The sequence below is a fragment of the Streptomyces sp. NPDC053076 genome (assembly GCF_044546845.1).
In the GTDB taxonomy this organism is placed as follows: domain Bacteria; phylum Actinomycetota; class Actinomycetes; order Streptomycetales; family Streptomycetaceae; genus Streptomyces.
Window position 1 is genome coordinate 227,026 of the sequence record NZ_JBITZL010000007.1, and the last position, 56,149, is coordinate 283,174.

Annotated in this window: 52 protein-coding genes and 1 pseudogene (2 of these 53 running past the window's edge); 28 read left to right on the forward strand and 25 right to left on the reverse strand. The window is 69.1% G+C overall.

Going from position 1 to position 56,149, the window contains the following annotated elements; translation table 11 throughout:
- From ACIGYR_RS27350 to ACIGYR_RS27360, 3 genes are all read right to left on the reverse strand, one after another.
- Positions 1-512: the 5' portion of an IclR family transcriptional regulator gene (locus tag ACIGYR_RS27350; RefSeq protein ID WP_399603741.1), read on the reverse strand. The gene continues 241 nt to the left of window position 1, outside the view; the window shows 512 of its 753 coding nt (coding positions 1-512); the start codon lies at positions 510-512; its stop codon lies beyond the left edge, outside the window.
- 419 nt (positions 513-931) lie between these two features.
- Positions 932-1,144: a DUF5326 family protein gene (locus tag ACIGYR_RS27355; RefSeq protein WP_399603739.1), complete on the reverse strand. Its 213-nt coding sequence runs from the start codon at positions 1,142-1,144 to the stop codon at positions 932-934.
- 133 nt (positions 1,145-1,277) lie between these two features.
- Entirely contained in the window at positions 1,278-1,595 is a 318-nt protein-coding gene (locus ACIGYR_RS27360; RefSeq protein WP_391845891.1) for a cupin domain-containing protein, read from the reverse strand.
- Between the two features lie 93 nt (positions 1,596-1,688).
- Here ACIGYR_RS27360 and ACIGYR_RS27365 point away from each other — a divergent pair, with 93 nt between their 5' ends.
- The 5 genes from ACIGYR_RS27365 (at position 1,689) to ACIGYR_RS27385 (ending at position 5,458) form a co-directional block, all read left to right on the forward strand.
- Positions 1,689-2,066, forward strand: a complete 378-nt coding sequence (locus ACIGYR_RS27365; RefSeq protein ID WP_391845893.1) for a phage holin family protein — start codon at positions 1,689-1,691, stop codon at positions 2,064-2,066.
- Between the two features lie 7 nt (positions 2,067-2,073).
- Positions 2,074-2,565, forward strand: coding sequence for a low molecular weight protein-tyrosine-phosphatase (locus tag ACIGYR_RS27370; protein WP_399603737.1), 492 nt, complete (start codon positions 2,074-2,076; stop codon positions 2,563-2,565).
- On the forward strand, positions 2,562-3,710 hold the full coding sequence (locus ACIGYR_RS27375; RefSeq protein WP_399603735.1) for a cystathionine gamma-lyase: 1,149 nt from the start codon (positions 2,562-2,564) through the stop codon (positions 3,708-3,710). Before ACIGYR_RS27370 ends, ACIGYR_RS27375 begins: the two co-directional genes overlap by 4 nt.
- A gap of 272 nt (positions 3,711-3,982) precedes the next feature.
- Positions 3,983-4,888, forward strand: a complete 906-nt coding sequence (locus ACIGYR_RS27380; RefSeq protein ID WP_399603732.1) for a LysR family transcriptional regulator — start codon at positions 3,983-3,985, stop codon at positions 4,886-4,888.
- Between the two features lie 87 nt (positions 4,889-4,975).
- Positions 4,976-5,458, forward strand: coding sequence for an NUDIX domain-containing protein (locus ACIGYR_RS27385; protein ID WP_391845901.1), 483 nt, complete (start codon positions 4,976-4,978; stop codon positions 5,456-5,458).
- Positions 5,459-5,515: 57 nt separating this feature from the next.
- Here the strand turns inward: ACIGYR_RS27385 and ACIGYR_RS27390 are convergent, their stop codons facing one another.
- Entirely contained in the window at positions 5,516-6,148 is a 633-nt protein-coding gene (locus tag ACIGYR_RS27390) for an HAD family hydrolase (RefSeq protein WP_399603730.1), read from the reverse strand.
- Between the two features lie 150 nt (positions 6,149-6,298).
- On the opposite strand from ACIGYR_RS27390, the gene ACIGYR_RS27395 reads away from it, so the two are divergent.
- Complete coding sequence (locus tag ACIGYR_RS27395) at positions 6,299-7,165, forward strand: GNAT family N-acetyltransferase (protein WP_399603727.1); 867 nt, start codon at positions 6,299-6,301, stop codon at positions 7,163-7,165.
- 72 nt (positions 7,166-7,237) lie between these two features.
- Here the strand turns inward: ACIGYR_RS27395 and ACIGYR_RS27400 are convergent, their stop codons facing one another.
- Together ACIGYR_RS27400 and ACIGYR_RS27405 are read right to left on the reverse strand one after the other, a co-directional pair.
- The gene (locus tag ACIGYR_RS27400) at positions 7,238-7,657 is read right to left on the reverse strand and encodes a heme-binding protein (RefSeq protein ID WP_399603724.1); all 420 of its coding nucleotides are present in this window, start codon (positions 7,655-7,657) and stop codon (positions 7,238-7,240) included.
- 143 nt (positions 7,658-7,800) lie between these two features.
- The gene (locus ACIGYR_RS27405) at positions 7,801-9,009 is read right to left on the reverse strand and encodes an MFS transporter (protein WP_399603722.1); all 1,209 of its coding nucleotides are present in this window, start codon (positions 9,007-9,009) and stop codon (positions 7,801-7,803) included.
- A gap of 146 nt (positions 9,010-9,155) precedes the next feature.
- Here ACIGYR_RS27405 and ACIGYR_RS27410 point away from each other — a divergent pair, with 146 nt between their 5' ends.
- Positions 9,156-9,614 (forward strand): MarR family winged helix-turn-helix transcriptional regulator, encoded by a 459-nt coding sequence (locus ACIGYR_RS27410; RefSeq protein WP_391845911.1) that lies wholly within the window; start codon positions 9,156-9,158, stop codon positions 9,612-9,614.
- A 9-nt stretch (positions 9,615-9,623) separates the two neighbouring features.
- Complete coding sequence (locus ACIGYR_RS27415; protein WP_391845913.1) at positions 9,624-10,076, forward strand: GNAT family N-acetyltransferase; 453 nt, start codon at positions 9,624-9,626, stop codon at positions 10,074-10,076.
- Between the two features lie 150 nt (positions 10,077-10,226).
- Here the strand turns inward: ACIGYR_RS27415 and ACIGYR_RS27420 are convergent, their stop codons facing one another.
- Positions 10,227-11,612: a serine hydrolase domain-containing protein gene (locus ACIGYR_RS27420; RefSeq protein WP_399603718.1), complete on the reverse strand. Its 1,386-nt coding sequence runs from the start codon at positions 11,610-11,612 to the stop codon at positions 10,227-10,229.
- A 71-nt stretch (positions 11,613-11,683) separates the two neighbouring features.
- Entirely contained in the window at positions 11,684-13,162 is a 1,479-nt protein-coding gene (dnaB, locus tag ACIGYR_RS27425) for a replicative DNA helicase (RefSeq protein WP_391845917.1), read from the reverse strand.
- Positions 13,163-13,643: 481 nt separating this feature from the next.
- On the opposite strand from dnaB, the gene ACIGYR_RS27430 reads away from it, so the two are divergent.
- Positions 13,644-14,981 (forward strand): MATE family efflux transporter, encoded by a 1,338-nt coding sequence (locus tag ACIGYR_RS27430; RefSeq protein WP_399603714.1) that lies wholly within the window; start codon positions 13,644-13,646, stop codon positions 14,979-14,981.
- A gap of 161 nt (positions 14,982-15,142) precedes the next feature.
- Here the strand turns inward: ACIGYR_RS27430 and rplI are convergent, their stop codons facing one another.
- From rplI to rpsF, 4 genes are all read right to left on the reverse strand, one after another.
- Positions 15,143-15,589: a 50S ribosomal protein L9 gene (gene rplI / locus ACIGYR_RS27435; RefSeq protein WP_391845921.1), complete on the reverse strand. Its 447-nt coding sequence runs from the start codon at positions 15,587-15,589 to the stop codon at positions 15,143-15,145.
- A gap of 18 nt (positions 15,590-15,607) precedes the next feature.
- Complete coding sequence (rpsR, locus tag ACIGYR_RS27440; RefSeq protein WP_003949403.1) at positions 15,608-15,844, reverse strand: 30S ribosomal protein S18; 237 nt, start codon at positions 15,842-15,844, stop codon at positions 15,608-15,610.
- 57 nt (positions 15,845-15,901) lie between these two features.
- Positions 15,902-16,495 (reverse strand): single-stranded DNA-binding protein, encoded by a 594-nt coding sequence (ssb, locus tag ACIGYR_RS27445; RefSeq protein ID WP_391845923.1) that lies wholly within the window; start codon positions 16,493-16,495, stop codon positions 15,902-15,904.
- Positions 16,496-16,576: 81 nt separating this feature from the next.
- Positions 16,577-16,867, reverse strand: coding sequence for a 30S ribosomal protein S6 (gene rpsF / locus ACIGYR_RS27450; RefSeq protein WP_070028831.1), 291 nt, complete (start codon positions 16,865-16,867; stop codon positions 16,577-16,579).
- Between the two features lie 272 nt (positions 16,868-17,139).
- Here rpsF and ACIGYR_RS27455 point away from each other — a divergent pair, with 272 nt between their 5' ends.
- The 3 genes from ACIGYR_RS27455 to ACIGYR_RS27465 all read left to right on the forward strand — a co-directional run bounded on the left by ACIGYR_RS27455 (position 17,140) and on the right by ACIGYR_RS27465 (position 19,810).
- Entirely contained in the window at positions 17,140-17,454 is a 315-nt protein-coding gene (locus tag ACIGYR_RS27455; RefSeq protein WP_391845926.1) for a hypothetical protein, read from the forward strand.
- A 117-nt stretch (positions 17,455-17,571) separates the two neighbouring features.
- Positions 17,572-18,693: a peptidoglycan bridge formation glycyltransferase FemX gene (gene femX / locus ACIGYR_RS27460; RefSeq protein ID WP_391845928.1), complete on the forward strand. Its 1,122-nt coding sequence runs from the start codon at positions 17,572-17,574 to the stop codon at positions 18,691-18,693.
- 85 nt (positions 18,694-18,778) lie between these two features.
- Positions 18,779-19,810 (forward strand): alanine racemase, encoded by a 1,032-nt coding sequence (locus tag ACIGYR_RS27465; protein ID WP_391845930.1) that lies wholly within the window; start codon positions 18,779-18,781, stop codon positions 19,808-19,810.
- A gap of 101 nt (positions 19,811-19,911) precedes the next feature.
- On the opposite strand, the gene ACIGYR_RS27470 is transcribed toward ACIGYR_RS27465, so the two are convergent.
- Together ACIGYR_RS27470 and ACIGYR_RS27475 are read right to left on the reverse strand one after the other, a co-directional pair.
- Positions 19,912-21,465 carry a glycosyltransferase family 87 protein gene (locus ACIGYR_RS27470; protein ID WP_399603706.1) on the reverse strand — a complete coding sequence of 518 codons (1,554 nt, stop codon included), beginning with the start codon at positions 21,463-21,465 and terminating at the stop codon, positions 19,912-19,914.
- Between the two features lie 129 nt (positions 21,466-21,594).
- A complete protein-coding gene (locus tag ACIGYR_RS27475; protein ID WP_399603703.1) occupies positions 21,595-24,297 on the reverse strand; it encodes a transglycosylase domain-containing protein in 2,703 nt (900 codons plus the stop codon).
- A 396-nt stretch (positions 24,298-24,693) separates the two neighbouring features.
- On the opposite strand from ACIGYR_RS27475, the gene ACIGYR_RS27480 reads away from it, so the two are divergent.
- The 3 genes and pseudogenes from ACIGYR_RS27480 (at position 24,694) to ACIGYR_RS27490 (ending at position 27,864) form a co-directional block, all read left to right on the forward strand.
- Entirely contained in the window at positions 24,694-25,377 is a 684-nt protein-coding gene (locus tag ACIGYR_RS27480; RefSeq protein WP_399603700.1) for a PadR family transcriptional regulator, read from the forward strand.
- 43 nt (positions 25,378-25,420) lie between these two features.
- Positions 25,421-26,503: an inositol-3-phosphate synthase gene (locus ACIGYR_RS27485; protein WP_391845937.1), complete on the forward strand. Its 1,083-nt coding sequence runs from the start codon at positions 25,421-25,423 to the stop codon at positions 26,501-26,503.
- Between the two features lie 99 nt (positions 26,504-26,602).
- Positions 26,603-27,864, forward strand: a pseudogene (locus ACIGYR_RS27490) (MFS transporter).
- A gap of 121 nt (positions 27,865-27,985) precedes the next feature.
- Here the strand turns inward: ACIGYR_RS27490 and ACIGYR_RS27495 are convergent.
- Complete coding sequence (locus ACIGYR_RS27495) at positions 27,986-29,428, reverse strand: CCA tRNA nucleotidyltransferase (RefSeq protein WP_399603697.1); 1,443 nt, start codon at positions 29,426-29,428, stop codon at positions 27,986-27,988.
- A gap of 328 nt (positions 29,429-29,756) precedes the next feature.
- Here ACIGYR_RS27495 and ACIGYR_RS27500 point away from each other — a divergent pair, with 328 nt between their 5' ends.
- From ACIGYR_RS27500 to sigM, 4 genes are all read left to right on the forward strand, one after another.
- Positions 29,757-32,129 carry a DUF6049 family protein gene (locus tag ACIGYR_RS27500; RefSeq protein WP_399603695.1) on the forward strand — a complete coding sequence of 791 codons (2,373 nt, stop codon included), beginning with the start codon at positions 29,757-29,759 and terminating at the stop codon, positions 32,127-32,129.
- A 45-nt stretch (positions 32,130-32,174) separates the two neighbouring features.
- Positions 32,175-34,559: a murein biosynthesis integral membrane protein MurJ gene (gene murJ, locus ACIGYR_RS27505; protein WP_399603693.1), complete on the forward strand. Its 2,385-nt coding sequence runs from the start codon at positions 32,175-32,177 to the stop codon at positions 34,557-34,559.
- 118 nt (positions 34,560-34,677) lie between these two features.
- Entirely contained in the window at positions 34,678-36,399 is a 1,722-nt protein-coding gene (locus tag ACIGYR_RS27510; protein ID WP_399603690.1) for a protein kinase family protein, read from the forward strand.
- Positions 36,400-36,427: 28 nt separating this feature from the next.
- Complete coding sequence (sigM, locus tag ACIGYR_RS27515; protein ID WP_391845948.1) at positions 36,428-37,153, forward strand: RNA polymerase sigma factor SigM; 726 nt, start codon at positions 36,428-36,430, stop codon at positions 37,151-37,153.
- Between the two features lie 137 nt (positions 37,154-37,290).
- Here the strand turns inward: sigM and ACIGYR_RS27520 are convergent, their stop codons facing one another.
- Positions 37,291-37,428, reverse strand: a complete 138-nt coding sequence (locus tag ACIGYR_RS27520; RefSeq protein ID WP_399603687.1) for a hypothetical protein — start codon at positions 37,426-37,428, stop codon at positions 37,291-37,293.
- Positions 37,429-37,581: 153 nt separating this feature from the next.
- Between ACIGYR_RS27520 and ACIGYR_RS27525 the strand changes: the two genes are divergently transcribed.
- The 3 genes from ACIGYR_RS27525 to trxA all read left to right on the forward strand — a co-directional run bounded on the left by ACIGYR_RS27525 (position 37,582) and on the right by trxA (position 39,596).
- Positions 37,582-38,034, forward strand: a complete 453-nt coding sequence (locus tag ACIGYR_RS27525) for a hypothetical protein (protein ID WP_399603685.1) — start codon at positions 37,582-37,584, stop codon at positions 38,032-38,034.
- Between the two features lie 213 nt (positions 38,035-38,247).
- Positions 38,248-39,216, forward strand: a complete 969-nt coding sequence (gene trxB, locus ACIGYR_RS27530) for a thioredoxin-disulfide reductase (RefSeq protein ID WP_391845952.1) — start codon at positions 38,248-38,250, stop codon at positions 39,214-39,216.
- A 47-nt stretch (positions 39,217-39,263) separates the two neighbouring features.
- Positions 39,264-39,596: a thioredoxin gene (trxA, locus tag ACIGYR_RS27535; RefSeq protein ID WP_391845954.1), complete on the forward strand. Its 333-nt coding sequence runs from the start codon at positions 39,264-39,266 to the stop codon at positions 39,594-39,596.
- A 50-nt stretch (positions 39,597-39,646) separates the two neighbouring features.
- Here the strand turns inward: trxA and ACIGYR_RS27540 are convergent, their stop codons facing one another.
- The 9 genes from ACIGYR_RS27540 to rpmH all read right to left on the reverse strand — a co-directional run bounded on the left by ACIGYR_RS27540 (position 39,647) and on the right by rpmH (position 46,527).
- Positions 39,647-40,264, reverse strand: a complete 618-nt coding sequence (locus ACIGYR_RS27540; protein WP_391845956.1) for a GNAT family N-acetyltransferase — start codon at positions 40,262-40,264, stop codon at positions 39,647-39,649.
- Positions 40,265-40,447: 183 nt separating this feature from the next.
- Positions 40,448-41,548 (reverse strand): ParB/RepB/Spo0J family partition protein, encoded by a 1,101-nt coding sequence (locus ACIGYR_RS27545; RefSeq protein WP_391845958.1) that lies wholly within the window; start codon positions 41,546-41,548, stop codon positions 40,448-40,450.
- Positions 41,545-42,618, reverse strand: coding sequence for a ParA family protein (locus tag ACIGYR_RS27550; RefSeq protein ID WP_391846287.1), 1,074 nt, complete (start codon positions 42,616-42,618; stop codon positions 41,545-41,547). Before ACIGYR_RS27550 ends, ACIGYR_RS27545 begins: the two co-directional genes overlap by 4 nt.
- Before the next feature lie 369 nt (positions 42,619-42,987).
- Entirely contained in the window at positions 42,988-43,704 is a 717-nt protein-coding gene (gene rsmG / locus ACIGYR_RS27555) for a 16S rRNA (guanine(527)-N(7))-methyltransferase RsmG (RefSeq protein ID WP_391845959.1), read from the reverse strand.
- A 116-nt stretch (positions 43,705-43,820) separates the two neighbouring features.
- Positions 43,821-44,333: a protein jag gene (locus tag ACIGYR_RS27560; protein WP_391845961.1), complete on the reverse strand. Its 513-nt coding sequence runs from the start codon at positions 44,331-44,333 to the stop codon at positions 43,821-43,823.
- A gap of 15 nt (positions 44,334-44,348) precedes the next feature.
- On the reverse strand, positions 44,349-45,632 hold the full coding sequence (yidC, locus tag ACIGYR_RS27565) for a membrane protein insertase YidC (RefSeq protein WP_399603680.1): 1,284 nt from the start codon (positions 45,630-45,632) through the stop codon (positions 44,349-44,351).
- A gap of 3 nt (positions 45,633-45,635) precedes the next feature.
- Positions 45,636-46,001, reverse strand: coding sequence for a membrane protein insertion efficiency factor YidD (gene yidD, locus ACIGYR_RS27570; RefSeq protein WP_391845965.1), 366 nt, complete (start codon positions 45,999-46,001; stop codon positions 45,636-45,638).
- A complete protein-coding gene (rnpA, locus tag ACIGYR_RS27575) occupies positions 45,998-46,369 on the reverse strand; it encodes a ribonuclease P protein component (protein ID WP_391845967.1) in 372 nt (123 codons plus the stop codon). Before rnpA ends, yidD begins: the two co-directional genes overlap by 4 nt.
- Before the next feature lie 20 nt (positions 46,370-46,389).
- A complete protein-coding gene (gene rpmH / locus ACIGYR_RS27580; RefSeq protein ID WP_005482975.1) occupies positions 46,390-46,527 on the reverse strand; it encodes a 50S ribosomal protein L34 in 138 nt (45 codons plus the stop codon).
- Positions 46,528-46,922: 395 nt separating this feature from the next.
- On the opposite strand from rpmH, the gene dnaA reads away from it, so the two are divergent.
- The 6 genes from dnaA to gyrB form a co-directional block, all read left to right on the forward strand.
- The gene (dnaA, locus tag ACIGYR_RS27585) at positions 46,923-48,983 is read left to right on the forward strand and encodes a chromosomal replication initiator protein DnaA (RefSeq protein ID WP_399603675.1); all 2,061 of its coding nucleotides are present in this window, start codon (positions 46,923-46,925) and stop codon (positions 48,981-48,983) included.
- 1,122 nt (positions 48,984-50,105) lie between these two features.
- Complete coding sequence (gene dnaN / locus ACIGYR_RS27590) at positions 50,106-51,236, forward strand: DNA polymerase III subunit beta (protein ID WP_391845971.1); 1,131 nt, start codon at positions 50,106-50,108, stop codon at positions 51,234-51,236.
- A gap of 220 nt (positions 51,237-51,456) precedes the next feature.
- Positions 51,457-52,332, forward strand: a complete 876-nt coding sequence (gnd, locus tag ACIGYR_RS27595) for a phosphogluconate dehydrogenase (NAD(+)-dependent, decarboxylating) (RefSeq protein WP_391845973.1) — start codon at positions 51,457-51,459, stop codon at positions 52,330-52,332.
- 46 nt (positions 52,333-52,378) lie between these two features.
- On the forward strand, positions 52,379-53,536 hold the full coding sequence (gene recF / locus ACIGYR_RS27600; RefSeq protein WP_399603671.1) for a DNA replication/repair protein RecF: 1,158 nt from the start codon (positions 52,379-52,381) through the stop codon (positions 53,534-53,536).
- Positions 53,533-54,099 (forward strand): DUF721 domain-containing protein, encoded by a 567-nt coding sequence (locus ACIGYR_RS27605; RefSeq protein WP_399603669.1) that lies wholly within the window; start codon positions 53,533-53,535, stop codon positions 54,097-54,099. Before recF ends, ACIGYR_RS27605 begins: the two co-directional genes overlap by 4 nt.
- Positions 54,100-54,472: 373 nt before the next feature.
- Positions 54,473-56,149 carry the 5' portion of a DNA topoisomerase (ATP-hydrolyzing) subunit B gene (gene gyrB, locus ACIGYR_RS27610; RefSeq protein WP_391845979.1) on the forward strand. It continues 393 nt past the right edge of the window, so only the first 1,677 of its 2,070 coding nucleotides appear in the window; the start codon lies at positions 54,473-54,475; its stop codon lies beyond the right edge, outside the window.

Here is a 56,149-nt window from a genome sequence, read left to right on the forward strand (position 1 = left end):
TCCCGCACCGTGTACGGCGTGACGGGCCGCACGGGGTACCGGGCGAGATGGTCGCGTCGCGCGTCCTCGTCCAGCTGGGAGAGCAGACACTGGCCGATCGCGTGCGCGTGGCCGGTCTCGCGGAAGTCCGCCCACTCCTGGACCGCGGGTGCCTGAAGGGAGTCGGAGACGCACATGACCTCGATCTCACCGTCCTGGTACATCGCGTAATACACCGGCACACCGATGCAATCGCGCCAGTGTGCGAGCGTGTCCGCCACCGTGCTGCGACGTTTCTGCCGCGCTCCACTGCTTCCCAGCCGTTCCGCCGCTTCACCGAGGAAGAACAGCCCCTTCTCCCGGCGCAGATAGCCCTCGTGCACCAGGGTGCGCAACAGGTGGTACGTCGTGGGCAGGGCGAGGCCGGTCTCGCGGGCGAGTTGTTTTGCGGGGGCGCCGTAGACGTGCGTGGAGACGGTCTCCAGCAGGCGCATGGCGCGCTGGACGGATCCGATGAGCGTCGCGGTGGGCATGGCGGTGGAGTTCGACGCATCGGCGGCCTGTGGTTCCGGCCGGGTGACGGAGGGCCGTGACCCGGGGAGGTCCGCGGCTTGCGGGGGTTTGCCGTCCGCCGCGTGGGCCTGCGGCTGGCCGGGGACGGCCAGGGGAGCCGGTCGCGGGACGGGGGGAGCACATGAGCGTGGTGCGGCGGGTGCTTGGGGGTCTGCCGGTGCGGTGTCAACCGTGGCCAAGGGTAGGTCACTCCCGAAGGGCGAGGGGGAGCCCGTGCGGGGGAAGAGCACGGAGGGGGCTGCGCCACCCACGGTGCCGGAAACCCGCGGGGAGTTCCGGACTCTAACCGCCCGCCACCACGCGCAGACGGCTCCCGGTGAAACTTCCCTCCCCCGAGGGAACCGATCCTCCCGTCATCGAGCACCGGTTCCCACATTCCTCACCAGTCGCTGCGTGACGAGGAGTTCCCCATGAACTTGCGCACGACGTAGATCAGTCCGCCGACCAGGGCAATGAAGATCAGCGCCTTGAACAGCAGGCCGATCACGAAGCCGACCACGCTCGCTATCAGGCCGCCGAACACGACCAGGGCGATGACCGGCACCGCGACCCACTTCACCCACCACGGAAGCCCCGCGAAGATCTCTGGCATCGCCTCGTCCTTTACGTTCTCGTGCGTTGTCGGTGTTCCGCACTCGATGCTAGGGCCGCGGAGGACCTCCGCGGGGGCCCGGCGTCCCTTGTCCTCCCCTGACCCGTCCCCTAGGGAACCCTGGGGCCCGGCCTCACGCCTCGGGCGGAGAGAACACCACGAGCACCCTGAGGTCCTCGCTGATGTGGTGGAACTTGTGGGCGACACCGGCGGGCACGTACACGACGCTGCCCCGCGCCACCTGGGTCGTCTCCAGGCCCACCGTGATGGAGGCCCGGCCGCTGACCACGACGTACACCTCGTCCTGATGGTGCGGCTTCTGCGGGTCGTGCTCGCCCGCGTCAAGGGCGTACAGGCCGACCGACATGTTCCGCTCGCGCAGGAACTGCAGGTAAGCACCCTCGTTGGCGGCGCGTTCCGCCTCCAGGTCGTCCAACCGGAATGCCTTCATCGCCGCTGCCGCCCTCGCCGTTTCCGTGCTCGCCGTCGCACCGCTCGTCGCCCGTCCGGTCACTGTGCCGTCCGGTCTGCCACGATCAGATACATGAAGAATTTCGTAGTCAAGACGATCGTCAACGCGGGCGCCCTGGCAGTCGCCGTGTGGCTGCTCGACAAGATCACCCTTACCGGTGACAACACCGCCAAGAAGGCCGGCACGCTGATCGTCGTCGCCCTGATCTTCGGCTTGGTGAACTGGCTGGTCAAGCCGATCGTGAAGGTACTCACCTTCCCGCTGTTCATCCTGACCCTGGGCCTGATCACCCTGGTCGTGAACGCGCTGATGCTGATGCTGACCTCCTGGGTGTGCGGCAAGCTCGACCTGAGCTTCCATGTGGAGGGCTTCTGGACGGCCGTCCTCGGCGGTCTGATCATCTCCGTCGTCTCCTGGGCGCTGCACGTCGTCCTGCCGGACGAGGACTGAGCGCACCATGACCTACCGTGTCTGCTTCGTGTGCACCGGCAACATCTGCCGCTCCCCGATGGCCGAATCCGTCTTCCGCGCGCGTGTGGCGGGGGCCGGGCTGGAGGGCCTGGTGGTGGCCGACAGCGCCGGCACCGGCGGCTGGCACGAGGGCGAGCCGGCCGACCCGCGCACCGTCTCGGTCCTGGAGGAGCACGGCTACGACAGCGAGCACACGGCCCGCCAGTTCCAGCTGTCGTGGTTCGCCCGCCTCGACCTGGTGATAGCCCTCGACACCGGCCACCTCAGGGCCCTGCGGCGGCTGGCGCCCACCGAGGAGGACGCGCGCAAGATCCGCCTGCTCTCCTCCTACGACCCCGCCGCCGGCGACGACCTCGAGGTACCGGACCCGTACTACGGGGGCCGGGACGGCTTCGAGGAGTGCCTTGGGAGGGTGGAGGCGGCGAGCGCCGGCCTGCTCGCCGCCGTACGGGAAGAACTGGAAGGAAGGGCCGCATGAGCGATGGCACGAAGGACGAGGACCGCACCGGCGACGGCACGCGCGCGGTACGGGCGGGTCTGCCCGAGCCGGTCAAGCACGAGCCGACCCTGCCCGGACCGGTCTTCGCGGCACACTTCCACCTGCCCGGCGAGGTGACGGGACCGTACCTGTACGGCCGTGACGACAACCCGACCTGGACGCTGCTGGAGCGGGCCATCGGCGAGCTGGAGGCCCCGGGCCGGGAGGACGTGGAGACGCTGGTGTTCGCCTCCGGCATGGCGGCGATCTCCTCCGTGCTGTTCTCCCAGCTGCGCGCCGGAGACGCGGTCGTGCTGCCCTCCGACGGCTATCAGGTGCTGCCGATGGTCGGCGCCCAGCTGGAGACCTACGGCATCGAGGTGCGCACCGCGCCGACCGGCGGTGACGCCCAGCTGGAGCTGCTGGACGGGGCGCGGCTGCTGTGGATCGAGTCTCCGTCCAACCCCGGGCTCGACGTGTGCGACATCCGGCGGCTGACGGAGGCGGCACACGCGCGTGGCGTCCTGGTGGCCGTCGACAACACCCTCGCCACCCCGCTCGGGCAGCGCCCGCTGGAGCTGGGCGCCGACTTCTCCGTGGCCAGCGGCACCAAGCAGCTCACCGGGCACGGTGATGTCCTGCTGGGCTACGTCACCGGCCAGGACGCCGAGGCGATGGCCGCCGTACGACGCTGGCGCAAGATCGTCGGCGCGATCTCCGGGCCCATGGAGGCGTGGCTCGCGCACCGCTCCATCGCCACGCTCCAGCTGCGCGTCGACCGGCAGAATGCCACCGCCCTCGCCGTCGCGGAGGCACTGCGGCAGCGGCCCGAGGTCTCCGGCCTGCGCTATCCGGGTCTGCCCGACGACCCCTCGCACAAGATCGCCACGCAGCAGATGCGCCGCTACGGCTGTGTCGTCTCGTTCACGCTGCCCACGCGCGCGCGTGCCGAGCGCTTCCTCGCGGCCCTGCGCCTGGTGGAGGACGCGACGAGCTTCGGCGGGGTACGGTCCACGGCCGAACGCCGTCGGCGCTGGGGCGGGGACGCCGTCCCGGAGGGCTTCATCCGCATGTCCGTCGGCGCGGAGGACCCCGAGGACCTGGTGGCCGACGTCCTGCGCGCCCTGGACGAATCCGCCGAGTAGGCGCTTCCGCGTCCGCCCGGTCGCCTTCGCCCGCCGCCCGGTCGCTCAGGAGGCGACGGTGCCGTCGATGCCTTCGGGACGGTCCGAGCCTCCCCCCTCGTGGCTCGGACCGTCTACGGCTTCCCCTGGGGAAAGACCGCACGGACAAGGCTAGTTGACTCCGTGTCAGTGTCCAATCACCTTAGCGACAGGGGCCTATCGACATATTTATAGTTGGTGCCTGCCTGGAGGCCGGAGGAGGGCGAGGAGGCAGTGACCGGGGAGGGCATGCCATGGATCTGGCCTTGCTGCGGACCTTCGTCACCGTGCACAGGGCCGGCTCCTTCACCCGGGCCGCCGCGCTGCTCGGCCTTTCCCAGCCCACCGTCACCTCGCAGATCCGCACGCTGGAGCGTCAGCTCGGCAGACCCTTGTTCCTTCGTCAGGCACGCGGGGTGACCCCGACGACGATCGGCGACGAACTCGCGCACAGGGCTGCGCCACATCTCGACGCCCTCGTGGAGATAGCCGAAAGCGGTCTGGGCGACGAGTCCTCGTTGCGGACGCTGTACCTGGCCGGCCCTCCTGAGTTCACCGCCGAGCGCGCTCTGCCCGCCCTCACGGAGCTGACCGGCGACGACGGCCAGGGCTTCGCGCTGCGTGCCTCTTTCGGGACGACCGAGGAGACGCTGGACGGGCTGGCCTGCGGACACCACGATCTGGCCATCAGCACGGCCCGGCCACGCGGAGCCCTGCTCACCGCCACTCCGCTCTGCGACGAGGAGCATGTGCTGGTCGCGGCCCCGCGCTGGGTGGAGCAGATCGGCTCGGACGCCGTGCGGCTGAAGGGCGCGCAGGCCCTGGAGCACCTGCCCGTCGTCGAGGTCCACGAGTCTCTGCCGTTCGTCTCGCGTTACTGGGCCTCCGTCTTCGACTGCCGTCCGGCCGCCACGGGCACGGTGATCGTTCCTGATCTACGGGCGGTGCTCGCCTGTGCGGTCGCCGGAGCCGGACTGGCGGTACTGCCCCGCTACCTGTGCACCTCGGCTCTGAAGCACGGCACGGTCGTCACCCTGATCGACCCGGCGGTGCCACCGCTGCGTACCTACTTCCTGGTGGTGCGGACCGGCACGCTCGCCATGCCCCATGTCGCGCGGGCCCACGACCGGCTCCAGCAGGCTGCCGCGGCCTGGTGCTGACGCCGTTCGAGCGGAGTACACGCGCTGCGTTCGCGTCGTGGCGCTTTGTGATGTTTCACGTGGAACCAGCCGGGCCACATTTCTCCCATGACCGTCCGCCCCGTGGTCAAGCGCACCGCCCGTGCCGTTCTCCTTGATGGTGACGACCTGATCCTGATCAAGCGCACCAAGCCCGGCGTCGATCCCTACTGGGTCACTCCCGGTGGCGGGGTCGAGCCCGGTGACTCGACCGTCGTGGACGCCCTGCACCGGGAGGTGCACGAGGAACTCGGCGCGAAGATCACCGATGTGGTGCCGTGTTTCGTCGACACGGTGGAGCACATCGGCGAGGACGGCGGCGCGACCGGCGTGAAGGTGCAGCACTTCTTCGTCTGCCGGCTCGAATCCATGGACCCGGCCCAGCGCCACGGCCCCGAAGTGGACGAGCCGGCCGGTGAGTACGAGATCGTCCGCATCCCCTTCACCCGCGTCGGTATCGCCTCCGTCCACCTCGTCCCGCTGTCCCTGCGCCACTACCTGGACGGGAACATCGAGGGAGTGCGCGCCATGCACGCCCCCGACCTCGGATGAGCCGGTTCGATTCGCCACCCGCGCCTTGACGGGCCACGCCGGTGCCCACGGCGTCAACTACCGTGCGGGGCCGACCAATGCATAGGCTTCCCACAGGTCCTGCCCTGTGTAGGAGTGCGTTGCGAGGCCGGTCAGGTGGGCATCGGCGTTGACCGCCACGGACACCGGTACGACAGCGAACAGATCTTTGTCCGATGACGAGTCGCCGTACGCCACGCAGTCCGCTCGCGTCACGCCGAACTCCTCGCAGAGCCGCTGTGCGATGGTCACTTTGGCCGCGGCGTTGAGCGCCCCGGACGGATCGACGGGCTGGGTGAACGGCACGGCCGGAAAGAGGGATCCATGGGCCGCGTGGGCGCCCCAGTCGAGGAGGCGTTCCACGAAGAAGGAGGGCGAGAGAGACACCACTGCGCAGTATTCGCCCGCGCTTCTGATCTCCGCCCAGACCTCGCGGATCCGGGCCAGCCAGGGGGCAGCCTCGAACGCGGCCCGCACGTGTGCCTCGGTCAGATCCGACCACAGGTCGTACACCTGCGCAGCGTACTCCGGCGGACCGATCCGTCCCTCCGCGATCGCACGGTCCAGCGCCACCGTCTCGGCTTCCAGGCCCAACTGGCGCGAAATCTCCACCGGGGCCGTGGTCCCGTGCAACAACGTGCCGTCAAGGTCGAAGAGATGAAGTCTCGCCATGGCCCCGAAGGCTAGTCGTCCCCCGCTGTTTCACGTGAAACAGCGGCGCTGCCCCTGAGCTGTGCGCATGGCCACGAGATGGCCAAAAGCACGTGTGTCTGCCTCGAAACGGGTGGACGGCAGGGGTGCCGGTCGGACAGCCTGACCTGCGTGTCAACTCCTTCCCTCGCCACTCTGCCCATCCGCCGTCTGACGCTTCGCGATCTGACTGCCTGCGCCGACCTGTCCGAAGACCGGGGGTGGCCACGCGAGGAACACAAGTGGGGCTTCCTCCTCACAGCCGGGAAGGGATTCGGCATCGACGACCCCCACGGCGGCCTCGTCGCCGCGTGCGTGGTCACGGAGTACGGCGCATGGGGGCGGCCGGATCTCGGCGCCATCGGCATGGTGCTGGTGGCCGAACGCCATGCCCGCCTGGGCGTCGGGCGCCGCTTGATGCGGCATGTCGTATCCAGCATGGGGACCACTCCGCTCACCCTGCACGCCACCCGCAACGGTCGCCCCCTCTACGAGGAGCTCGGCTTCAAGGTGGTGGGCCGGGCAGAGATGCTGATGGGCCGCTTCTCTCCCGGTGGCCCGGCCTCCGGTGTCGCCACGCGCGCTGCCACCGCGGATGACCTCCCGGCAATCCTGCGCCTGGACGAGGAGGTGTTCGGCACCGATCGCACACCTCTCATCACCCGGCTGCCGGCCTTCGCCGACCAGCTGCGGGTGGCCGAGGAGGACGGTCGGCTCATCGGCTACGCGGCCGCATGGCCCAACATGGACACCCATGTCGTCGGCCCGCTGATCGCCCAGGACACGGAGACCGCCAAGGCCCTCATCGTCTCGCTGGCGGCCCGTACGGAGCGTCCTCTGCGCACCGACATCGACGTGCGCCACGAGGAGCTGTTGACCTGGGCCAAGCAGCGGGGGCTGGGCTCGGTGGCCTTCAACTCGGTGATGACCTACGGCATCACCGACCTCCCCGGGGACTGGAGCCGGCGGTTCGCACCGCTGACGGTCGCCGCCGGCTGAGCCCACGAACGACGCGCGCCGGCCCCGCCGCTCGAAGCGGCGGGGCCGGCGTCATGAAGTCCGGCTACGGGCTCAGGCGAGCGCCTTCACGGCGGCGTCGGCGAAGCCGTGGTCCTGCTCCGGCGAGCCGCCGCCGACACCGATCGCACCGATCAGCCGGCCGTCCCGGTGGACGGGGATACCGCCCGCGATGAACAGCAGGGGCCGGTCGAGGGCCGTGGGCAGCGTGTGGAAGAGACCGCCGGGCTGGACGGCGTCGACGAGGTCTGCCGTGGGCGCGTTCAACTGGAGGGCCGTGTATGCCTTGCGTGTGCTCGTCTCGCCGGAGATCAGCACGGCCCGGTCGTCCCGGCGGAAGGCGAGCAGGTGGCCGCCGGCGTCCAGGACGGTGACGCTGACGGTGACTCCGGCGTCCTCGGCCGCCCGGCGGGCCGTGGCGACGAGCAGTTCGGCGTCCTCGGTGGTGAGCGGGGTGACGGCGGTGGTGCTCATGGAGGTGTCTCCTCGGTGGTGCTGTAGAGGGTGCTTGCCGTGCCGGGGAAGGGCCCCGGCACGGAGGTCTGTGGGGCTGGGCGACGAGGCGTCCGGGATGCCGGGCGGCTCAGTGATGGGCGGGCGTCCGGGATGCGGGCGGCTCAGCGAGGGGCGGGCGTCCGCTGCCCGGTCGGCATCCCGGACGCGACCGCGGTGCTCTGCGTCCGGTCGCGGCGTTCCAGCGCGGCGGAGAGCAGGGCGAGCACCAGGGCGGCAGCGGCGAGGGCGGCGCCGACCCAGTTGGGGGCCGTGTAGCCGAAGCCGGCCGCGATCACCATGCCGCCGAGCCAGGCGGACAGGGCGTTGCCCAGGTTGAAGGCGCCGATGTTCACGGCCGAGGCGAGCGTCGGCGCACCGTGTGCCTGGTCGAGGACGCGCTTCTGCAGTGGCGGCACGGTGGCGAACCCCAGGGCTCCGATCAGCGCGATGGTCACCGCAGCGGCGATCTTGTTGTGGGCGGTGAGCGTGAAGAGGGCCAGGACGACGGCCAGGGCGCCCAGGGAGACGTACAGCATGGGCATCAGGGCGCGGTCGGCGAACTTGCCGCCGATGAGGTTGCCGCCGACCATGCCGAGGCCGAACAGGACCAGCAGCCAGGTGACCGAGCCGTCGGCGAAACCGGCGATGCGGGTCATCATCGGCGCGATGTAGGTGATGGCCGCGAACACGCCGCCGAAGCCGAGGACGGTCATCGCCATGGCCAGCAGGACCTGGGCGTTCTTGAAGGCGGCCAGCTCATGCCGCAGGTGTACGCCCTCCGGGCGCGGCAGTTCGGGAACGAGCTTGGCGATACCTGCGAGACCGATCACACCCAGGGCGGCGACGACGCCGAAGGTGACACGCCAGCCGACGCTCTGTCCGATGAGCGTGCCCAGCGGGACGCCGATGACATTGGCGACGGTCAGACCGGTGAACATCATGGCGATGGCGCCGGCCTTCTTGTCCGGTGCGACCAGCCCGGCCGCCACGACCGAGCCGATACCGAAGAAGGCGCCGTGAGCGAGCGAGGCGACCACCCGTCCGATCAGCATGATTCCGAAGGCGGGAGCCACGGCGGAGAGCAGGTTTCCGGCGGTGAAGAGGCCCATCAGCAGCATCAGCATCCGCTTGCGCGGGACCTTGGTACCGAGCACGGTCATCAGCGGGGCACCGATGACCACGCCGAGCGCGTAGCCGGTCACGAGCAGGCCGGCCGTGGGGATGGAGACCCCGAAGTCACCCGCGACGTCGGGCAGCAAGCCCATGATCACGAACTCGGTCGTTCCGATTCCGAAGGCCCCGATCGCGAGGGCCAGAAGCGCGAGAGGCATGAGGGGGTTAAACCTTCCCAAACGATTGCAGGAGCGCTTTGCGTTCGTCCACAATAATTGCAGACGCGGGCTACATGCAACCGCCGACTATTGCGTCGGTGCTCTACTCTTGTGGTGCAGCCGCTCCGGGACGGAGGAGAACGCCAATGACAGCGACGGACCCTGCGCTCACCGCCCTCGCCCAGGGCTGGTGCGCCCTTTCTGCGCTGCACGGAAGGATCGAGGCGCACATCGAGCGCGCCCTGCAGGCCAGGCACGATCTGAGCGTGCGCGAGTACTCCCTGCTGGATGTGCTCAGCAGGCAGCACGCCGGTGAGGGCGGACATCTGCAGATGAAGCAGGTCGCCGACGCGGTGGTGCTCAGCCAGAGCGCCACCACCCGCCTGGTGACCCGGCTGGAGGACCGCGGCCTGCTGGAGCGCTACCTCTGCCCCACCGACCGGCGCGGCATCTACACCAACGTCACCGCGGCCGGCCTGGATCTGCTGGAGGAGGCGCGGCCCACCAACGACGCCGCTCTGCGCGAAGCCCTGGACGACGCCGCCAAGAGCCCCGAACTGGCCCCGCTGGTCCGGGTGGTGGAGTCCCTGAACGTGGCCCCGTAGGGTGCGCGCATGGGAGATCTTGAAATACGCGCCGCGACCACCGACGACCTGTCGGCGATCGTCGCGATGCTCGCTGACGATCCGCTCGGGGCCCAGCGCGAGTCACTCGACGACCTGACTCCGTACCGGACCGCACTCGAACGCCTCGCCTCCGACCCGAATCAGCATGTCGTCGTCGCCGTGCGGGAGGGCCGTGTGATCGGAACCCTGCAACTCACGATCATCCCTGGGCTCTCGCACAAGGGCGCCACCCGCGCGCTCATCGAGGCCGTACGCATCCATGCCGAGGAGCGGGGCAGCGGTCTGGGCAGCCGGCTGATCGAGTGGGCGATCGACACCTCCCGGCGGCTCGACTGCCAGATGGTGCAGCTGACGTCCGACAAGACGCGCACCGACGCCCACCGCTTCTATGAGCGACTGGGCTTCACGGCCTCGCACGAGGGCTTCAAGCTCCGCCTCTGACCGGTCCCGCAGCCGCCGAGGGGCCGCCGGGAGGGCCACGCCCCGACGGAACCGGTGGAGCCGCCTTGAGACCTGTACCGGGTCGCCGGAGCGCCGAGGCGACCCAGGGGGTGTGTTTCACGTGAAACACACCCCGTGCGCATCTACGGGCTAGCCGATGCCCCGCCACCCCTCCGGGTCCACGCCACCGGGCACCGGGGCCCCGGGGTCGTACGGCTGCCGGGTGAACACGAACGAGCCGAGATCGAGGTGGCTCACAGACCCGTCCGGGCGCCGCACCGGCCGCAGCACTTCTCCGGCGTAATAGCCCTCCAGGCCGGTCCAGGTGCCGTCGCCGTTCGCATGGAAGCGGGCCCTACGACCACCGCCGGCCAGCGGTGCCAGCGTGAGAAGACCGTCGGCGCCCGCGCGCAGGCCGAAGGCGTGGGTGCCCCAGTACCACTGCCCCACCAGCTCCAGCACCGACGGATCGACTTCGCGCAGTGGCCGCCAGGGGTCGGGGATACGGGGCTCCGCCTCCGCGACGATCCGGACGAGGTCCGCTCCCACGGCACCCAGCAGCGGTCCGCTGGTGCAGTTGGCGAGCACCACCGCTGCCACGTCGTCCTCCACAGCGATGGTGAGGTTCGCCAGAAATCCCGGCAGTGAGCCGGAGTGCCCGACGAGCAGCCGCCCGTCACGGCGCTGAACCTGCATGCCCAGGCCGTAGGTGACTCCGTCCATCACGTCCGCGGCCTCGGCCGGCGCCGCCGGGGTACGCATCTCCCGTACCGACCGCGCGCTCAGGACCCGGTCGTCTCCCCGGGCCAGGAACGCGGCGAACCGCGCGAGATCCCCGGTCGTCGACCAGAGTTGACCGGCCGGCGCCATCCGGCCCAGGTCCTCCATCGGCTCAGGCATCATCGCGTCGGCCCACGGGTGCACGGCCCAGCCGCCCGAGTGTGGTGGCTCGGGCTGTGCGCTCGTCCGGTGCAGGCCGAGCGGCACCAGGATCTCGTCGCGCAGCACCTCCTCCCAGGGAGCGCCGCGCAGCCCCTCGACCAGGGCGCCGAGCACGGTGTAGCCAGGGTTGGAGTAATGGTGCCGACGACCGACGGGATGCAGCAGGGGCTGCTCCCCGAGCACATCGCTCAGCTCGGGCCGCAGGGAGCCGGGCGTCCGTTCCCACCAGGGTGCGGGCGATTCGGCCGCCAGCCCGGCCGTGTGCGCGAGCAGGTCCGCGATCGTCGCCTCCCCCGCACCGGTGCCCGGCAGATGCTTCTCCAGCGGATCACCGAGATCGAGCAGACCCTCGTCGCGCAGCCGCATCACCAGGACGGCGGTGAAGGTCTTGGTGATGGACCCGATCCGGTACTGCACGGTCTCGTCCGGTGCGTGGCCGTCCACCGAGGTCCGCGCACCGTGCCACACGGCCTGCCCGTCCCGAACCACTGCGGCTACCAGCGACGGAGCCCGTCCTTCGGCCTGCGCCACGGCGATCCGGTGCAGCAGGACACGCCGGGTCCCCGGGAGCAGCGCTTCCTGAGTTGTCGTCATGGACCCAGTCCATCTGCTGCTGCGGCGGGCGTCGAATTCATTTGCCGGGACACGGGACCGTGCCGGGCGGATCAGGTCTGTGCCATGTCCACGAAACGGGAGTAGTGGCCCTGGAAGGCGACCGTGATCGTGGCGGTGGGACCGTTTCGGTGCTTGGCGACGATCAGGTCGGCCTCGCCCGCGCGCGGTGACTCCTTCTCGTACGCGTCCTCACGGTGCAGCAGGATGACCATGTCGGCGTCCTGCTCGATGGAGCCGGACTCACGCAGGTCGGAGACCATCGGCTTCTTGTCGGTGCGCTGCTCGGGGCCACGGTTGAGCTGGGAGAGCGCGATGACGGGGATCTCCAGCTCCTTGGCCAGCAGCTTGAGGTTACGGGACATGTCCGAGACCTCCTGCTGACGGCTCTCGGCGCGCTTCGAGCCGCCGTTCTGCATCAGCTGGAGGTAGTCGATGACGACCAGCTTCAGATCGTTGCGCTGCTTCAGGCGCCGGCACTTGGCCCGGATCTCCATCATCGACAGGTTCGGGGAGTCGTCGATGTACAGCGGCGCGGCCGACACGTCCGGCATTCGGCGGGCGAGCCGTGTCCAGTCCTCGTCGGTCATCGTGCCGGACCGCATGTGGTGCAGGGCGACCCGCGCCTCGGCCGACAGCAGGCGCATCGCGATCTCGTTGCGGCCCATCTCGAGCGAGAAGATGACGCTCGGGAGGTTGTGCTTGATGGAGGCGGCCCGCGCGAAGTCCAGTGCGAGGGTCGACTTACCCATGGCGGGACGCGCCGCGATGACGATCATCTGTCCGGGGTGAAGGCCGTTCGTCAACGAGTCGAAGTCGGTGAAGCCGGTGGGCACGCCCGTCATCTCGCCGCTGCGCGAGCCGATCGCCTCGATCTCGTCGAGGGCGCCTTCCATGATGTCGCCGAGCGGGAGGTAGTCCTCGCTGGTGCGCTGCTCGGTGACGGCGTAGATCTCGGCCTGGGCGCGGTTGACGATCTCGTCCACGTCTCCGTCGGCCGCGTATCCCATCTGTGTGATGCGCGTGCCGGCTTCGACCAGGCGGCGCAGGACGGCCCGCTCGTGGACGATCTCCGCGTAGTACTCGGCATTGGCCGCCGTCGGCACGGTCTGGACGAGGCTGTGCAGATACGCGGCGCCGCCGACCTTGTTGATCTCACCGCGCTTGGTGAGTTCGGCGGCGATGGTGATCGGGTCGGCCGGCTCACCCTTGGCGTAGACGTCCAGGATGGCCTGGTAGATCGTCTCGTGCGCGGGCTTGTAGAAGTCGTGGCCCTTGAGGATCTCGACGACGTCGGCGATGGCGTCCTTGGACAGCAGCATGCCGCCCAGCACGGACTGCTCGGCGTCCAGGTCCTGGGGCGGCACGCGCTCGAACGAGGAACCTCCGCCGTCCCAGGTTTCGTTGTCCCGGCCCCGGTCGTGCTGCTCGTCACGGCCCCGGCCGCCGTCACCGCGCCGACGGGAAGCCGGCAGACGATCGCTGGGCCCGCTGTCGGCCCACGGATCGTCCAAGGGCTCGGAAATACTCACCGAGCCACCTCCTCCCGTCCGCACGGCGGACCTCGCCGTGGCCTCTTTTGTACGGCACGACACTGACAAATAAGAGGCCCAACTCCGGTTCTGGAGCGTCGGATTTATGACGGTTCCCGGGCCGGACGAAGGACACGCGCCGGGCCGGGAGAAGGAGCGGGCGCCGGACAACGGTAGGCCCGTCGGCACCGTCAGCCAATCTGGTTATCCACAGGCCATGTGGACGACCGCCCCGATGCTGTGGAGAACTCGGCGAAACCTGTGCACGACCCGGTGGACAGCCCTGTGAACAAGACCTCGATCTCGCCAGCAACAAGCCACTGACCTGCAACTTTTCGATCCACCGGCTGTGCAGAAGAAAAACTTCCCCAGTCGGGCCAAGATCGCTTCGAACGGTACCCGAAAGGACACCACCTCAGACAGGAAGTAAGGACCACTAGCTAGTTGCATCACTTACCTGTGGACGGTTAGATTGATGCTCATGACACAGGCTCGCGAGATACCCCAGGCCACCCGTCGGCGGCACGACCGAGAAATCGTCGCGCTGGCCGTCCCGGCCTTCGGTGCGCTGGTCGCCGAGCCTCTCTTCGTCATGGTGGACAGTGCGATCGTCGGCCATCTCGGCACCGCCCAGCTAGCCGGTCTGGGTGTCGCCGCGGCGCTCCTCACCACTGCTGTGAGCGTCTTCGTCTTCCTCGCCTATGCCACCACGGCCGCCGTGGCCCGCCGCGTCGGCGCCGGCGATCTCCGGGCGGCGATCCGTCAGGGCATGGACGGCATCTGGCTGGCGCTGCTGCTCGGCATCGCCGTCATCGCTGCTGTCCTGCCGCTGGCCTCCGGCATCGTGGATCTCTTCGGTGCCTCCACGACCGCGGCCCCTTATGCCACCACCTATCTGCGTATCTCCGCCCTGGGCATCCCGGCCATGCTCATCGTCCTTGGCGCGACCGGAGTGCTGCGCGGCCTGCAGGACACCAGGACCCCGCTCGCCGTCGCCGTCGGCGGCTTCGTCGCCAATGCCGGACTCAACGCGGGACTGGTCTACGGCGCCGGACTCGGGATCGCCGGTTCGGCCTGGGGCACGGTCATCGCGCAGTGCGGCATGGCCGCCGTCTACCTGACGGTGGTCGTACGCGGGGCCCGTCGGCACGGCGCATCCCTCCGGCCGGACGCCGCCGGTATCCGGGCCTCGGCCCAGGCCGGTGTCCCCCTGCTGGTCCGCACGCTGTCCCTGCGGGCGATCCTCATGATCGCCACGGCGGTCGCGGCTCGTCTCGGTGATGCCGAGATCGCCGCGCACCAGATCATCCTGTCCCTGTGGAGCCTGCTGTCCTTCGCGCTCGACGCGATCGCGATCGCGGGGCAGGCCATCATCGGACGCTACCTCGGAGCGGGCGATTCCCGAGGGGCACGCGAAGCCTGCCGCCGGATGATTCAGTGGGGCATCGCGTCCGGTGTCGTACTGGGCCTGCTCGTCGTGGCCACGCGACCGCTCTTCCTGCCGCTGTTCACGAGCGACTCCGTCGTGAAGCACGCCGCGCTGCCGGCCTTGCTGCTGGTGGCACTCTCCCAGCCCGTCTGCGGGATCGTGTTCGTCCTGGACGGGGTCCTGATGGGCGCGGGTGACGGGCCGTACCTGGCAGGAGCCATGGTCGTCACACTGGCGGTGTTCGCGCCCGCGGCCCTGCTCGTTCCTGCGCTCGGCGGCGGCCTGACCGCTCTCTGGGCAGCGATGACGTTGATGATGGTGATCCGCATGCTGACTCTGTGGCTGCGGAGTCGCTCAGGCCGCTGGATCGTGACGGGCGCGACCCGCTGACCGTCTCACCTGAACCCACCTGACCGTCTCACCCGAACGCCACTGACCGTTTCACGTGAAACATGCCGCTGCGACCGACCCCGGTCATGGGAAAGGGGCCGCACCCTTCATGGGTACGGCCCCTTTCACCGGCTCAAGCGAGCGCGGCGATCACGCGGCGATCAGGCCGCGACGACCTCGATGTTGACCTTGGCGGCAACCTCGGGGTGCAGACGCACGGACGTCTCGTGGGCGCCCAGGGTCTTGATCGGAGCGGAAAGCTCGATGCGGCGCTTGTCGACCTCGGGGCCACCGGAAGCCTTGATCGCGGAAGCGATGTCGGCCGGGGTGACGGAACCGAAGAGACGACCGGCGTCGCCGGAGCGGACGGCCAGGCGGACCTTGACGCCCTCGAGCTGGGCCTTCACAACGTTGGCCTGCTCGATGGTCTGGATCTCGTGGATCTTGCGAGCACGACGGATCTGCTCGACGTCCTTCTCGCCACCCTTGGTCCAGCGGATAGCGAACTTCCGCGGGATCAGGTAGTTGCGAGCGTAACCGTCCTTGACGTCGACGACGTCGCCCGCGGCACCGAGGCCGGAGACCTCGTGGGTGAGGATGATCTTCATGAGTCGGTCACCCTTCCCTTATCGCGCGGTGGAGGTGTAGGGCAGCAGCGCCATCTCACGGCTGTTCTTGACGGCCGTGGCGACGTCACGCTGGTGCTGCGTGCAGTTGCCGGTCACGCGGCGGGCACGGATCTTGCCGCGGTCGGAAATGAACTTCCGCAGCATGTTCGTGTCCTTGTAGTCCACGTACGTGACCTTGTCCTTGCAGAAAGCGCAAACCTTCTTCTTCGGCTTGCGCACAGGCGGCTTCGCCATAGTGTTTCTCCTGTGTGATCAAGAAGTTGGGGTACGACCCACCCTCGGCCCGAAGGCTTAGAAGGGGGGCTCGTCCGAGTAGCCGCCGCCACCGCCGCCGGAGCCGCCGCCCCAGCCGCCGCCACCCTGGTTGCCACCGGCGGGAGCACCGCCGGTCGCCCACGGGTCGTCGGCCGGAGCGCCGCCGCTCTGCTGGCCGCCACCGGGGCTTCCGCCCCAGCTGCCGCCACCCTGGCCGCCACCGCCGCCGTAGCCACCCTGGCCGCCCTGGCCACCACGCCCGCCACCGGCGGTCTTGGTGACCTTCGCAGTGGCGTTGCGCAGGCTGGGGCCGACTTCGTCGACGTCCAGCTCGTAGACCGTGCGCTTGACACCCTCACGGTCCTCGTAGGACCGCTGCTTCAGCCGGCCCTGCACGATGACGCGCATGCCTCGCTGGAGCGACTCGGCGACGTTCTCCGCCGCCTGACGCCAGACCGAGCAGGTCAGGAACAGGCTCTCGCCGTCCTTCCACTCGTTCGTCTGGCGGTCGAAGGTGCGGGGAGTGGACGCGACGCGGAACTTCGCGACCGCCGCACCGGACGGGGTGAAGCGCAGCTCGGGGTCGTCGACAAGATTGCCGATGACCGTGATGACGGTCTCGCCTGCCATGGGGGAACCTCTCGGCGGGTTTGCTGCTCTGGCTGCTGGTTGCTGCTACTCGAATCCCCGAGATCAGCTGAGCGGGAAAGCTCAGTGGGTCTCGGGGCGGAGGACCTTGGTCCGGAGGACCGACTCGTTCAGGTTCATCTGGCGGTCGAGCTCCTTGACGACCGCAGGCTCGGCCTGCAGGTCGATGACCGAGTAGATGCCCTCGGGCTTCTTCTTGATCTCGTAGGCGAGACGACGACGGCCCCAGGTGTCGACCTTCTCAACCTTGCCGCCGCCGTCACGGACGACGGACATGAAGTTCTCGATCAGCGGGGAGACAGCGCGCTCCTCGAGATCGGGGTCGAGGATGACCATCACTTCGTAGTGACGCATGTGGAACCCACCTCCTTTGGACTCAGCGGCCACGGTCGTTCCGTGGCAGGAGGGTTGTGATGCGTACGCAACGGTATCGGCCGCCACTGACAATCGGGGTCCCGTGAGGAACCCCGCAGCGTCACCTGGGCAGGCGTGGGCAGACACCGGTGCAGAGGGTACAGACTACCCGCACCCCCGCTTCCGGTTGAAATCCGGCCGTGAGGACCGTCACTCTGTACACGTCGGGTATGTACGGCGCTACTATGCGCCGCTTTCCGCAGGAGGTGCCCATGGCACAGGTAACGCATCCCACCATCGCCGGTTCCCTCTTCGCCACGGACGGCAAGTCCCGTCCGCTCCAGGACGCCCTGATGGCGATCACTCTCGCGCTCGGTGTCCTGTCCTTCATCACGTCCTTCTTCCACAGCCTGCACCTGCTGACCTCGTGGACAGGTCTGGTCGGGCTGGCCGTCGGCATCTGGGGCCAGTGGATCTCGGTGACCACACGGGAGCGGTTCGGCCTGATCCTGGGCCTCGGCGCCTCGGGGATCGGTTTCCTGATCGGCATGGCCCACGGCGGCCTGTTCGGTGGGCTCGTCGGCTGACCTCGCCGGACTCCACGCCATAGGCCCAGTCGGGGCGCCCGCGCGGCGCAGTAGGCTTCGCGCGAGAGCCGGAGCCCCTGTACCCATGGGGACACACCAGCCCGAGGAGCGCCCCGAATGAGCCTGACCCTGAGGACCATCAGTCGTGAGCAGCATCTGGCCTACATCCAGAGCCTGCCTGCGGCGAGCCACATGCAGGTCCCGGCCTGGGCAGATGTGAAGGCGGAATGGCGCTCGGAGAGCCTGGGCTGGTTCGACGACCGGACCGGCCACATGGTCGGCGCGGGCCTGGTTCTCTACCGTCAGCTGCCCAAGATCAAGCGATACCTGGCCTACCTGCCCGAGGGCCCGGTCATCAACTGGTACGCACCGAACCTGGACGACTGGATCCAGCCGATGCTGGCGCACCTGAAGCAGCAGGGCGCGTTCTCCGTGAAGATGGGCCCGCCGGTGATCATCCGCCGCTGGAACGCGGACACGATCAAGAGGGGCATCCAGGACCCGGACGTCAAGCGACTGCGTGACCTGGAGGCCGACTTCATCGAGCCGCGCGCCTTCGAGGTGGCCGACAAGCTGCGCCGCATGGGCTGGCAGCAGGGCGAGGACGGCGGTGCCGGCTTCGGCGACGTACAGCCCCGCTACGTCTACCAGGTGCCGCTGGCGAACCGTTCCCTGGAAGAGGTCCACAAGAACTTCAACCAGCTGTGGCGGCGCAACATCAAGAAGGCCGAGAAGGCCGGCGTCGAGGTCGTCCAGGGCGGCTACCAGGACCTGGCCGAGTGGCAGCGGCTGTATGAGATCACGGCCGTCCGTGACCACTTCCGGCCCCGCCCGCTGTCGTACTTCCAGCGCATGTGGACGGCCCTCAACACCGAGGACCCCAACCGCATGCGGCTGTACTTCGCCCGGCACAACGGCGTGAACCTGTCCGCGGCGACGATGCTGATCGTCGGCGGCCACGTCTGGTACTCCTACGGTGCCTCGGACAACATCGGCCGCGAGGTCCGGCCGTCGAACGCGATGCAGTGGCGCATGCTGCGCGACGCCTACGCCCTCGGCGCCACCGTCTACGACCTGCGTGGCATCTCCGACTCGCTGGACGAGACCGACCACCTCTTCGGCCTGATCCAGTTCAAGGTCGGCACCGGTGGCCAGGCCGCCGAGTACCTCGGTGAATGGGACTTCCCGCTGAACAAGCTGCTCCACAAGGCGCTCGACATCTACATGTCGCGCCGCTGAGCCGCGCGGGCGTTTGATTCCATAGCCTTCACAGCTCACACACCTTCGATCCACCGCAGCCACGAGAAAGGTCCCGGGTCCGGCCATGGCGCTCACGCTCTACGTCGACACCGCGCGCTGGCGGGCGCACCACAAGCACGTGCAGGAGCAGTTCCCGGGACTCGTCCCGGTCTGCAAGGGCAACGGCTACGGCTTCGGGCACGAACGGCTGTCGGACGAGGCCACGCGGCTCGGCTCCGACCTGCTCGCCGTCGGCACCACCTACGAGGCCGCGCGCATCAAGGACTGGTTCGGCGGTGACCTGCTCGTGCTGACCCCGTACCGGCGCGGCGAGGAACCCGTACCGCTGCCCGACCGGGTGGTGCGCTCGGTGTCGTCGATCGACGGCGTCTACGGCCTCGTGGGCGCCCGTGTCGTCATCGAGGTGATGTCCTCGATGAAGCGGCACGGCATCAGCGAGCACGAGCTCCCGCAGCTGCACCAGGCCATAGAGAACATCCGGCTGGAAGGCTTCGCCATCCACCTGCCGCTGGACCGCACCGACGGCTCGGACGCCGTCGAGGAGGTCATCGGCTGGATGGAACGGCTCCGCATGAACCGGCTGCCGCTGCACACCATGTTCGTGAGCCACCTCAAGGCCGACGAACTCATCCGGCTCCAGCAGCAGTTCCCGCAGACCCGGTTCCGCGCCCGCATCGGCACGCGGCTGTGGCTGGGCGACCACGACGCCACCGAGTACCGCGGTGCCGTCCTGGACGTCACGCGCGTGGCGAAGGGCGACCGGTTCGGTTACCGGCAGCAGAAGGCGGCCTCGGACGGCTTCCTGGTGGTCGTGGCGGGCGGTACGTCGCACGGGGTGGGCCTGGAGGCACCGAAGGCCCTGCACGGCGTCATGCCCCGCGCCAAGGGCGTGGCCCGCGCCGGGCTCGCCACGGTCAACCGGAACCTTTCTCCGTTCGTCTGGGGCGGTAAGCAGCGCTGGTTCGCGGAGCCGCCGCACATGCAGGTGTCGATCCTGTTCGTGCCCTCGGACGCTCCCGAGCCGAAGGTCGGTGACGAACTGGTGGCCCATCTGCGGCACACCACGACCCAGTTCGACCGCATCGTGGACCGCTGAGCCCGCTCAGGACAGCGAGAAGGCCGTATCCGGAGCGCCCGGATACGGCCTTCTGCGTGACGGCCGGCCCGCTGGTCCGTCGAGGCGGGTGAGCTGTTCGCTCAGAGCGAACGCGCCTGGTGGAACGGCTGTTCGGAGCGGCCCCAGTCCACCTGCGGTCCCTCGAAATGAGCGGCATGCCGCGGTGGGTGGGCCGCCCCGCCGAGCACGAACACGTCCTCCGCGCCGTCGAGCACCCCGCCCGAGGGATCGTCGTCGCCGGAGCTGCGCACCACGTCCCGCTCCGGCATGAGGATGTCCCGTACGACGACGGCACACAGGTACAGGGTGCCCAGCAGATGCACCGCGATCGCCCAGTGGTAGCCCTGCGAAGGCAGGCCCTTGTGGGCGTCTCCGCTGGTCGTGTAGGCGAGGTACATCCAGATCCCGAGGAAGTACGTCACCTCGCACGCCTGCCAGATCAGGAAGTCCCGCCATTTGGGCCGGGCGAGGACGGCCAGTGGCACCAGCCACAGCACGTACTGCGGTGAGTAGACCTTGTTGGTCAGGACGAAGGCGGCCACCACCAGGAAGGCCAGCTGGGCGAAGCGCGGCCGGCGCGGGGCGGTGAGCGTCAGCGCGGCGATGCCGAGGAAGCACAGCACCACGAGCACGGTGGCCGCGTTGTTGACGAAGTCGGTGGTGGGCGGGTTGCTGGAGTTCTGCGCCCAGATCAGCCAGAAGGAGCCGAAGTCGACACCGCGCTCCTTGCTGAAGGTGTAGAACTTCGCCCAGCCCTCGCGGATGTGGAAGCCCGTCGCGTCGTGCGTGAGCATCACGGGCAGGTTCACCACGAGCCAGGCGCCCACCGCGCCGCCCGCGGCCTGGAAGAACTGGCGCCACTTGCCGGCCCGCCAGCACAGCACCAGCAGCGGGCCGAGGAGCAGGGCGGGATACAGCTTGGCGGCCGTGGCAAGCCCCAGGAGGACCCCGAAGGCGAGGGACCGGCCCCGCGACCACATCAGTATCGCGGCGGCCGTCAGCGCCACCGCCATCAGATCCCAGTTGATGGTCGCGGTCAGCGCGAAGGCGGGCGCCAGGGCGACCAGCAGGCCGTCCCAGGGCCGTCGGCGGTGGGTGCGGGCCACGCAGACGGCGATGACGGTGGCACACACCATCAGCATCCCGGCGTTGACGAACCAGTACCACTGCTCCTGGTGCTGGATGGAGCCACTGTGCGGGGTCAGCCAGGAGGCCACCTCCATGAACACTCCGGTGAGCACCGGGTATTCGAGGTAGTCCATGTCGCCGGGGAGCTTGTCGAAGTACGGCACGAGGTGATCGGCGAACCCGCGGCCCTGGTAGAGATGCGGGATGTCCGAGTAGCAGGCGTGCGTGTACTGGCTGCTCGCGCCGAAGAACCAGGCGCCGTCGTAGCAGGGTGCCTTCTGGACCAGGCCGAGGGCGAACATACCGATCGCCACGAGCGCCACGACGCGTACGGGCGTCCACCAGGAGGTCCCGGGCAGGGCGCGCCGCCCCAGGGGACCGCCGATCAGCTCACTGCCGGCGGCGGCGACCTTGTCCTCCCTGGTCGGCTGCACCGGCTCTGCCGCGGCGGGCCGCACGGGCTCGGGCTCGTGCATGCTCGCGGGCGTCATCTCTGCACTGGGCATGGGGCACATCCTGCCGTACCCGGCTGGGAATACGCCGAGGGCCGCCGCACCTCGTCGGTGCGGCGGCCCGTGTTTCACGTGAAACACCCCGGGCGGGCGATATGGTCGCCAACCGGTCAGATCACCGGGCTAACCGGTCTGGCCTGCGAAGAAGCCTCCGTTGGTGCCATCACCGGTGCTGTTGCCGTTGCCGTTGCCCCGGCTGTTCCCGGTTCCGGTTGTCTCCGTGCCCGTGGGCGTCGGAACCGTTCCTCCGTCGGTGCCGCCCGTATCCGTGCCACCGACGTCGTTGCCGTTGCCGTCACAGTTGTTGCCCCAGCCGAAAGTGCAGGAGGCGCTGGCCGACGGGCTCGGCGTGGTGGTCGTCTGGCTCGGCGTCGGGCTCGGCGTGGCACTCGGCTTCGGGCTCGGCGTGTACGTGACGCTCGGGGTCGGGGAGGGAGCACCCGCCTCGTGCTGGACCGTGCCGATCTCCGTGGCCTTCGGGAAACCGGGGTCGTTCTGGCCCTTGAGCGCGGCCATCATGTACTCGGTCCACACCTGCGTCGGGATGTCACCGCCGTGGATGGAGTCCACGCCCGCCGTGCCGTTCATGGACAGCAGCTTGTGGTTCTTGGGGTTCTCACGGAACATCGCCACCGAGGTGGACAACTGCTGGGTGTAGCCGACGAACCAGGCCGACTTGTTCTCGTCGGTGGTACCGGTCTTGCCCGCCGCCGTACGCCCGAGGGCTCGGGCCTTCTTGCCCGTACCGTTCTGGACGACGTTCTCCAGGACGTCCGTGACGTTGTTGGCGATGTTCGGGTCCATCGCCTCCTTGGGCGCCGGCTTCGGCTTGGTGAAGCTGGGCGCGTCGGCGCCGTTGACCTTGACCGCGGTCACGGAGTACGGGTCCGTCTGCTTGCCGGACGCGGCGAAGGTCGCGTAGGCGTCGGCCATACGGATCGCGCTGGGCGTGGACGTACCGATGGCGAAGGACGGGTTGAGGTCCTGCGACATGCTCTGGCTGAGGATGCCGGCCTGCCGGGCCACGTCCCGGACGTGCGTCATGCCCACATCGACACCGAGCTGCACGAACGGGGTGTTGACGGACTGCTCCATCGCCTTGCGCAGGGTGATGTAACCCCAGGGATAGTCGCTCTCGTTCTCCTGGTAGAAGTACGAGTTGTCCTTGTTGAGGTAGTACGACCCATCCGGCTTCTGGACCTTGAGATGGTCGTTGCCGTTGTACTTGCTCAGCGGAGAGATGCCCTCGCCGGCGGAGTTGTACTTGCCGTACTCCATGGCGGCGGCGAGCACGAACGGCTTCCAGGTCGAGCCCACGGGGACACCGGAGGTGTCGGCGTTGTTGGTGAAGTGCCCGTTCTCGTAGCCGTCGCCGCCGTAGAGAGCGACGATCGCGCCGTCGTCGGGCTTCACCGACGCCGCACCGAACTGGACGTACTTGTCCAGATCACGATGCTCCGGGTCGAGGTTCTCTTTCTGGACGTTCTTCACGGCCTTGGCCAGGGCGTCGACCTTCTCCTTCCGGAAGGTCGTGTAGATCTGGTAGCCGCCGCGGTCGAACTGCGCCTCGGTGATGTCCGAGTGGGCGATGACGTACTTCTTCGCCGTGTCGGCCAGATAGCTGATCTGGCCGGTCATGCCCTTGGTCGCCTTGCGGCCGTCGGGCTTGGGGTACTGGGCGATGGCCTGCTGGTACTGGGTGTCGGAGAGGTGCTTGTCCTTGTGCATCTCGCCGAGGATCCAGGCCCAGCGGTCCTTGGAGCGCTTCTCGTTGGCCTGCGGGGTCGCCGTCTTGTCGAGGTCCTGGTTGCCCGCGGGGTCGTAGTACGTCGGGCCCTTCAGCAAGGCCGCGAGGACGGCGCACTCGCTCGGCTTGAGGTCGACCGCGTTCTTGCCGTAGTAGGTCTGCGCCGCGGCCTGGATGCCGTACGCCCCCCGGCCGAAGTACGAGGTGTTCAGGTAGCCCTGCATGATCTGGTCTTTGTCGAGCTTCGCGCCCACCTTGATGGAGATGAACATCTCCTTGAACTTCCGGGTGACCGACTGCTCCTGGCTGAGGTACGTGTTCTTCACGTACTGCTGGGTGATCGTCGAGCCACCCTGCGTCTGACCGCCTCGCGCCATGTTCACCATGGCGCGCGCGATGCCCATGGGGTCGACGCCCGAGTCCTCGTAGAAGGATTTGTTCTCGGCGGAGATCACCGCGTACTGCATCGCCTCGGGGATCTGGTCGATGCTGACGTTCTGCCGGTTGACGCCGGTGCCGGTGGCCACCATCTGCTTGCCGTCGGCCCAGTAGTAGACGTTGTTCTGGGACTTGGCCGCGTCGTTCTCGTTCGGGATCGAGACCATCGCGTAGCCGACGCCGACCATCACCACCAGGCTGCCGACGAAGCCGAGGAACAGCCCGCTGACCAGCTTCCAGGACGGTACCCAGCGCCGCCAGCCGTACTTGTCGACCCTGGGGTAGTCGATGAACCGCTTCTTGCCCGGTGCTGTCGTCGCGCGGCCCCTGCCCCGCCCCGGTCCGGTCTGCCCGCCCGGTCCACCGCGCCGGCCGCCGGGACTCGTGTTGTCGGCCGCTCTGCGGCGGCTGCCCTTCTGCGCCGCACGGCGGGCCTCGGCACGGCCGCCGTAGGAACGCTCCTCACCTCCCGAGTCAGCAGACTCAGCCCCATGGGAAGGGGACCCATAGGAGTCGGCAGGAGACCCGGTGGCGCCTCGCGGTGTCGCACGGCGGCCGGAGGACGAGCCGGACTGGCCGCGTCGGGCCGCGGCACGTCCGCCTCCCTGCGGCTGCGGCGGTTTGCGACGGTGCTCGCTCATCGAACGATTACTCCTCGGGCAGGCGCACCCGTGCGCGCCTGGAACGGCGGCTGGTTTCCGGTCCCCCCGAAGTACGGATGTGGTCGGTTCCGCATTCACCCGTACTGCACCGGGGACGAGGACGCTCCCCAGGCGTCACGCGGTTCCCGGTGGTGTCCATGCCGCACAGACTACGCACCACCAAAACCCGCCGAGCCCCGAAGTTCACCCCAAAACAGGCAACTTGCCTCCTACGAATCGGTGATGTGATCCCGTTCACCGTCGTCCCCCTTGTCGCTCACGATGACGCGTTCTATCGTCGTGATGTATCGAACCGATACATCAGCGCGAGATAAAGTCGCTGACAGGCACTGCGAGACCTGCGGGACCGACCTGCGGGACCGAGAGGAGGCGACGATGAGCCGGCGCTCCGGCATCCTTGAGTTCGCCGTACTCGGCCTGCTGCGGGAGTCCCCGATGCACGGCTATGAGCTGCGCAAACGGCTGAACACGTCACTGGGTGTGTTCCGTGCGTTCAGCTATGGGACGCTGTACCCCTGCCTCAAGACGCTGGTCACCAACGGCTGGCTGATCGAGGAACCCGGGAACACCCACGACGACGCAGTCGCCGCCCCTCTCGCCGGACGCCGCGCCAAGATCGTTTACCGGCTGACGGCGGAAGGCAAGGAACACTTCGAGGAACTGCTCTCGCAGACCGGCCCCGACGCCTACGAGGACGAGCACTTCGCCGCACGGTTCGCCTTCTTCGGGCAGACCTCACGCGATGTCCGCATGCGCGTCCTGGAGGGCCGGCGCAGCCGCCTGGAGGAGCGCCTGGAGAAGATGCGCGCCTCACTGACGCGCACCCGGGAACGCCTCGACGACTACACACTTGAGCTCCAGCGCCACGGGATGGAGTCCGTGGAGCGCGAAGTGCGCTGGCTGAACGAGCTCATCGAGAGCGAGCGGGCCGGACGGGACCTGAGAGGTTCCACTTCCGGGGGGCCCGCCCAGCAGGACACCACCACTGGATCGACGGGCGGCCTGCCCCGCGCCGGGGAAACCCCTCGGACGGATACGCCCGACGACACCGCCACGTGAGACCCAGTCAGGGCCTCACTCGTACACACAGGGAGCAACCGGAATGGGTTCGGTTCGCGTAGCCATCGTCGGCGTGGGCAACTGCGCGGCGTCGCTGGTGCAGGGAGTCGAGTACTACAAGGACGCCGACCCGGCGTCCAAGGTCCCCGGCCTGATGCACGTGCAGTTCGGTGACTACCACGTGCGCGACGTCGAGTTCGTCGCCGCGTTCGACGTCGACGCCAAGAAGGTCGGCCTCGACCTCGCGGACGCGATCGGCGCCTCCGAGAACAACACCATCAAGATCTGCGACGTGCCCCACACCGGTGTCACCGTCCAGCGCGGCCACACCCTCGACGGCCTCGGCAAGTACTACCGCCAGACCATCGAGGAGTCTGACGCCGAGCCGGTCGACGTCGTCCAGATCCTGAAGGACAAGCAGGTCGACGTCCTGGTCTGCTACCTCCCCGTGGGTTCCGAGGACGCGGCGAAGTTCTACGCCCAGTGCGCCATCGACGCCAAGGTCGCCTTCGTCAACGCCCTCCCGGTCTTCATCGCCGGCACCAAGGAGTGGGCGGACAAGTTCACCGAGGCCGGCGTCCCGATCGTCGGTGACGACATCAAGTCCCAGGTCGGCGCCACCATCACGCACCGCGTCATGGCGAAGCTGTTCGAGGACCGCGGTGTCGTCCTGGACCGCACTATGCAGCTGAACGTCGGCGGCAACATGGACTTCAAGAACATGCTCGAGCGCGAGCGCCTGGAGTCCAAGAAGATCTCCAAGACGCAGGCCGTCACCTCCCAGATCCCCGACCGGGACCTCGGCGAGAAGAACGTCCACATCGGCCCGTCCGACTACGTGGCCTGGCTGGACGACCGCAAGTGGGCCTACGTCCGCCTCGAGGGACGTGCCTTCGGTGACGTCCCGCTGAACCTGGAGTACAAGCTCGAGGTCTGGGACTCCCCGAACTCCGCGGGTGTCATCATCGATGCCCTGCGCGCCGCGAAGATCGCCAAGGACCGCGGCATCGGCGGCCCGATCCTGTCGGCGTCGTCCTACTTCATGAAGTCCCCGCCGGTCCAGTACTTCGACGACGTGGCCCGCGAGAACGTCGAGAAGTTCATCCGCGGTGAGGTCGAGCGCTGAGGCGCTGAACACGGCCGCACGCGAACGCTCCTGCCAGGGCTGTGAAGGTCCCCGGGTCCGCCGACCCGGGGACCTTCCGCATATGTGAGGCTGTCGCCCATGCCCGTCGTACGTGACCTGCGCCTGCTGGTGCGCCTGCGGCACTTCCGGCACCTGCTGTACGTCCGCCTCCTGTCCCAGGGCGCCGATGGCGTCTACCAGGTCGCGCTCGCCGCGTACGTCGTCTTCTCGCCGGAGAAGCAGACCTCGGCCACCGCGATCGCCTCGGCGATGGCGGTCCTGCTGCTCCCCTATTCACTGGTCGGCCCCTTCGCCGGTGTCCTGCTGGACCGCTGGCGACGCCGACAGGTATTCGTGTACGGCAATCTGCTGCGAGCCCTGCTGGCCGCGGCCACCGCCCTCCTGATCCTCGGCCACGCCCCCGACTGGCTCTTCTATGCCTCCGCGCTGTGCGTCACGGCCGTCAACCGCTTCGTTCTCGCGGGGCTGTCGGCCGCCCTGCCCCGAGTCGTCGACGCCGAGCGCCTGGTGGTGGCCAACTCGCTCTCCCCGACGGCCGGCACGCTCGCCGCGACCGTCGGCGGAGGTCTGGCCTTCGCCGTACGGATCGTGGCGTCGGACTCCGACGCTGCGGTGGTACTGCTCGGCGCCTTCCTGTACCTGTGCGCGAGCCTCGCCTCCCTGCGTCTGCCTCCCGGCCTGCTCGGACCCGACCGGCACCCCGTCCGGCCCCAGCTCGGTACGGCACTCGACGAGACGGCACGCGCGCTGCTCGCGGCCGTCCGGCACCTGGCCACGCCCCGGCGCAGAGAAGCCGTCTGGGCCCTGGCCGCGATGACGCTGATGCGCTTCTGCTACGGCGCACTCCTCGTCCTGCTGCTCATGCTCTGCCGTTACGCCCTCTCCGGCACTCCGGAAGAAGGGCTGCGGCTGCTCGGGCCGGCGCTGGCCCTGTCCGGAGCGGGGTTCTTCGCGGCGGCCGTGGTGACCCCCTGGGCGGTCGGGCGGCTGGGCCCCGGCCGATGGATCGCGGTGTGTGCCGGCGCGGCCATGGTGCTGGAACCCGCCCTGGTCTTCCGTTCGCCACCGGACCGCTGATGGTCGCGGCCTTCTGTCTCGGCCTGATCACCCAGGGAGCCAAGATCGCCACGGACACGATCGTCCAGGCCCGTGTCGAAGACGGCTTCCGGGGCCGGATCTTCTCCGTGTACGACGTGCTCTTCAACGTCGCCTTCGTGGGTGCGGCGGGCGTGGCGGCGCTGATGCTTCCGCCGGACGGCCGCTCCACGGTGCTGGTCGTTCTCGTCGCCGCCATCTACGGCGTGATCGCCCTGGGCCTGGCCCGCTTCGAGCGACGCTGAGCCGACGAGCACGCGTCACACGTCGCCGAGACGGAGCGAGGGGTGATGTTTCACGTGAAACATCACCCCTCGGGTTCGCTGTCCCGGACGATGTTTCACGTGAAACATCGTCCGGGGCGGCTCAGCTCTCCGCAGCCCACCACTCCTTGAGAGCTGCCACCGCCGCGTCGACATCCATCGGGCCGTTCTCCAGGCGCAGCTCCAGCATGTGCTTGTACGCCTTGCCCACCGCCGGGCCCGGGCCGATCCTCAGGATCTCCATGATCTGGTTGCCGTCGAGGTCGGGCCGGATGGCGTCCAGCTCCTCCTGCTCCTTCAGCTGAGCGATGCGCTCCTCCAAGCCGTCGTAGGCCCGGGACAGCGCCACCGCCTTCCGCTTGTTGCGCGTGGTGCAGTCGGAGCGGGTCAGCTTGTGCAGGCGGTCCAGCAGGGGGCCGGCGTCCCGGACGTACCGGCGGACCGCCGAGTCCGTCCACTCCCCGGTGCCGTAGCCGTGGAAGCGGAGGTGCAGCTCGACCAGCCGGGAGACGTCCTTCACCAGCTCGTTGGAGTACTTCAGGGCGGTCATGCGCTTCTTGGTCATCTTGGCGCCGACCACCTCGTGGTGGTGGAACGAGACCCGGCCGTCGCTCTCGAAGCGGCGCGTGCGCGGCTTACCGATGTCATGCAGCAGCGCGGACAGCCGCAGGGCGAGGTCCGGACCGTCCTGCTCCAGCGCGATCGCCTGCTCCAGGACGATCAGCGTGTGCTCGTAGACGTCCTTGTGCCGGTGGTGCTCGTCACTTTCCAGGCGCAGCGCCGGCAGCTCGGGCAGGACATACCCGGCGAGCCCGGTGTCCACGAGCAGCGCCAGGCCCTTGCGCGGGTGGGCGGAGAGGACCAGCTTGTTGAGCTCGTCCCGGACCCGCTCCGCCGAGACGATCTCGATGCGTCCGGCCATCTCGGTCATGGCGGTGACGACCTCTGGGGCGACCTCGAAGTCCAGCTGGGCGGCGAACCGGGCGGCCCGCATCATGCGCAGGGGATCGTCCGAGAAGGACTCCTCGGGTGTGCCCGGCGTCCGCAGCGCACGCGCCGCGAGGTCCTCCAGGCCACCGTACGGGTCGATGAAATCCTTCTCCGGAAGCGCCACGGCCATCGCGTTGACGGTGAAGTCGCGACGGACCAGGTCCTCCTCGATGGAGTCGCCGTACGACACCTCCGGCTTGCGCGAGGTGCGGTCGTACGCCTCTGACCGGTAGGTGGTGATCTCGATCTGGTAGCCGCCCTTGTGTGCGCCGACCGTACCGAAGGCGATCCCCACCTCCCAGAGGGCGTCCGCCCATGGTCGGACGATCTTCAGTACGTCCTCGGGGCGGGCGTCGGTGGTGAAGTCCAGATCGTTGCCGAGCCGGCCGAGCAGCGCGTCGCGGACCGAACCGCCGACCAGAGCGAGCGAGAACCCGGCCTCCTGGAATCGGCGGGCGAGGTCGTCGGCGACGGGGGCCACCCGCAGCAGCTCGGCGACCGCGCGCTGCTGCGCCTGGCTCAGGGCAGAGGGAGTGTCTTCGTTCGGGTTCGGCACAACAGAAGAGGGTACGTGCCCCGCGCGACCAGGGGCGCCCCCATTGATTCCAGGGCGGCGTCACCATGGTGTTGATGACCGGGGCGGCGTCCCCATGGTGCCCAGGGGCGCCCCCCGTCGGTGCGGTACGGACAGCTGCCCGCATACCCCCGCAAGCGCTGCTCTTGCGGCGTACGCCCGCTCTCCCCTCGATACTGGATATAGAGGACGGGTCACGACTGCCCCTCGATCTTGTGGAGGAGACCGCGGCACTTCCGTTCAGCGCGCATCGTTACCATGCGTGGACGCACATTCCGACGACCACTGACGACGAGGGACGGGCGAGCGCGTGGCCGAGGCGGCTGACTTCCAGGGGACCAGTGCCTCACCTGCCCGCCGCTGGCTGCGGCGCGCCGGAGCCCTTCTCGCGGGGACGCCCCTGCTGGCCGGTCTGCTTCAGCTGCCTGCCGCCGCACCCGCGCAGGCCGCCGCCTCCGACACGGTGTCCGTCTCTCTGGACTCGCTCAGTCCCAGCGCGCCCACGGACGGCGACACGCTGACCGTGTCCGGCACGGTGACCAACAAGGGCAAGCAGACCGTCACCGACGCCCATGTGGGCCTGCGGGTGGGTCCCTCGCTGACCACCCGCTCGGCCATCGACGCCGTGACCCGGCACTCCGACGAGGCGCAGAGCGGCTCCGGCGCCGAGGTCGGCGGGAAGTACGAGGAGGACTTCGACAAGCTGGCCCCGGGCGTCGCCGAGCACTTCAGCATCTCCGTGCCCGTGGACAAGCTCGACCTGGGCGAGGACGGCGTCTACGAGCTGGGTGTCGCCCTGTCCGGTCAGACCTCCGCCCAGCGCTGGGACCAGCTCCTGGGCATACGGCGCACGCTCCTGCCGTGGCAGCCGTCGGACGCGGACACCAAGACGAAGACGACGTTCCTGTGGCCGCTGCTCTCCCCGGTCCACATGACGGCCAAGACGGGAGCGGGCGACCTGCAGACGCCGGAGTTCCTCGACGACGACCTGGCCGGGGAACTGGCGCCCGGCGGCCGGCTGGCCCAGATGGTGGAGCTGGGCAAGGATCTCGACGTCACCTGGGTGATCGACCCGGACCTGCTGGCCTCGGTCGACGCGATGGCGGTCGGCAACTATCGGCTCCAGGGCGCCGGCGGCACCAGCACGCCCGGCTCACGGGAGCACCAGGCGGTCGCCAAGCAGTGGCTGGCGTCCCTGCAGAAGGCGGTGACCGGCAAGGAGGTCGTCGCATTGCCCTTCGCCGACCCTGACCTGGCCTCCCTGGCACACAACGGCACCCGTGTCACCGGCTCGCTCAGCCATCTCAAGGACGCGACCGACGTCGCCGCGACCACCGTCAAGACGGTGCTTCACGTCACACCGAGCACCGACTTCGCCTGGCCGGTGAACGGCGCCGTGGACCCGTCGATCATGAAGGTCGCGACCTCCGCCGGAGCCGACCGGGTGATCGCCCGCAGTGACAGCCTCCAGGAGACCGCCGGGCTGCCGTACACGCCGTCCGCCGCCCGCCCGGTCGGCGGAGGCACCACGGCGGTGGTCGCCGACAGCCGCCTGTCCACGGCGTTCGAGGGCGACCTGACGAAGGCGGGCTCGGCCACCCTCGCCGTGCAGCGGTTCCTCGCCCAGAGCCTGCAGCTGAACACGCAGACGGACCAGCAGCGCAGTATCGTCGTCGCCCCGCAGCGCATGCCCACGGCGAGCCAGGCACAGGCGATGGCGGCGGCGCTGACGGCCCTCCAGGGCGGCACCTGGTCGCAGCCCCAGGACCTCACCGCGACGTCCAAGGACAAGCCCGACCCGAACGCCACCACGCGCATTCCGTCGACGTCCGCCTACCCCTCCTCGCTGCGCCGGCAGGAGCTGCCCAGGGCGGCCTTCGAACAGATCGCCCGCACCCAGAGCAAGCTCGACGGCTTCCGCGTGGTCCTCACCGACCAGTCCCGCGTGGTCACCCCCTTCGGCCGGGCCATAAACCGGGAGATGTCCGCGTCCTGGCGCGGCCGGAGCGGCGAGGCGGACAGCTACCGCGGCGACGTGGAGGCATGGCTCGACGAGCTGGCCGACCAGGTCAAGCTGATCGACAAGTCCGAGACCAAGCTCTCGGGCCGCAGTGCCACGATCCCGGTGACGGTCCAGAACAACCTCGTCCAGCCCGTCGGACACCTGGTGCTGCGCCTGGAGTCGACGATGCCGACCCGTCTGAAGATCGGCGGCAAGGCTTACGACGAGCAGCCCGTGGAGATCTCCGGCGGGCACAGCCAGTCGGTGAAGTTCACCACCTCGGCCAACGCCAACGGCCGGGTCGCGGTCATCGCCCAGCTGTACACCCAGGACGGTGTGAGATACGGCGACCCCGTCAGCTTCGACGTGAAGGTCACCGAGGTCACGCCCACCGTGATGCTGGTCATCGGCGGCGGCGTGCTGCTCCTCGTCCTCGCCGGTTTCCGGATGTACACCCAGCGCAAGCGCGCCGCCGCCCGGCAGGCGGGGGAGGACGGTCCCGGCACCGCGGGCGAGAGCCCGGACGAGCCCGGGAACCCCGAGGCGCCCGGGGACCGTCTCCCGGAGGAGTCCGACTCCGCCTCCGGGGCGCGCGACCCGGAGCAGCCGAGTGACCCTGCGCCGGACACCGCACCGGAAAGCGCCGACCCGTCCGGCACGGGTGAGAGAGTGGACCGTTGAGCGATGTCGTGGCCGGTGGGCCCGGGACGATGAGGTGGGGTAAGCATGAACGCGCCGTACGACGGTGACAGCGGCCAGGGCGCGGCCGGCTCGGGCTACCCCGAGCCGCCGCCCGAGCCCGGTCAGGTGCCGCAGCAGCACGCGGCGGACATGTATCTCCAGGACACCTACGAGCAGGACCCCTACCGGGCGCACGATCTCGCCGCTCAGGACCCGGTCGCCGAGGCCCTGTACGATCGCGCCGCGCACCCGCCGCCGCCTCCGGGTTCGTACGACCCGCAGCAGCCGCCGTACGCGCCCCCCGCCCAGTCGCCCTACGCCCCCGACCCGCGCGTGTGGGCGCAGACCCCGGCGCCGGAGCCGGGCGGCGCCACCCAGTACCTGCCGTACGGCGAGGACCCGCGCGCGACCCAGTTCGTGGGCGTGGACGACCTGGTCTCGCACTCCGGTGAGGAGTACCACGAGCCGGACGCCTTCGCGCATCTCTTCAAGGACCAGCAGCACAGCGGCGGGCACGGGCCCATGGATCCCCCGGCCGTCGCGGGTCCGGCCGCCGCGCCCGGCGCAGTGAACGACGTCGCCGGTCAGTACCCGCAGCCACAAGCGCAGAGGCCGCAGCAGGGCCACCCGTACCCCGCCGGTCCGTCCGCCGCGTACCCGGCCGGCCCGTCCGTCGCGGGGTACCCCGCGCAGTCCCCTGTGTCCGCCCCGGCCGCCGCCGCGGACCCTGTCGGGGCCGTCGGAGCCTTCGAGCCGGAGGCGCCCGTCGGCGACGCTGCCGCCGCTCCCGCCAAGAAGGGCGGCCGGGCCACCGGACTGTTGAAGTCCAGCGCCGTCATGGCGGCGGGCACGATGGTGTCCCGCCTCACCGGTTTCGTCCGCTCCGCGCTGATCGCCGCCGCCCTGGGCCTCGGCTTCCTCGCCGACTCCTTCCAGGTGGCCTACCAGCTGCCGACGATGATCTACATCCTCACCGTCGGCGGCGGCCTGAACTCCGTGTTCGTGCCGCAGCTGGTGCGCTCCATGAAGGAGGACGAGGACGGCGGCGAGGCCTTCGCGAACCGGCTGCTCAGCGTCGTGATGGTAGCCTTGGCCGCGCTGACCGCACTCGCGATGTTCGCCGCGCCGCTGCTGGTGCGGGCGTTGGCCAACCCCGTGGCCAACAACCCGGCGGCGAACGAGGTCGCGGTCACATTCACCCGCTACTTCCTGCCCTCGATCTTCTTCATGGGCATCCATGTGGTGATGGGTCAGATCCTCAACGCGCGCGGGAAGTTCGGCGCGATGATGTGGACGCCGGTCCTGAACAACATCGTCATCATCGTGACGCTCGGCATGTTCATCTGGGTCTACGGCACCGCCGCACATTCCCACATGAAGGTCGAGACCATCCCGCCGGAGGGCCAGCGGCTGCTCGGCGTCGGTGTGCTGCTGGGCCTGGTCGTCCAGGCGCTGGCGATGATCCCCTACCTGCGCGAGACCGGCTTCCGGATCAGGCTGCGCTTCGACTGGCGGGGCCACGGCCTGGGCAAGGCCGCGATGCTCGCCAAGTGGACGGTGCTGTTCGTGCTCGCCAACCAGGCGGGCGCCCTGGTGGTGACCCAGCTGTCGATCGCCGCGGGCAAGGACTCCGGCGTCTCGGGCACCAGCTTCGCCGCCTACGCCAACGCCCAGCTGATCTGGGGCCTGCCGCAGGCCATCATCACCGTGTCCCTGATGGCCGCCCTGCTGCCGCGGATCTCCCGCTCGGCCGCCGAGGGCGACTCGGGTGCCGTCCGTGACGACATCTCCCAGGGTCTGCGCACCACCGCGGTGGCCATCGTGCCCATCGCGTTCGGGTTCATCGCGCTCGGCATCCCGATGTGCACGCTGGTCTTCGGCTCCGCCGGCACCGGCTCGGCCGTCAACATGGGTTACATGCTGATGGCCTTCGCCCTCGGCCTGATCCCGTACTCGGTGCAGTACGTCGTCCTGCGTGCCTTCTACGCCTACGAGGACACCCGCACGCCGTTCTACAACACGGTCATCGTGGCCGCGGTCAACGCCGGTGCCGCGGCGCTGTGCTACTTCCTGCTGCCGGCCCGCTGGGCGGTCGTCGGCATGGCCGCCGCCTACGGCCTCGCCTACGCCATCGGTGTCGGTGTCGCCTGGCGCCGACTGCGTAAGCGGCTGGGCGGGGACCTGGACGGCTCCCGGGTGCTGCGCACGTACGCGCGGCTGGGCATCGCCTCGGTGCCGGCGGCCCTGCTCAGCGGCGCGGCCTGCTACGGCATCGGGCACACTCTCGGCCAGGGCTTCCTCGGCTCCTTCGCCGCGCTGGTGGTCGGCGGTGCCGTCCTGCTCGGTGTCTTCTTCGTCGCCGCCCGCCGGATGCGCATCGAGGAACTGAACTCGCTCGTGGGTATGGTGCGCGGGCGTCTGGGTCGATGAGGCGGGGGTAGGCGCACAACCATCGTCCGCCGCCGTGTGTCGTGCATAGCGGCAGACTGTGGGCACAATTGGTTTCGGCGTCGGACAGCGTGCAACGGATGGGGAGGCAGGGACGACGGTGGCGGAACGGAGCACGGCTGCCGTCGACGTGGCAGACAACAGCGGTGAGCATCCGCTGACCGCCAAGGCGGACCAGTCCACGGCCGACGGGGTGGCCAAGAACCCGGAGCGGGACACGGACAGCGACGAGGCACAGGGGAGCGGCGGAGCCGAGGGTCCCGGACGGAAGACCTCTCCTCCGGAACTGCACAGCGGTCACAAGCTCGCCAGACGCTACCGGCTGGAGGAGTGCGTCACCCGTCTGGACGGATTCAGCAGTTGGCGTGCGGTCGACGAGAAACTCCGTCGTGCCGTCGGCGTCCATGTACTGCCCGCGGACCACTCGCGGGCCCGCTCCGTCCTTGCCGCCGCCCGTTCCTCCGCGCTGCTCGGCGATCCGCGCTTCGTCCAGGTTCTCGACGCCGTCGAGGAGAACGACCTCGTCTACGTCGTCCACGAGTGGCTGCCCGACGCCACCGAACTGTCCACGCTTCTCGCCGGCGGCCCGCTGGAGCCGCACGACGCCTACCAGATGGTCAGCCAGATCGCCTCGGCCATGGCTGCCGCGCACCGCGAGGGCCTCGCCCATCTGCGGCTGAACCCGAACGCCGTACTGCGCGCCTCCACCGGCCAGTGGCGCATCCGCGGTCTCGCCGTGAACGCGGCGCTGCGGGGCATCAGCTCCGACACCCCTCAGCGCACCGACACCGAGGCCATCGGCGCACTGCTGTACGCGTCGCTGACCCAGCGCTGGCCGTACGAGAACGATGCCTACGGCCTGTCCGGCCTACCCAAGGACATCGGCCTCATCCCGCCGGACCAGGTGCGGGCCGGTGTCCACCGGGGCCTGTCCGAGCTGGCCATGCGCGCCCTCGTCAACGACGGCGCCACGGCGTCCCGGCATGAGGCTCCGTGCACCACGCCGGAGGAGCTGGTGAAGGCGGTCGGTGAGATGCCGCGCATCCGCCCGCCCGAGCCGGCGTTCACGGCCCCGCCGGAATACCAGCGCACGACCTACCAGCAGGGCACCTACGGCCGCCAGACGTCCCACCCCGGGGCCACGCAGCCGATGGTGCCCCCGCCGCCCCCGTTGCAGAGCCGCACCGGCAAGGCCCTGAAGTGGGCGGTGTCCGCGCTTCTCATCGCCGCCCTGGGTCTGGGCAGCTGGCAGCTGGCGGACGCCCTGATGGGCCGGGACAAGAAGTCGGACGACACCCACAAGGGCCAGACGACGGACAACGGTGACAAGAACGCCGCGAAGCCGAAGCCGACGCCGATAAAGATCCAGAACGGTCAGGAGTTCGTCGCCGAGGGTGACCCCCAGAACGCCGGTGCCGAGCCCAAGACCTACGACGGCAACGCGTCGACGTTCTGGAAGACCAAGAGCTTCAACGAGGGCCCGACGATCGCGCCCTTCAAGCCGGGGGTCGGCATCGTGTACGACCTCGGCTCGGCCAAGGCACTCAGTACGGCGACCATCGATCTTCGCTACGGCGGTGATCACACGACGGTCGAGCTGTACGCTGCGGACTCGCTGACGCCGGCGTCGCTGGACTCGATGGACAAGATCGGCAGCGTCACGACGACGGGGACCACAGCCACGGTGAAGGTCACCAAGTCGGTCAAGACGCAGTACGTCCTCGTCTGGCTGACGGCCGTGCCGAACTCGGGGTACGACCCCACCCTGTACGCCAGTGCCGGCTGGAAGCAGGGCATCGGTGAAGTGAAGTTCACGGGCTGACATCTCAACCCGGACCGGAGGGGGGCAGATGGCGGAGGGCGTCGGATACGACGGCGTGAGCGACAAGGATCTGCTCGCTCGCCACGTGGAAGGCGACCCGCATGCCTTCAGTGAGATCGTGCGGCGGCACAGGGATCGTCTCTGGGCGGTCGCGCTGCGGACGCTGGGGGACCGCGAGGAGGCCGCCGACGCGGTCCAGGACGCCCTGGTGTCCGCCTACCGGGCCGCCCATACCTTCCGGGGTCAGTCGGCCGTCACCACGTGGCTGCACCGGATCACGGTGAACGCCTGCCTGGACCGGGCCCGCAAGGCGGCCTCCCGGAAGACCTCACCGGTCGACGACACGGAACGGCTGGAGCAGCTCCTCGAACCGCATGAGTCGGCCTCGGCCCCGGCCGAGCGCAACGATGTGCACCGCCAGCTCCTCGAAGCGCTCGGCACCCTCCCGCACGACCAGCGGGCCGCCCTGGTCCTCGTGGACATGCAGGGCTATCCCGTGGCCGAGGCCGCTCGGATCCTCGATGTACCGACCGGCACGGTGAAGAGCCGGTGCGCCCGTGGCAGGGCCCGCCTGCTTCCTCTTGTCGTCCATCTACGGCCAGAAGGTTCCGGAAGAGGAAAAGAACCCGGCGCCGGACGGAACCGGGTGGAGGGGACATCCGTCCCACCCGCAACGGGGTCTCCGGGCGAAGGCGCCGAGAACACCGGACCGAGCGATTCAGTCGTAGTAAAGGGCGGAGGTGGGCGAGCGTGACTTCCACGACAGACACGGCCGGACACCCGGACGTCGAGGAGATCTCCGGCCTCACCGAGGGCCTTCTCTCCACGGACCGCAGCAGGGACATACGACAGCACCTCGACTCGTGCGAGCTGTGCGCGGACGTCCATGCCTCACTCGAGGAGATCCGGGCTCTGCTGGGATCCGCTGCGGAAGCGGATGCCATGCCCGCCGACGTGGCCGATCGCATCGATGCCGCTTTGGCCGCCGAGGCGCCACTCAGCGGCTCCGGTGGTGACATCACCGGTCATGTTTCACGTGAAACACCGGCTACGGTCTCTCGCCCTGCCGGGCGCCCACAGGGGGCAGCTGGGCCGGGGCGGAAGAAGAGCGGACGCAGCCGGCGCAGGACGGTCGTTCTCGGAAGTGTTCTGACGGCGGCCGTACTAGGAGCGGGGGCCCTGGTGGCCCAGTCACTCGGCAGTGGGTCATCGACCACGACGGCTCACAGCAAGCCGAGCCCGTCCAGCAGCGCCTTCTCCGGTGCCAGCGTCCAGCACCAGGTGCGGGACCTGCTGGCTTCGGGCAAGGGCACCACACGTGGAGACACCGGTCAGCGACCGCGCTCCGGCACCGCCTCCGGCCAGGACACGCCTGGGGCCACGGAGAACGCCAACACACTGATTCAGACCGAGGTCTCGGTGCCCGACTGTGTCCGTCGGGCCGTCCCCCGCAGTGACCGCGCTCTGGCCGCGAAGGTGGGCAGCTACGCCGGGAAGAGCGCCTACCTCGTCGTCGTGCCCGATCCCCACGACAGCGCCCGGGTCACGGCTTATGTCGTCGACGCAGCCTGTGTCCGTCAACCTCCCACGGCCTCGGGCACCGTCCTCGTGAAAGAGTCCTATCCCCGCCCCTGAAACGGACTCGGCCGAGGGTGTCCACGATGACAAGTCACCAGTAGCGAGTTCACGGCCTGTCACGTCACCCACGCCTGGGTGTTCGGCTCGACGCATACGTGTGCCCGGACACACCGGGAATGCGCGCCCCGTAGGATCCGTTGGGTGGGGTGAGAGTCCCGAAAGGGACTCCCGCCGGTCGACTGATGCAGACCAGAGACGAGGAATCAAGCCGTGAGCGACGTCCGTAACGTGATCATCATCGGCTCCGGGCCCGCAGGCTACACGGCGGCGCTCTACACCGCCCGTGCGTCGCTGAAGCCCCTGGTGTTCGAAGGCGCTGTCACCGCGGGTGGTGCGCTGATGAACACCACCGAGGTGGAGAACTTCCCGGGCTTCCGCGACGGCATCATGGGGCCCGACCTCATGGACAACATGCGCGCCCAGGCCGAACGCTTCGGCGCCGAGCTGATTCCGGACGACATCGTCTCCGTCGATCTGGCCGGCGAGATCAAGACGGTCACCGACACCGCGGGCACGGTCCACCGGGCGAAGGCCGTCATCGTCACCACCGGCTCGCAGCACCGCAAGCTGGGCCTGCCGAACGAGGACGCGCTCTCGGGCCGCGGTGTCTCCTGGTGCGCCACCTGTGACGGGTTCTTCTTCAAGGACCAGGACATCGCCGTGATCGGCGGTGGCGACACCGCGATGGAGGAGGCCACCTTCCTGTCGCGGTTCGCCAGGTCGGTGACGATCGTCCACCGCCGGGACACCCTGCGTGCCTCCAAGGCGATGCAGGAGCGCGCCTTCGGCGACCCGAAGATCAAGTTCGTCTGGGACAGCGAGATCGCCGAGGTACAGGGCGACCAGAAGCTCTCCGGTCTGAAGCTGCGCAACGTCAAGACCGGTGAGCTGTCCGACCTGCCCGTGACGGGTCTGTTCATCGCGATCGGCCACGACCCGCGCACCGAGCTGTTCAAGGGCCAGCTGGACCTGGACGAGGAGGGCTACCTGAAGGTCGCCTCTCCGTCCACCCGCACCAATCTGACCGGTGTGTTCGCCGCCGGTGACGTGGTCGACCACACCTACCGCCAGGCGATCACCGCGGCTGGTACCGGCTGCTCCGCGGCTCTGGACGCCGAGCGTTTCCTCGCCGCCCTCGCGGACGAGGAGCAGGCGGAGCCCGAGAAGACCGCCGTCTGACCTTCCCCTTCCCCGCCCCACCGCACGACCAAGGTAAGGAGCCCCTCGTGGCCGGCACCCTGAAGACTGTGACCGACGACTCCTTCGATCAGGACGTCCTCAAGAACGACAAGCCCGTTCTGGTGGACTTCTGGGCGGCCTGGTGCGGCCCGTGCCGCCAGATCGCCCCGTCCCTGGAGGCGATTGCCGCCGAGTACGGCGACAAGATCGAGATCGTCAAGCTCAACATCGACGAGAACCCCGGCACGGCCGCCAAGTACGGCGTCATGTCCATCCCGACCCTGAACGTCTACCAGGGCGGCGAGGTCGCCAAGACCATCGTCGGCGCCAAGCCCAAGGCCGCTCTCCTCCGCGACCTCGATGAGTTCATCACCGCGTGACGTTTCACGTGAAACACGAATGGGCCAACCTTCTCGGGTTGGCCCATTCGCTATAGCGGCCGGAGTGCAGGTTCCTTCTGGACTGCACCCAGAAGCCGGTCGAGTGCCATCTCCACGTCTTCCTTCCAGGAGAGCGTGGACCGCAGCTCCAGCCGCAGGCGGGGATGCGTGGGATGCTGCCGGACCGTCTTGAATCCCACCGCCAGCAGATGGTCGGCAGGCAGCAGACAGGCGGGCTGCTCCCAGCGGGCGTCACCGAACGCCTCGATCGCCTTGAAGCCCCGGCGCAGCAGATCCTTGGCGATCGCCTGCACCAGCACACGGCCAAGCCCCTGCCCCTGATAGCCGGGCATGACGAACGCCGTCATCAGCTGGACGGCGTCCGGCGACACGGGGCTCGTGGGGAAGGCCGTCGAACGCGGCACATAAGCCGGCGGGGCGTAGAGGACGAAACCTGCCGGAACGTCGTCGACGTACACCACTCGGCCGCACGACCCCCAGTCCAGCAGGACGGCGGAGATCCACGCTTCCTTCTCCGTCGCGGCTGTGCCCGCCTTCAGCGCTGCTTCACCGCTGACGGGATCCAACTCCCAGAAGACGCAGGAGCGACAGCGGTGGGGAAGGTCCTGAAGGTTGTCCAGAGTGAGCGGCACGAGCCGACGCCCCATGAAGGCTGATCCTCGCTTCCTTCGCCGGCCGCATCACGAACGGCGGTGGATGTGCCATACCTGATCGCATCGTATCCACGATGGGATTCACTCGATACCGCCTCAAAGCAAAGAGCGGGCCGTGTCCGGTACACACCGGACACGGCCCGCTCCACTGCACCACCGGGCGGCATCGCCCGAGGATCAGTCGTGCGTCTCCTCGCCGTCGCTCTCCCGAAGGCTCTTCTGGAGAGCCAGCCTCTCGCCCGGGGCGAGCGTACTGAGGATCCTTTCGAGATCGTCCGCGGAGGCGAACTCGACGGTGATCTTGCCCTTCTTCTGGCCCAGCTCGACCTTCACCCGCGTCTCGAAGCGGTCCGAGAGCCGTGTGGCCAACTCGTTGAGCGCCGGGGAGGGCACGGAACCGGCCCGTGGTCCCCGGGAGCGTGACGCCTTCTGGGGCCTCGAACCCATCAGCGTCACGATCTCTTCCACGGACCGCACCGACAGCCCCTCGGCCACGATCCGGTGGGCCAGCCGGTCCTGCTCCTCAGAGTCCTCGACGGCCAGCAGCGCCCGGGCGTGGCCGGCCGAGAGCACCCCGGCGGCCACCCGCTTCTGGACGGTCGGGGACAGCTTCAGCAGACGCAGAGTGTTGGAGACCTGTGGGCGGGAACGCCCGATGCGGTCGGCCAGCTGGTCGTGCGTGCAGTTGAAGTCCTTCAGCAGCTGGTCGTAGGCGGCGGCCTCTTCGATCGGGTTCAGCTGCGCGCGGTGCAGGTTCTCGAGTAGTGCGTCCAGGAGGAGCTTCTCGTCGTCCGTGGCCCGCACGATGGCCGGGATGGCGTCCAGACCAGCCTCGCGGCAGGCACGCCAGCGGCGCTCGCCCATGATCAGCTCATAGCGGGCGGGGCCCAGCTGCCGCACCACGACGGGCTGAAGGAGACCGACCTCCTGGATGGAGGTGACCAGCTCCTGGAGCGCATCCTCGTCGAAGATCTCCCGCGGCTGGCGCGGGTTCGGCGTAATGGCGTCCAGGGGGATCTCGGCGAAGTGGGCGCCCATCGGGGGCGCGGGCACCTCGACGGCCGGGCTCGCCGGGAGCGCCTCGGTTTCCTGAGCCATGGCCGGCAGTGCGGCCACCTTGGCCGCGGCTACTCCGCGGTCGGTCGTCAGCACCGGAACGGCCGCGGGGGATGTGGACGCTCCGCCCCCCATCGCCGCCGGGGCCACGGTCTTCTCGGTCGGGGCAGCGGGGATCAGTGCGCCGAGACCACGGCCCAGACCCCTCCGTCGATCGCTCACTGGATCCCCTCCACCATGTTCGGGTTGTTCTGAGCGCCGATGTGGGCCTGGCTCGCGTCGTAGCTGACGCCAACGCCCCTCAGCGCGATTTCTCGGGCCGCCTCAAGATACGAGAGGGCACCGCTCGATCCTGGATCGTAAGTCAGCACCGTCTGCCCGTAACTCGGCGCCTCCGAGATGCGGACCGAGCGAGGAATGCTCGTCCGCAGCACCTCGTCGCCGAAGTGGGTGCGCACCTCTTCCGCGACCTGGGAGGCAAGGCGCGTCCGGCCGTCGTACATGGTGAGCAGAATGGTCGACACATGCAGGTCGGGGTTGAGGTGTCCCCGTACCAGGTCGACGTTGCGCAGAAGCTGCCCGAGGCCCTCCAGGGCGTAGTACTCGCACTGGATGGGGATGAGTACCTCGGCGCCCGCGACGAGCGCGTTGACCGTCAGCAGTCCGAGCGAGGGCGGGCAGTCGATGAGGATGTAGTCCAACGGCTGCTCGTACGCCTGGATGGCCCGCTGAAGCCGGCTCTCCCGGGCCACCAGGGACACCAGCTCGATCTCCGCACCAGCCAGATCGATGGTGGCGGGGGCGCAGAAGAGGCCCTCGACATCGGGGACGGGCTGGACCACCTCGGCCAGTGGCCTGCTCTCCACCAACACGTCGTAGATGGATGGGACTTCGGCGTGGTGGTCGATCCCGAGCGCAGTGGACGCGTTGCCCTGTGGGTCGAGGTCGATCACCAGGACGCGGCCACCATGCAGAGCCAGCGAAGCGGCAAGGTTGACGGTCGTCGTCGTCTTGCCCACACCGCCCTTCTGATTGGCGACCACGATGACTCGGGTCTGTTCCGGCCGCGGCAGACCTTCGCCGGCGCGGCCGAGAGCCTCCACCGCCAGTTGGGCCGCACGACCGATGGGAGTGTCGTCCATCGGAGGCGGTGTTTCACGTGAAACATCCGCCCCCATCGACTCGGTACGGGGACCGGGGACCGGATCGGTCATCGGTCCCGCGATGTTGGCGTCGGACCGCAAGGATTCACTCTCCTCGACTTCAGGCTCGCAATGAACAGAGCCTCCCATGTCTTCGGGGTCGTGAACCAGTGAGGCCTGGTGTTCTGTGGAGAAATCCACCTCTGTGGACAACTCCGTACCCCTGGAGAGGGACGGAGACGCCGGGGAATCGGGAGCCTCTGCGAGTGAACCGAGAGGCTTCCGGTCGCGGGGTTCGGCCGCAGCGCGGCCGCGACTGATGATGCCGTGCAGCAGTGAGCGACGTTTCACGTGAAACACGATGCACAGCGGCTGCGGCCTGACCTTTGCGACACTCCGGCTTGCGTAGGTTTGGCAGCTTGTGTGGAGTACGTCTCGTCGTCAGGACGGATCAGCGATGCCCGTCCCGAGGCTGCCCGTTCTGAGACTCGCCGCCGCCCTGACTGCTCATCCTTCAGCTCACCGACGGCGCCGGACGCGACCGGTACGAGCCGCCTTGGCGCGCTTCGCGGCGAAACGTACACCGCCCGGACTCTCCCCGACCTCGACCCGCACCACGGTGGACAGCGGATCGACCACACCCTCGCCCACATGCAGGATGGACGTCGCGACCGCGCCGAGCTTGCTGAGAGCCGTGGTCGCGGCCTTCAGCTCCTCCTCGGCCGTGTCGCCCTTGAGCGCGAGCATCTCGCCGTAGGGACGCAGCAGCGGAATGCCCCAGGCGGCGAGACGGTCCAGCGGGGCCACGGCCCGGGCCGTCACCACATGGACGGGCGGCAGCTTGCCCAGGACCTCCTCGGCACGGCCGCGTACCACGGTCACATGGTCCAGGCCGAGCAGCTCGACGACCTCGGTGAGGAAGGTGGTGCGCCGCAGCAGGGGCTCCAGCAGGGTGATGTTCAGGTCGTCGCGGACCAGGGCCAGTGGGATGCCCGGCAGTCCGGCACCGGAGCCCACGTCGCAGACCGTCACTCCCTCCGGGACGGCTTCGGAGAGCACCGCGCAGTTCAGCAGGTGCCGCTCCCACAGGCGGGGCACCTCCCGCGGGCCGATCAGGCCACGCTGCACGCCCGCCTCGGCGAGCAGTTCCGCATAGCGGACCGCATCGGCGAAGCGATCACCAAACACTTCCCGCGCCTGCTCGGGCGCGGGGGGAAGCTCCGCTGCCTCCGTCACGGGGACCGTCCTTCCGTACAGCGCCGGCGCTTCGCGCACCGGCCACCAGAACTACCAGGCTGACAAAGTTCGGCCCCGCCTGCGCTACAGACGGGGCCGGTGGAACGTGGGGCCGATCAGGCGGGCAGCACGACGACGAACCGCTGGGGCTCCTCGCCCTCGGACTCGCTGCGCAGCCCTGCGGCCTTGACCGCGTCGTGCACGACCTTGCGCTCGAACGGGGTCATCGGCTTCATCTTCACAGGCTCGCCGGTGCTCTTCACCTCGGCGGCGGCCTTGGCACCCAGCTCGGACAGCTCGGACCGCTTCTGGGCCCGGAACTCCGCGATGTCCAGCATCAGCCGGCTGCGGTCGCCGGTCTCCCGGTGCACCGCGAGGCGCGTCAGCTCCTGCAGCGCCTCCAGCACCTCGCCGTCCCGGCCGACGAGCTTCTGCAGGTCGCGGGTGCCGGAGTCGCTGATGATCGACACGGAGGCGCGGTCTGCCTCGACGTCCATGTCGATGTCGCCGTCGAGGTCGGCGATGTCCAGCAGACCCTCCAGGTAGTCCGCCGCGATCTCACCCTCCTGCTCCAGGCGGGTGAGGGTGTCTGCACCCTCGGCAGCGGCGGAGGTGGTGCCTTCCGTCACGGGATGGACTCCTTCTTACTTCTTGGACGGGGACTTGGGCCGCTGCGGGCCACCCTTGCGCTGCCCGGACTGGGCCTTGCTGCGGGTGCCGGAGCCGGGCTTCTGGGGCTGCTTGGCAGCCGTGGGCGGGGCGTCCTGCGGCTCGTCGGACTTCTCCAACGACAGGGAGTCGCCCGCCTGCTTGGTCCCGCCGGACTGACGCTGGGACTTGCTCTGGCGCTTGGGCTGCTGGCGGCGGGCGGCGGCGGCTGCCGTGGCCGCGGTGGTGCCGGTGACGGCGCCGTCCTCGGCCTGCACCGCGGCCTGGGCCGCGCTCTTCGTCACGGTGCCGTCGGCCTGGGCGACGAGACCGGCCTTGTTCAGCGCGTTGACGAACTTGCGCTCGAACTCGTTGCGGTCGCGGCCCTTGGTGACGATCGCCTTGACGATGGTCTTCTCGCTCCGGCGACGCACCTTGCCGTGGTGCGTGACGTGCTTGGCCAGGCGCTCCAGGTAGGCGGCCTGGGCCTTGGAACCCGGCGTCGGGTTGTTGCGGATGACGTACATCTGCTGGCCCATGGTCCACACGTTGGTGGTCAGCCAGTAGACGAGGACACCGACCGGGAAGTTGATACCGAAGACGGCGAACATGATGGGGAAGACGTACATCAGCATCTTCTGCTGCTGCATGAACGGCGTCTTCACGGTGGTGTCGACGTTCTTCGTCATCAGCTGGCGCTGCGTGTAGAACTGCGACGCCGACATCATGACGATCATGATCACGGTCACGACGCGCACATCGGTGACCGAGGCACCCAGTGCGTGGATCGTGTCGGCGCCGTCCTTGAACTTCGCGGCGAGCGGGGCCCCGAAGATGTGCGCCTGACGGGCACTCTCCAGCAGCGAGTCGTTGATGACACCGATCTTCTTGCCCGAGGCGATGCCGTTGAGCACGTGGTACAGGGCGAAGAAGAAGGGGGACTGCGCCAGGATGGGAAGGCACGAGGAGAGCGGGTTGGTACCCGAGTCCTTGTACAGCTTCATCATCTCTTCGGACTGACGCTGCTTGTCGTTCTTGTAGCGCTCCTGGATCTTCTTCATCTCGGGCTGGAGCGTCTGCATGGCCCGGGTCGCCTTGATCTGCTTCACGAAGAGCGGGATCAGGCAGATGCGGATCAGGATCACCAGGGACACGATGGCCAGGCCCCAGGCCCACCCGGTGTTAGGGCCGAAGATGGCGCCGTACACCGCGTGGAACTGGACGATGACCCATGAAACGGGTGTCGTGATGAAGCTGAAGAAGCTGGCAATCGTGTCCACTAATCATGCTCCTTGGGCATGGGACGAGGTCTCTGCGGCCGGACTCGAAGGAGACTCGGAAACAGGCTTCGCTTCGGTGGCCGGTTCGGCGGCGGAGGACCCGCCCCTGCGTGCGCGCAAGGCGTTGCGCAGCGTTTCGTGCCACCGCGGGCGCTTGCGCGGCGGGACATGGTCCACACCGCCCAGCGACCACGGATTGCACCGGAGGATGCGCCAGGCGGTGAGTGCCGTGCCCTTGAGCGCACCGTGCCGGTCGATGGCCGTGTAGCCGTAATGGGAGCACGACGGGTAGTACTTGCACACCGGCCCCAGCAGCGGACTGATCGTCCACTGGTACAGCTTGATCAGAGCCAGCAGCGGGTACTTCATCGCGCGCCCCCTCCCAGTAGCCGCTGAACGGCGGCGTCCAGGTCTCGGGCCAGCTGTGCGTGGTCGGCGTCGCCCGATCCGGGCAGCGCTCGTACGACTACCAGGCTACCGGGGGGAAAGAGGGCGACTCGGTCACGCATCAGATGGCGCAGTCTGCGCTTCACTTTGTTGCGCACGACCGCACCACCCACGGCCTTGCTCACGACGAAACCCGCACGCGTCGGGGGAGCGCTCTCCCCAGGCGCGTGCGGGTCCGTGGCACCGCTACGAAGGTGGACGACGAGGGTCGGACGGCCTGCCCGACGACCTCGTCGTACCGCGGTCGCGAAGTCTTCGCGCCGCCTCAGCCGATGCTCGGTAGGCAGCACGACGTCATGACCTGATCAGATCAGGCGGACAGGCTGGCGCGACCCTTGCTGCGGCGGTTCGCGAGAATCGCGCGGCCGGCACGGGTGCGCATCCGCAGGCGGAAGCCGTGGGTCTTCGCGCGGCGACGGTTGTTCGGCTGGAAGGTGCGCTTGCTCACTCGGGGGCTCCAGAAAGAATCGGTAGTGGCGGGGTGCCGTCCTGGCTGTCACCGTGCGCCCACGAGTAGCTCGCTTCACGCCCGAGTGCACCGCTTCCCGATCACCTGACGTGATCTGTGCCCATCGGAGGCAGGCGGCAGCAGCCATCGACAACTCGACCTGGTTACGGTACGCGGGGCTACGCCATCCGGTCAAACCGGCGGTCGCCGAGAGACACTGTCCACAGGCTGGGGACAACAACTTGAACCGTACCGGCCGCGCTGACTACCGTGGCTGAACTCCGATTCGTTCCCTTGTCCCCGCCCGAGCGGGACCGCCCCGCCCACCCACCCGGATTTCAACCCGACCCGTCCCTGAACCACACGTTCGTGGGACCTGTGAGAGAGCGTGCCCTGTGGCTGACGTACCTGCCGATCTTGCCGCAGTGTGGCCGCGAGTACTGGAGCAACTCCTCGGGGAGGGCCGCGGCCAGGGTGTGGAGGGCAAGGACGAGCACTGGATCCGGCGCTGCCAGCCGCTCGCGCTGGTCGCGGACACCGCTCTGCTCGCCGTACCGAACGAATTCGCCAAGGGTGTGCTGGAGGGCCGTCTCGCGCCGATCGTCAGCGAGACCCTGAGCCGCGAGTGCGGCCGTCCCATCCGGATCGCGATCACCGTGGACGACTCGGCGGGCGAACCGCCGGCGGCGCCTCCCGCGCAGCAGACACCGAAGCCGCGCTACGAGGAGCCGGAACTGCCCTCCGGCCCGTACGAGGGCTACGGCCGCCACCGCGCCCCCGACCACCGTGGCGGCGACCACCGCGGCGGCGACCACCGCGGGGCCGAGCACCGTGGGGGCGACCACCGCGGCGGCGACCACCGCGGGGCCGACCAGCTGCCGGGCACCGAGCCGCGCTCCGAGCAGCTCCCGTCCTCCCGCCCGGACCAGCTCCCCACCGCCCGCCCGGCCTACCCGTCCGAGTACCAGCGGCCCGAGCCCGGCGCCTGGCCGCGCCCCGGGCAGGACGAGTACAGCTGGCAGCAGCCCCGGCTCGGTTTCCCCGAGCGCGACCCCTACGCCTCCCCGTCGTCCCAGGACGGCTACGGCTCCGGCGCGGACGCGTACGGCTCGCCGTCCCAGGACTACCGGCCGCAGAGCCCGGAGCGACCGTCGTACGAGCAGCAGCGCGGCGAGTACGACTCACCGCGCCCGGACTACGACTCCCCGCGTCCGGACCACCACTCGCCGCGCGCGGACTACGAATCGCCGCGTCCCGAGTACGACTCCTCGCGGACCGAGTACGACCAGCGCGACCCCGTCCGCCGTGAGCTGCCCGAGCCGCCGGCGCACCGCGGCGGCCACGGCCGGCCGGACGGCCCCTCGGCGGGTGCCCCCGGTCCGCTGGCCGCGCAGCCGGCCCCGGCGAGCGGTCCCGGCGAGCCGACGGCGCGGCTGAACCCCAAGTACCTGTTCGACACGTTCGTCATCGGCGCGTCCAACCGGTTCGCGCACGCGGCGGCGGTCGCGGTCGCCGAGGCGCCGGCGAAGGCGTACAACCCCCTGTTCATCTACGGGGAGTCGGGGCTCGGCAAGACGCATCTGCTGCACGCGATCGGGCACTACGCGCGCAGCCTCTATCCGGGCACGCGCGTGCGGTACGTGAGCTCGGAGGAGTTCACCAACGAGTTCATCAACTCCATCCGCGACGGCAAGGGCGACAGCTTCCGCAAGCGTTACCGCGAGATGGACATCCTGCTCGTCGACGACATCCAGTTCCTGGCGGACAAGGAGTCGACGCAGGAGGAGTTCTTCCACACGTTCAACACGCTCCACAACGCCAACAAGCAGATCGTGCTCTCCAGCGACCGGCCGCCCAAGCAGCTGGTGACGCTGGAGGACCGGCTGCGGAACCGTTTCGAGTGGGGTCTGATCACCGATGTCCAGCCGCCGGAGCTGGAGACGCGGATCGCGATCCTGCGCAAGAAGGCGGTACAGGAGCAGCTGAACGCCCCGCCGGAGGTGCTGGAGTTCATCGCCTCCCGGATCTCGCGGAACATCCGTGAACTGGAGGGCGCGCTGATCCGGGTGACGGCGTTCGCCTCGCTCAACCGGCAGCCGGTGGACCTGGGCCTGACGGAGATCGTGCTGAAGGACCTGATCCCCGGCGGCGAGGACAGCGCGCCGGAGATCACGGCCACGGCGATCATGGCGGCCACCGCGGACTACTTCGGGCTGACGGTGGAGGACCTGTGCGGCACCTCGCGCGGCCGCGCGCTGGTCACCGCCCGGCAGATCGCGATGTACCTGTGCCGTGAGCTGACGGATCTGTCGCTGCCGAAGATCGGCGCGCAGTTCGGCGGCCGTGACCACACGACCGTCATGCACGCCGACCGCAAGATCCGCGCGCTCATGGCGGAGCGGCGCTCGATCTACAACCAGGTCACCGAGCTGACCAACCGCATCAAGAACGGCTGAGAGCGGCCATAGGACGGCGTCGGAGGGCGCCCCGGGGAACGCATCCCGGGGCGCCCTCCGGCGTTCCGCGGGACCTGCGGGTGCCCGTCCGGGGGCCGTTCTCCGGGCGGGCGGGTGCCCGTCCGGGGGGCCGTTCCCCGGGCGTCCGGAGCATCTCGCGCACCGGGGTCGGCAGCCGTCCCTCGGCCTCCTGGTGCCGTCGCCCGGTGCCGTCCCCCGGCGTCCCAAGGCGTCATGCGCCGGTGTCCGAGACCTGGTGCACCGGCGTCCCAGGCACCCTGCACCGCCGTCCAAGGCGCCGCGCACCGACGTCCGAGGCGCCGTGCACCGGGCTGTGGACCGTTCCTCCCCGGTCATCCGGTGTTCGATTACTTGCCGGGTTACGGCCACTCTCCACAGATTCGGTGACTTTCTTCCTTCCACATCCTGGGGACTGCGGAGTTGTCCCGAACTGCGTCCACAGGGAAGCTAGCCCTGCGGCGTCCGCCCAGCTCAAGGGGCTGTGGAATCGTGGACGAACGATCTCCACAGGCTGTGGAAAACCAGAGGGCCCACCACCCGTGCACGGAGTTGTCCACCGGTGGCCCACAGGCTGGGGGCGGTTGTCCCCAGCGATCCCCGGCTTCTCCACATGGCTGTCCACTGTTCGGCAACCCGGCGCCCCCGATCACCGTGTCGAGTGAAAGGCGTCACAGGAAGCTGCCGGGTTGGGGTGTGGGAAACGTGGGTATTCCTGGGGACACAGCTGGGGAGAACTGCCCTCCCCCTGTGGGCGCCATGTGCAGAACTTTCTGTTCTCCACAGACAGCCCCGGTTTTCCACCGCCTCCATGCACAGGGTCAGTGGATAAAAAACCCGCGCTGAGCTGGGCAAACGTGGTTATCCACGGTATCCACAGGCCCTACTACTACTCCCGACTAGAGAGAGTTCGGCAATCGTTTGGAAGCGGGGCCTGTGCACAACTCGCCGTCTCGCGTCCGGCTGCCCCCCGGACCGACTTGACCCCGACGGGCACCTACTGTCAGTGCCGTGCGTCAGACTGGTCCCCGGTGTCCTTCCCGTCCCAGTGGGCGGTGACACCGAGTCGGAGGACTCAGTAGCAACAGCAGGAGGCGGCTTACGGTGAAGATCCGGGTGGAACGCGACGTACTCGCGGAGGCAGTGGCGTGGGCAGCACGCAGCCTCCCGGCCCGTCCGCCGGCGCCTGTCCTCGCCGGCCTGCTGCTGAAGGCCGAAGACGGCCAGCTGAGCCTGTCGAGCTTCGACTACGAGGTCTCCGCCCGGGTGAACGTCGAGGCGGAGGTCGAGGAGGAGGGCACCGTCCTCGTCTCGGGCCGGCTGCTCGCCGACATCTCGCGCGCCCTCCCCAACCGCCCGGTGGAGATTTCCACAGACGGTGTACGGGCGACCGTGGTCTGCGGCTCCTCGCGCTTCACCCTCCACACCCTGCCTGTGGAGGAGTACCCGTCGCTGCCGCAGATGCCGAACGCCACCGGCACCGTCCCCGGCGAGGTCTTCGCCGCCGCCGTCTCCCAGGTGGCCATCGCCGCCGGCCGTGACGACACGCTCCCGGTGCTGACCGGTGTGCGCATCGAGATCGAGGGCGACACGGTCACCCTGGCCTCCACCGACCGCTACCGCTTCGCGGTCCGCGAGTTCCTGTGGAAGCCGGAGAACCCGGACGTCTCCGCGGTCGCCCTGGTGCCCGCCAAGACGCTCCAGGACACCGCCAAGGCCCTGACGAGCGGGGACAGCGTCATCCTGGCGCTCTCCGGCTCCGGCGCGGGCGAGGGCCTGATCGGTTTCGAGGGCGCGGGCCGGCGTACGACCACGCGCCTGCTCGAGGGCGACCTGCCGAAGTACCGGACGCTGTTCCCGACCGAGTTCAACTCGGTCGCCGTGATCGAGACCGCGCCGTTCGTGGAGGCGGTCAAGCGCGTGGCCCTGGTCGCCGAGCGGAACACCCCGGTGCGGCTGAGCTTCGAGCAGGGTGTGCTGATCCTGGAGGCCGGCTCCAGCGACGACGCACAGGCTGTGGAAAGGGTCGACGCCCAGCTGGAGGGCGACGACATCTCGATCGCCTTCAACCCGACGTTCCTGCTGGACGGTCTGAGCGCGATCGACTCGCCGGTGGCGCAGCTGTCGTTCACCACGTCCACGAAGCCGGCGCTGCTCAGCGGGAAGCCGGCGGTGGACGCCGAGGCGGACGACGCGTACAAGTACCTGATCATGCCGGTGCGGCTCAGCGGCTGACGTCGTCCACAGCTGTGCACAAGTGCCGGGGGTCCTCGTGGGTGTCCGGCACTCATGGCTGGGCGAAGTGGCCGCACGGGCGATACGTCGGGAAGCCGCAGGTCAGAGGGGTAACGCATGAGCGCGTATGCCCACAGCTGTGCATGAGTGTCCGGGTCTAGGCTCGGCCCGGCACCTCAGGTGCCTCTCACGCCACACAGCGACCTAAGGAACACAACTGATGGAGCTCGGTCTCGTCGGCCTCGGCAAGATGGGCGGCAACATGCGCGAGCGGATCCGCCGCGCGGGCCACACCGTCATCGGATACGACCGCAACGCGGACCTCGCTGATGTCCACAGCCTGGAAGAGCTTGTGGGCAAGCTCAGCGGCCCGCGGGTGGTCTGGGTGATGGTCCCGGCCGGCGGGCCCACCCAGTCGACCATCGACCAGCTCGCCGAGCTGCTGGAGCCCGGTGACGTGGTCGTGGACGGCGGCAACTCCCGCTGGACGGACGACGAGAAGCACGCCGAGGAGCTGGCTGCCAAGGGCATAGGCTTCGTCGACTGCGGTGTCTCCGGCGGCGTCTGGGGCCTGGAGAACGGGTACGCGCTGATGTACGGCGGCGACGCCGAGAACGTCGCCAAGGTGCAGCCGGTCTTCGACGCGCTCAAGCCGGAGGGCGACTTCGGCGCGGTGCACGCGGGCAAGGTGGGCGCGGGCCACTTCGCGAAGATGGTCCACAACGGCATCGAGTACGCCATGATGCAGGCCTACGCCGAGGGCTGGGAGCTGCTGGAGAAGGTCGACTCCGTGGAGAACGTCCGCGAGGTCTTCCGCTCCTGGCAGGAGGGCACCGTCATCCGGTCCTGGCTGCTGGACCTCGCGGTCAACGCGCTCGACGAGGACGAGCACCTGGGTGGCCTGCGCGGTTATGCACAGGACTCCGGTGAGGGACGCTGGACTGTGGAGGCCGCGATCGACAACGCGGTGCCGCTGCCGGCGATCACCGCGTCGCTGTTCGCGCGGTTCGCGTCCCGGCAGGAGGACTCGCCGCAGATGAAGATGATCGCCGCGCTGCGCAACCAGTTCGGCGGACACGCCGTAGAGAAGAAGTAGGCCCGTCAGCGGGCCGGAGAGAAGCAGGGAGGTCGGCGGGACGACCATGCACGTCACGCATCTTTCGCTGGCCGACTTCCGCTCGTACGTCCGGGCCGAGGTTCCGCTCGACCCGGGCGTCACCGCTTTCGTCGGCCCCAACGGGCAGGGCAAGACCAACCTCGTGGAGGCGGTCGGCTATCTGGCCACGCTCGGCAGCCACCGGGTCGCCTCCGACGCCCCCCTCGTCCGCATGGGCGCCGAGCGCGCCGTCGTGCGGGCGCAGGTCCGCCAGGGCGACCGGCAGCAGCTGGTCGAGCTGGAGCTGAACCCGGGCCGGGCCAACCGCGCCCGCATCAACCGGTCCTCGCAGGTCAGGCCGCGGGACGTGCTGGGGATCGTACGGACCGTGCTGTTCGCGCCCGAGGACCTCGCCCTGGTGAAGGGGGATCCCGGGGAGCGGCGGCGGTTCCTGGACGAGCTGATCACCGCCCGGTCCCCGCGGATGTCGGGCGTCCGCTCCGACTACGAGCGGGTGCTCAAGCAGCGCAACACCCTGCTGAAGACGGCCGCGCTCGCGCGCCGGCACGGCGGTCGGAGGGGGGCGCCTCCCGGGCGGGCGGATGCGAGCCCGGGGACGGACCTCTCCACCCTCGACGTGTGGGACCAGCACCTCGCGCGCGCGGGTGCGGAGCTGCTCGCCCAGCGGATGGACCTCATCGCCGCGTTGCAGCCGCTGGCCGACAAGGCGTACGAGCAGCTGGCCCCCGGCGGTGGTCCGGTCGCGCTGGAGTACAAGCCGTCCGCGCCCGGTGAGGCCCACACGCGCGAGGACCTGTACGCCCAGCTCATGGCCGCGCTGTCGGAGGCGCGCAAGCAGGAGATCGAGCGGGGCGTCACCCTCGTGGGCCCCCACCGTGACGATCTGGCCCTCAAACTCGGTCAGCTGCCCGCCAAGGGGTACGCCTCGCACGGCGAGTCCTGGTCCTACGCCCTCGCCCTGCGGCTGGCCTCGTACGACCTGCTGCGCGCCGAGGGCAACGAGCCGGTGCTGATCCTGGACGATGTCTTCGCCGAGCTGGACGCCCGTCGGCGGGAACGGCTGGCGGAGCTGGTCGCGCCCGGCGAGCAGGTGCTGGTCACCGCCGCCGTGGACGACGACGTACCCGAGGTGCTGGCCGGTGCCCGGTACGCGGTGGCCGACGGGACGGTGGAACGCGTATGAGCACCGAGGAACCCGCCGCGGACGCCGGTAGGAAGGCCCCGGACGACGTCCGGGGCGGCCAGGAGCCCTCCGGTGTCGACCTCGCGCGCGTGGCGTTGCGCGCCGCGAAGGAACAGGCACGCGCGCGTGGGGACGCCGCGCGGCAGAAGAAGCAGGCGCGGCGGGGCGGTGGTCTGCGCTCCGGGGCGCGCGCCGACGGGCGCGATCCGATGGCGCTGGGCGCGGCGATCAACCGGCTGATCAACGAGCGCGGCTGGGAGACGCCCGCGGCGGTGGGCGGGGTGATGGGCCGCTGGCCGGAGATCGTCGGCGAGGACCTGGCCAAGCACTGTGTGCCGCAGCGCTACGACGAGGACGAGCGGGTGCTCACCGTCCAGTGCGACTCGACGGCCTGGGCGACCCAGCTGCGCGTCCTCGCGCCGGCGCTGGTGGCCCGGCTCAACCAGGATCTCGGGCACGGCAGCGTGCGGATGATCAAGGTGCTCAACCCGGGCGGCCAGGCCCGCCGCTACGGCCCCCTGCGGGCTCCGGGGAGCATCGGACCCGGCGATACGTACGGGTGACGTACCTCACGTCGCCAGGTCGTCGTGGTGTGCCGTCGTGCCTGCTTACGCCGGTGTCGATCTCCCGCGGAGCGCGCTCGGACCGCCTTCTGACCCCCCAGTAGCCAAGGGTTGACGGCTCGAAGCGCTGAGTGCCGCCGTGAGCCCCTTGGAGCCCCCATCCGTATATCGGGACCCGGCCGAGACCGGTTGAGGGCGGCACATGGGGGCTCAGGTGCCCGCAAACCCCCATCGATGTCAGTGCTACCGGTAGACTGGAAGACAATCCCGCCCCAATGTGGGGACCGCCCGGGAAAAGCTGAGCAACGCTGATCAAGGCTTACCAACGCAACATGCCGCAGCCGCTCCGGCAACCTGCCGACGAGCCCGGCTCGTGCTGTGCCAGAAAGGGCGCTTCGTGGCCGATTCCGGCAACCACAACGAGAACATCCCGTCCACCGACGCCGGCGTGAACGCCGAGGCCACGGCCTTGGCGTCCTACGACGCCAGCGCCATCACCGTGCTCGAAGGGCTGGACGCGGTCCGCAAGCGGCCCGGCATGTACATCGGCTCCACGGGCGAGCGCGGTCTGCACCACCTGGTGTACGAGGTCGTCGACAACTCGGTCGACGAGGCGCTGGCGGGCTACGCGGACACCATCGACGTGACGATCCTCGCCGACGGCGGCGTGCGCGTCGTCGACAACGGCCGTGGCATCCCGGTGGGCATCGTCCCCTCCGAGGGCAAGCCGGCCCTTGAGGTCGTGCTGACGGTGCTGCACGCGGGCGGCAAGTTCGGCGGCGGCGGGTACGCCGTCTCCGGCGGTCTGCACGGTGTGGGTGTCTCCGTCGTGAACGCCCTTTCGTCCAAGGTCTCCGTCGAGGTCAGGACCGACGGACACCGCTGGACGCAGGACTACAAGATGGGCGTCCCCACGGCTCCGCTGGCCAAGCACGAGGCGATCGAGGAGACCGGCACCTCGGTGACCTTCTGGGCCGACTCGGAGATCTTCGAGACCACCGAGTACTCCTTCGAGACGCTGTCCCGGCGTTTCCAGGAGATGGCGTTCCTCAACAAGGGCCTGACGATCAAGCTCACCGACGAGCGTGAGTCGGCGAAGGCGGTCGCCGGCGCGGACGAGGCGGGTGCGGACGAGAAGGCCGAGGTCAAGACCGTCACGTACCACTACGAGGGCGGCATCGTCGACTTCGTGAAGTACCTCAACTCCCGCAAGGGAGAGGCGGTCCACCCCACCGTCGTGTCGCTGGAGGGCGAGGACAAGGAAAAGAGCCTGTCCCTCGAGGTCGCCATGCAGTGGAACAGCGGCTACAGCGAGGGCGTGTACTCCTTCGCCAACATCATCCACACGCATGAGGGCGGTACGCACGAGGAGGGCTTCCGCGCGGCCCTCACCAGCCTGATCAACAAGTACGCGCGCGACAAGAAGCTGCTGCGCGAGAAGGACGACAACCTCACCGGTGACGACATCCGTGAGGGTCTGACCGCGATCATCTCGGTCAAGCTGAGCGAGCCGCAGTTCGAGGGCCAGACGAAGACCAAGCTGGGCAACACGGAGGCCAAGACCTTCGTGCAGAAGGCGGTCTACGAACACCTCAACGACTGGCTGGACCGCAACCCCGTCGAGGCCGCGGACATCGTCCGCAAGGGCATCCAGGCGGCCACCGCGCGCGTGGCGGCCCGCAAGGCCCGCGACCTGACCCGTCGCAAGGGCCTGCTGGAGTCGGCGTCCCTGCCGGGCAAGCTGTCCGACTGCCAGTCGAACGACCCCACCAAGTGCGAGATCTTCATCGTCGAGGGTGACTCCGCGGGCGGCTCGGCCAAGTCCGGCCGTAACCCGCAGTACCAGGCGATCCTCCCGATCCGCGGCAAGATCCTGAACGTCGAGAAGGCCCGGATCGACAAGATCCTGCAGAACCAGGAGATCCAGGCGCTGATCTCGGCCTTCGGCACGGGTGTGCACGAGGACTTCGACATCGAGAAGCTCCGCTATCACAAGATCATCCTGATGGCGGACGCCGACGTCGACGGCCAGCACATTAGCACCCTGCTG

What these genes read in the sequence shown, in the direction of transcription:
- ACIGYR_RS27485 (WP_391845937.1), top strand. Translation starts at nt 25,421, where the DNA reads ATGGGTTCGGTTCGCGTAGCCATCGTCGGCGTGGGCAACTGCGCGGCG.
- ACIGYR_RS27480 (WP_399603700.1), top strand. Translation starts at nt 24,694, where the DNA reads ATGAGCCGGCGCTCCGGCATCCTTGAGTTCGCCGTACTCGGCCTGCTG.
- ACIGYR_RS27355 (WP_399603739.1), bottom strand. Translation starts at nt 1,144, where the DNA reads ATGCCAGAGATCTTCGCGGGGCTTCCGTGGTGGGTGAAGTGGGTCGCG.
- ACIGYR_RS27430 (WP_399603714.1), top strand. Translation starts at nt 13,644, where the DNA reads ATGACACAGGCTCGCGAGATACCCCAGGCCACCCGTCGGCGGCACGAC.
- ACIGYR_RS27465 (WP_391845930.1), top strand. Translation starts at nt 18,779, where the DNA reads ATGGCGCTCACGCTCTACGTCGACACCGCGCGCTGGCGGGCGCACCAC.
- yidD (WP_391845965.1), bottom strand. Translation starts at nt 46,001, where the DNA reads ATGAAGTACCCGCTGCTGGCTCTGATCAAGCTGTACCAGTGGACGATC.
- ACIGYR_RS27360 (WP_391845891.1), bottom strand. Translation starts at nt 1,595, where the DNA reads ATGAAGGCATTCCGGTTGGACGACCTGGAGGCGGAACGCGCCGCCAAC.
- femX (WP_391845928.1), top strand. Translation starts at nt 17,572, where the DNA reads ATGAGCCTGACCCTGAGGACCATCAGTCGTGAGCAGCATCTGGCCTAC.
- ACIGYR_RS27380 (WP_399603732.1), top strand. Translation starts at nt 3,983, where the DNA reads ATGGATCTGGCCTTGCTGCGGACCTTCGTCACCGTGCACAGGGCCGGC.
- ACIGYR_RS27605 (WP_399603669.1), top strand. Translation starts at nt 53,533, where the DNA reads ATGAGCACCGAGGAACCCGCCGCGGACGCCGGTAGGAAGGCCCCGGAC.
- ACIGYR_RS27375 (WP_399603735.1), top strand. Translation starts at nt 2,562, where the DNA reads ATGAGCGATGGCACGAAGGACGAGGACCGCACCGGCGACGGCACGCGC.
- ACIGYR_RS27390 (WP_399603730.1), bottom strand. Translation starts at nt 6,148, where the DNA reads ATGGCGAGACTTCATCTCTTCGACCTTGACGGCACGTTGTTGCACGGG.
- gnd (WP_391845973.1), top strand. Translation starts at nt 51,457, where the DNA reads ATGGAGCTCGGTCTCGTCGGCCTCGGCAAGATGGGCGGCAACATGCGC.
- ACIGYR_RS27405 (WP_399603722.1), bottom strand. Translation starts at nt 9,009, where the DNA reads ATGCCTCTCGCGCTTCTGGCCCTCGCGATCGGGGCCTTCGGAATCGGA.
- ACIGYR_RS27365 (WP_391845893.1), top strand. Translation starts at nt 1,689, where the DNA reads ATGAAGAATTTCGTAGTCAAGACGATCGTCAACGCGGGCGCCCTGGCA.
- ACIGYR_RS27410 (WP_391845911.1), top strand. Translation starts at nt 9,156, where the DNA reads ATGACAGCGACGGACCCTGCGCTCACCGCCCTCGCCCAGGGCTGGTGC.
- ACIGYR_RS27550 (WP_391846287.1), bottom strand. Translation starts at nt 42,618, where the DNA reads ATGGGAGGCTCTGTTCATTGCGAGCCTGAAGTCGAGGAGAGTGAATCC.
- recF (WP_399603671.1), top strand. Translation starts at nt 52,379, where the DNA reads ATGCACGTCACGCATCTTTCGCTGGCCGACTTCCGCTCGTACGTCCGG.
- ACIGYR_RS27420 (WP_399603718.1), bottom strand. Translation starts at nt 11,612, where the DNA reads ATGACGACAACTCAGGAAGCGCTGCTCCCGGGGACCCGGCGTGTCCTG.
- rpsF (WP_070028831.1), bottom strand. Translation starts at nt 16,867, where the DNA reads ATGCGTCACTACGAAGTGATGGTCATCCTCGACCCCGATCTCGAGGAG.
- ACIGYR_RS27455 (WP_391845926.1), top strand. Translation starts at nt 17,140, where the DNA reads ATGGCACAGGTAACGCATCCCACCATCGCCGGTTCCCTCTTCGCCACG.
- ACIGYR_RS27520 (WP_399603687.1), bottom strand. Translation starts at nt 37,428, where the DNA reads ATGACCGGTGATGTCACCACCGGAGCCGCTGAGTGGCGCCTCGGCGGC.
- ACIGYR_RS27415 (WP_391845913.1), top strand. Translation starts at nt 9,624, where the DNA reads ATGGGAGATCTTGAAATACGCGCCGCGACCACCGACGACCTGTCGGCG.
- sigM (WP_391845948.1), top strand. Translation starts at nt 36,428, where the DNA reads ATGGCGGAGGGCGTCGGATACGACGGCGTGAGCGACAAGGATCTGCTC.
- ACIGYR_RS27400 (WP_399603724.1), bottom strand. Translation starts at nt 7,657, where the DNA reads ATGAGCACCACCGCCGTCACCCCGCTCACCACCGAGGACGCCGAACTG.
- ACIGYR_RS27540 (WP_391845956.1), bottom strand. Translation starts at nt 40,264, where the DNA reads ATGGGGCGTCGGCTCGTGCCGCTCACTCTGGACAACCTTCAGGACCTT.
- murJ (WP_399603693.1), top strand. Translation starts at nt 32,175, where the DNA reads ATGAACGCGCCGTACGACGGTGACAGCGGCCAGGGCGCGGCCGGCTCG.
- ACIGYR_RS27370 (WP_399603737.1), top strand. Translation starts at nt 2,074, where the DNA reads ATGACCTACCGTGTCTGCTTCGTGTGCACCGGCAACATCTGCCGCTCC.
- rpsR (WP_003949403.1), bottom strand. Translation starts at nt 15,844, where the DNA reads ATGGCGAAGCCGCCTGTGCGCAAGCCGAAGAAGAAGGTTTGCGCTTTC.
- ssb (WP_391845923.1), bottom strand. Translation starts at nt 16,495, where the DNA reads ATGGCAGGCGAGACCGTCATCACGGTCATCGGCAATCTTGTCGACGAC.
- rplI (WP_391845921.1), bottom strand. Translation starts at nt 15,589, where the DNA reads ATGAAGATCATCCTCACCCACGAGGTCTCCGGCCTCGGTGCCGCGGGC.
- ACIGYR_RS27385 (WP_391845901.1), top strand. Translation starts at nt 4,976, where the DNA reads ATGACCGTCCGCCCCGTGGTCAAGCGCACCGCCCGTGCCGTTCTCCTT.
- ACIGYR_RS27470 (WP_399603706.1), bottom strand. Translation starts at nt 21,465, where the DNA reads ATGCCCAGTGCAGAGATGACGCCCGCGAGCATGCACGAGCCCGAGCCC.
- ACIGYR_RS27475 (WP_399603703.1), bottom strand. Translation starts at nt 24,297, where the DNA reads ATGAGCGAGCACCGTCGCAAACCGCCGCAGCCGCAGGGAGGCGGACGT.